The organism is Georgenia sp. Z2081 (assembly GCF_055326445.1).
Window position 1 is genome coordinate 1 of record NZ_JBUZNK010000007.1, and the last position, 57,671, is coordinate 57,671.

Consider the following 57,671-nt stretch of genomic DNA (forward strand, 5'->3'; position numbering starts at 1 on the left):
GCAGCGCGCGGGCCTGCCGGGCCTGCCGACCCGCCACCGCCACGCTGGTCCCGGTCCGGTCCCGCAACCAGGTCCGGAACGACCGCTGCCCCTCCAACGCCCACACACCATCGGCCTCGACCTTCGCAGTCACCGCGGCGCGCGCGCCGGCGAGGCCTCGCTCGATGCGCTCGAGCAGGTCCAGCCCCTGCTGCGCCTCGCTACCGGTCAGGTCCTGCCACCGCTCCCCCGTCAGTCCCTCGACCAGAGCCGCCACAGCCTCCAGTCCCGCCAACGACCCCACCGGAATCGTTCGAGCCGCGGGAGCGTCAGCAGCGGGCGGGTCGTGCTCTGCCTGGCCGAGGTCGGTTACATCGACGTAACTGTCAGTAGCCGTCCCGGCGCGGTCATCGGCGCCGTGGGGGCTGTCGAGCTCACGATCGTCGCCGACGTCCGCGACGCCCGCATCGGCATCGCACCCGACGGCGTCGCTGACCTCCCCGGCCCCGGCGACATCGGAATCAGGGTCGGTCTCAGAGGCGGCGTCGTTCTGGGTTGCCTTCGTGGCGAGCCAGGCCTCGATCTGCGCGGAGAGCAGCTCCTCCAGAGCCGACCACTCCTGGTCCACGCTCACGTCCTCAGCCACTGCCCCCGCACCTCCTCGTGCCACTCGAACCGACTACCCCAATTCTACTCGAACACATATTCGAGGACAAGCGAAATGCCCGAATCTGTGGACAACTACGCCACATCCACCACCCACCCTGACCTGGGGAATAACCGTGCCCCCGACAACCCCGGCTTGCCGGCGACCGAACAGCGAACAGCTAGCGGCGAGCGAGTGGCACGACCGGCACGACCGGCACGAGGATGACCAAACGCCGTGCACCGACCGCCCGTACGGACCGGCGACCATCTCCCACGCACCGGCGGTCGCGCCGTCGCCGCGCGCACGCCCTCATGCACGCACGCCAACACACCCGCCGCCCGCACGTCCGTGCCCGCCTGTCGCGCTGTGACCATCCGCGCACGCCGGAGGGTCCGCGAGGCCCCCCGGTCGTGGACGTGCCACTCTTGTGCCCATGCAGCACTGGCCAGGCCACCCTTACCCCCTCGGCGCGACGTTCGACGGCGCCGGCACGAACTTCGCGCTCTTCTCCACGGTCGCGGACCGGGTGGAGCTGTGCCTGGTCGACGACGACAACGGCGAGGTCCGCGTCGACCTCACGGAGGTCGACGCCCACGTCTGGCACGGCTACTTCCCCGGGGTCAGGCCGGGCCAGCGCTACGGCTTCCGCGTCCACGGCCCGTGGGATCCCTCTCGGGGGCTGCGCTGCGACCCGACGAAGCTCCTGCTCGACCCCTACGCCAAGGCCGTCGACGGTCAGATCGACGGGCACCAGTCCCTGTTCTCCTACGACTTCGACGACCCGAGCCGCTTCGCGCCGCAGGACTCGCTCGGCCACACGATGGTCTCCGTCGTCGTCAACCCGTTCTTCGACTGGGGCAACGACCGTCCGCCGGGCCACGAGTACCACGACTCCGTCATCTACGAGGCCCACGTCGCCGGCCTCACGCGCCTCCACCCGGATGTCCCCGAGGAGCAGCGCGGCACCTACGCGGGCCTGGCCCACCCGTCGATCATCGAGCACCTCACGTCGCTGGGCGTGACCGCCGTCGAGCTCATGCCGGTCCACCAGTTCGCGCAGGACCCCCACCTCGTGGAGAAGGGGCTGTCCAACTACTGGGGCTACAACACGATCGGCTTCTTCGCCCCGCACAACGCCTACTCCTCCCAGGGCAGCCGGGGCGAGCAGGTCGACGAGTTCCGGACCCTGGTCAAGGCGATGCACGAGGCCGGCATCGAGGTCATCCTCGACGTCGTCTACAACCACACCGCCGAGGGCAACCACATGGGTCCCACCCTCAGCTTCAGGGGCATCGACAACCCCCAGTACTACCGGCTCGTCCACGGCGACGAGGCGCACTACTTCGACACGACGGGCACGGGCAACTCGCTCTACATGCGTAGCCCCCACACGCTGCAGCTGATCATGGACTCGCTGCGCTACTGGGTGCAGGAGATGCACGTGGACGGCTTCCGGTTCGACCTCGCCTCCACGCTCGCGCGCGAGCTCCACGAGGTGGACAAGCTCTCGTCGTTCTTCGACATCATCCAGCAGGACCCGATCATCTCCCAGGCCAAGCTCATCGCCGAGCCGTGGGACGTGGGTGAGGGCGGCTACCAGGTCGGTGGGTTCCCGCCGCTGTGGACCGAGTGGAACGGCAAGTATCGCGACACGGTCCGGGACTACTGGCGTGGTGAGCCCGGCATGCTGGGCGACCTGGCCTACCGGCTCTCCGGCTCCTCGGACCTCTACGAGCACTCGGGTCGCCGCCCGGTGGCGTCGATCAACTTCGTCACCGCCCACGACGGCTTCACGATGCGCGACCTCGTCAGCTACCACGAGAAGCGCAACGAGGCGAACGGCGAGGACAATCGCGACGGCGAGTCGCACAACCGGTCCTGGAACTGCGGCGTCGAGGGCCCCTCGGACGACCCGGCCATCAACGCGCTCCGCGCCCGCCAGCAGCGGAACATGCTCACCACCCTGCTGCTGTCCCAGGGCGTGCCGATGATCTCGCACGGCGACGAGATCGCCCGCACCCAGGGCGGCAACAACAACGTCTACTGCCAGGACAACGAGATCTCCTGGGTGGACTGGGACCTCGACGAGGACGCGCAGCACCTGCTCGGGTTCACGCGTGAGCTCGTCGAGTTCCGCCTCGAGCACCCCGTCCTGCGGCGCCGCCGGTTCCTCACCGGCGAGCCGCTCGCCGAGTCGCCGGACGGACTGCCCGACCTCGCCTGGTTCGCCCCCGACGGCGCCCCGATGGCCGACCACGACTGGGGCGGCGACGCCAAGACCATCGTCTGTTTCTTCAACGGCGAGGCCATCGCCGAGCCCGACGCGCGCGGCGAGCGGATCCTCGACGACTCGCTGCTCATCATCCTCAACGCCTCCCACGAGGACGTCCTCGTCACGCTGCCGCTCGCCGAGTGGGGGCCGACCTGGTCCGTCGTCCTGGACTCCGCCGGGGAGCGGACGCAGTCCGGCGATCTCGCGGCGGGTTCGCAGGTCACGGTGGTGGCCCGGTCGACGGTCGTCCTCCTGAGCCCGCAGGGCTCCCGTGAGGCGGCCCCCGCCGACGCCGTCGGTCGGACCGTCACGGGACGCATCCCCACCTCACCGGCGTGGGGCGGAGGCCGCCGCCAGACGGCGGTCACCGCCGACGAGCCCGACGACAGCCCCTCCCCCGACGACGACGGGAACCCCGAGTCCGACGCCGCCGCCGACACACCCGAGTAGGACCGGTCGGCCGCCCCCTGCCCGCTCCCGGAGCCGGCGGGCACGGACCTCCGCGACCGGGCAGACTGGACCCGGACGAGTCGACGACCCCGGAGGATGCACGTGACCACGCACCACGAGGCCAACGACACGTCGGCCACCGACCACCCGGCCACCGATCGCTCGGCCGTCGAGGCCACCACGAGGGCCGCGGCCGCCGCGCACCTGCCCGGTCCCGGCAGGCGTACCCCGGTGAGTACGTACCGTCTGCAGCTCGGTCCGGACCTCACGTTCGACGACGTCGGCAGACAGCTCGACCACCTGTCGAACCTCGGCGTCACGGACGTCTACCTCTCCCCCGTGCTCACCGCGGCGCCGGGCTCGACGCACGGGTACGACGTCGTCGACCACACGACGATCTCCGCCACGCTCGGGGGCCGTGACGGCCTCGAGCGGCTGGCCCGCGCCGCGCACGAGCTGGACATGGGCGTCGTCGTCGACCTCGTGCCCAACCACATGGCCGTGCCGACACCCGCCTGGCACAACCGCGCCCTGTGGTCGGTCCTCGCGCTCGGCCCCGACTCGCCCTACGCCTCGTGGTTCGACGTCGACCTGTCCGAGGGAGGTGGCGGCGTGCTCATGCCGGTCCTCGGCCGCCGCATCGGCGCCGCGCTCGCGGACGGCGAGATCGAGCTGACCACTGCCGTGGTGCCCGGCGAGGAGGACGCCGGCGAGCAGCACGTCCTCACCTACTACGACCACGTCCTGCCGGTGCGGGCCGGGACCGAGCAGCTCCCGCTCGCGGACCTGCTCGACCGCCAGTTCTACCGCCTGGCCTACTGGAAGGTCGCCGACGAGGAGCTCAACTACCGGCGGTTCTTCGACGTCGGCTCCCTCGCGGCGATCCGGGTGGAGGACGAGGCCGTCTTCGACGCCACGCACGGCCTGCTGCTCACGCTCCTCCACGACGGCGTCATCGACGCGCTCCGGGTCGACCACCCCGACGGCCTGGCCGACCCGCGCGGATACTTCCGGCGCCTCCACGAGGCCACCGGGGGCGCCTGGGTGGTCGCCGAGAAGATCCTCGAGGACGACGAGGACCTGCCCGGTGACTGGCAGGTCGCCGGCACCACGGGCTACGACGCCGCCTGGCGGCTGCACGGCATCCAGGTGGACCCGGCCGGTCTGCCGACCACCGGTGCGCTCATGCAGCAGATCGCCGGCGACGCGCCCGGCGACTACGAGTCGGTCCGGGACGCGGCCAAGCGGCAGATCGTCGAGGGCTCCCTCTACGCCGAGGTGCACCGCCTCGCCACCCTGCTGTCCGACGTGTGCGACGACGACGTCCGGCTCCGCGACCACTCGTTCCGGCCGCTGCTGGAGTGCGTGCGCGAGCTCGTGATCGCGGTGCACCGCTACCGTGCCTACGTCGTGCCGGGCGAGCCCGCGCCGCCGGAGTCGGAGGCGTTCGTCGAGGATGCCGCCGCCACCGCCCGGACCCGGCTGGACGCCGACCGGCACGAGACCCTCGACGTCGTCGTCGACCTGGTGCTGGGCCGCGAGGTGGGCTCCGCGGGGCGGACCCGCGAGGCCCGCCGGGACGAGATCATCGTGCGGTTCCAGCAGGTCTGCGGTGCCGTGACCGCCAAGGGCGTCGAGGACACGACCTTCTACCGGTGGACCCACCTGCTCTCGCTCAACGAGGTGGGCGGCGCACCCCAGCGCGGCTCGCTCTCGGTCGACGAGCTGCACGCCTGGGCCGGGCGCACACAGACGTTCTGGCCGGCGACGATGACCAACGGATCGACGCACGACACCAAGCGCAGCGAGGACGTCCGGGCACGCATCGGAGTGATCTCCGAGCACGCCGCGGCGTGGCGCTCCCTGGTCGCCGACCTGCGCGAGCTCACGGCCGAACGCCGCCCCGCCGACCTCGATGGGCGCACCGAGAACCTCGTCTGGCAGACGCTGGCCGGGACCTGGGGCCCCGACGGCCCGATCGAGGCCGTCCGCCTGACCGACTACCTGCTCAAGGCGGTCCGCGAGCAGAAGACCTGGACCACCTGGACCGACCAGGACGCCGCGGGCGAGGAGGAGCTCACGGCCTGGGTCGCCGCCATGACGGCCGAGCCGGCCGTGCGCGAACGGTTCGCCGGCTGGGTCGCGGACACCGCGCACTCGCTGCGCACCTCGGTGCTCGGGACCAAGGCGCTCCAGCTCACGCTCGTCGGGGTGGCCGACGTCTACCAGGGCACCGAGCTCCTCACCGACTCGCTGGTCGATCCCGACAACCGTCGCCCCGTCGACCACGGCGCGATCGCGGCCACCCTCGCCGAGCTCGACGCCGGCCGCACCCCGGGCGACCTGGGCGAGGAGAAGCTCGCCCTGACGGCCGCCGTGCTGCGCCTGCGCAGGCGCGTGCCGAACGCGTTCGTCGGCGAACGGTCCGGGTACGCGCCGCTGCCCACGACGACCCAGCACGCCGTGGCCCTCACCCGCACGATGGACGGCGAGCCCCGGGCCGTCACCGTCGCCACGCGCCTGGCCGAGGGGCTGCGTGCGCTCGGGGGGTTCCACGAGCACACCGTCGTCCTCCCGCCCGGCACCTGGACCGACGTCCTCACCGGCACCCGCCACGAGGGAGGCGCGACCCTGCTCGCCGAGCTCCTCGCCCACCGTCCCGTCGCCGTCCTGGAGGCCTCCGCATGATCCCCGACCCGCAGGACGCCCGGCCGCGGCACCCTCGCCCGCCGCTCGGCGACCGCGACGCGGAGACCGACGCCCTCGTGCGCCACCCGCTCGTCCCGGCCGTGTGGTCGCCCGACGCGAGCAGCATCGACGCCGTCGTCACCGCGGTCGGACCGGCCGACGGGGAGCAGCAGGCCGCGGCCCCCGCGGTCGGCCGCCACCGACTGGTCCGGCGGTCGGGCGGCTGGTGGACGGCCGACGCCCCCTGGCCCTCCGGCACGGAGTACCTCTTCTCCCGCGACGGCGGCGACCCGGTGCCGGACCCCCGCTCCGCCCACCAGCCCGACGGCGTCCACGGGCCCTCGCGGCTCCACGACCCCTCCACCTTCGACTGGACGGACATGGGCTTCGCCGGGGTCGCGCTCCCGGGATCGGTGATCTACGAGCTGCACGTCGGCACGTTCACCGCCGAGGGCACGCTCGACGCCGCGATCACCCACCTCGGAGGGCTGGCAGAGCTGGGGGTGACGATGATCGAGCTCATGCCGCTCGCCGCCTTCCCCGGCGTCCGGGGCTGGGGGTACGACGGCGTGGGCCTCTACGCGGTCCAGGACTCCTACGGCGGGCCGGCGGCGCTGCAGCGCTTCGTCGACGCGGCGCACTCCCACGGCCTGGGGGTGTGCCTCGACGTCGTCTACAACCACCTCGGTCCCGACGGCAACTACCTCGGCGTCTTCGCCGACTACGTCACCGAACGCCACCAGACCCCGTGGGGGTCGGGTCCGGACCTCGACGGCGAAAGGTCCGCCGAGGTGCGCGCGTTCTTCCTGGAGAACGCCCTGCGCTGGCTGTCGGACTTCCACGTCGACGCCCTGCGGCTCGACGCGGTGCACGCGATCGAGGACACCTCCGAGCCGCACCTGTTGGCCGAGCTCGCCGACCGGGTGCACGCGCTCGGCGAGAGCCTGGGGCTGCCGCGCACGCTGGTCGCGGAGTCGGACCTCAACGACCACGCGATGGTCACCCCGACGGCCGAGGGCGGCCTCGGTATGGACGCCCAGTGGGTCGACGACGTCCACCACGCCCTGCACGCGTGGCTCACCGGTGAGGGGGAGGGCTACTACGTCGACTTCGGCGCCGGGAGCACGCTCGCGCACGCGCTCACGCGCGTGTTCGTGCACGACGGCGGATGGTCCACCTTCCGCGGGCAGGACTGGGGACGGCCGGTCGACGACGACGTGGACGGCCACCGGTTCGTCGTCTTCGGCCAGAACCACGACCAGGTCGGCAACCGCGCCGTCGGGGACCGCCCGAGCGTCGTGCTCGACGACGCGCAGCTCGCGGTCTCCGCCGCGATCGTCCTGCTGTCCCCCTACACGCCGATGCTGTTCATGGGCGAGGAGTGGGGCGCACGCACGCCCTTCCAGTTCTTCACCGACCACATCGACCCCGACCTCGGCCGCGCCGTCACCGAGGGCCGTCGCGCGGAGTTCGCCCGCCACGGCTGGGGCGCGGACGGCGAGCAGCCCGAGGTCCCGGACCCCCAGGACCCCGCCACGCGCGAAGCCTCGGTCCTCGACCGGGACGAGGCGACGACGGAGCGCGGCCACCGCATCCGGGCGTTCTACGCCGCCGCGCTCGCGCTGCGGCGCGCGGAGCCGGACCTCGCGAGCGGGGACCGCTCGGCGACGGCGGTCGCGGTCGACGACGAGGCCGGCTGGCTGCGCATGTCGCGCGGCGGCATCGACGTCGTCGCCGTGACACGTGCGACGCCGGACGCGCCGACGACCGTTCCCCTCGCCGGCGCCGACGCGATCGGCGACCGGCCCGGCGCGGCCCCGTCCGAGCCCGGCGCGACCGTGGACGGCCCCGAGGTGCTGCTCGCCTGGGACCCGGCCACGACCAGCACCACCGCCGGGGCGGTCACGCTCGACGGGCCGGGCGTCGTCGTCGTGCGACGAACGGGCGCCTAGTAGTAGACCGCGAGGCGTCCGTCGGGGCCGTCGATGACGCGCACCGGGGTGTCGAACACCCGCGTGAGCACCTCGTCGGTCATGATCTCCTCCGACGTGCCGAAGTCGCAGACCATGCCGTCCTTCATCGCGCAGATGTGGTCGGCGTACTTGCCGGCGAAGTTGATGTCGTGCAGCACGATGACGACGGTCCGGCCCAGCTCGGTCGCGGCCCGGCGCAGGTGCTTCATCATCTGGACCGAGTGCTTCATGTCGAGGTTGTTGAGCGGCTCGTCCAGCAGCACGTACTCGGTGTCCTGCGCGAGCACCATGGCCACGTAGGCGCGCTGTCGCTGGCCGCCGGAGAGCTGGTCGAGGTAGCGGCCCTCGAGCTCGGAGAGGTGGAGGAAGTCGATCGCCTGGCTGATCAGCTCCTCGTCCCGCCTGGTCAGTCGCCCCTGCGAGTAGGGGAACCGTCCGAAGCCCACGAGCTGGCGCACCGTGAGCCGGGTGATGAAGTGGTTCTCCTGGCGCAGGACGGACACGATCTTCGCGAGGTCGCGGGACTTCGTGCTGGAGACGTCGTAGCCGGCGATCTCGATCGCGCCCGAGTCCATGCCGAGGAGCCGGCCCACCATCGTCAGCGTGGTCGACTTGCCGGCACCGTTGGGGCCGACGAGGGCCGTCACACCGCAGGCAGGGATCTCGATGGTGACGGGACCGATCGTCACCTCTGAGCTGTAGTCCTTGCGGACGGCGTCGAGCGTGATCACAGGCGCCCCTTCCTGAGGATGACGACGAGAAAGACGATGCCGCCGACGAACTCGATGAGGATCGAGACCACGCCGGCCGCCGAGAAGATGTTCCGCATGACGAAGTAGGCGCCGGACAGGACGACGAAGCCGGTGAGGCCGGCCATCGGCAGGGTGTACCGGTGGTCGTGCGTGCCGGAGAACTGGTAGGCGAGCGTCGCCACGAGGAAGCCGAGGAACGTCATCCGGCCGATCATCGCGGTGGAGACGGCCATGAGGATCGAGACGAGGAACAGCACCTTGATGATCTCGGCCCGGTGGTTGACCCCGAGTCCCATGCTGATGTCCCGGCCGAGGGCGACCACGTTGAGCCGACGGGCGCGCAGCAGGATGGCGCCCGTGGCGAGGACGCACAGCGGGATCGCGAGCGGGAGGTAGTCGGCGTCGGCGTTGGACACGGAGCCGAACAGGCGTGCGGTGAGGACGTCGAACTCGCTCGGCGTGAGCAGGCGCTGCATGAAGGTCGACACCGAGCCGAGCCCGGCGCCGATGATGATGCCGACGAGCAGCATGACCTGAAGGTTCGCGTACCTCCCGGACAGCAGCCATCCGTAGAGGAACAGCGCGAAGACCACCATGAGGGCGACCTGCAGCGCGAACTGGGGCACGCCCTGGACCGCGACGACCCCGGCGACGCCGAGGAAGTAGACCGCGGAGGTCTGGACCGCGACGTAGAGGGACTCGAAGCCCATGATCGACGGCGTGATGATCCGGTTGTTCGTCACCGTCTGGAAGGCGACGGTCGCGATCGCCTGGCACGTGGCCACCAGCGCCATGACGACGACGTCGGTGGCACGCATCCGCGCGATGATCCAGAACCGGTCGTCGGAGATCGGGACGGGGTTGTCGTAGGCGAGCAAACCGAAGCCGAAGCCGACCGACAGCAGGATCATGAGCGACAGCACGAGCCAGTAGCGCACCTGCTGGCGTCGCGTCTGGAAGGAGCCGGAGGTGCGCCGGGCGCTGCGGGGGCGCATCGGCGCCGTGATCTCGGGCGGGCCCGTCACGTCGTCCTCACCGGTGGTCGGCCCGGGGTCGTGGGCCGTCGTCGGGCTAGCCACGACGACGCTGCCGCAGGAGGAGGGCGATGAAGACGATCGAGCCGACGACCCCGAGCACCAGCGAGACCGGCACCTCGAACGGGGAGATGATCGTGCGACCGATGAGGTCGCAGACGGTGACGACGGCGATGCCGAGCAGGCACACCCACGGCAGGTTGCTGCGCAGGTCGTCGCCCCGGACCATCGAGACGATGTTGGGGACGATGAGCCCGAGGAAGGGCAGGTTCCCGACGACGACCGTCACCACCCCGGTGGCGATCGCGACGAGCGTGGTGCCCAGCAGGATGATCCGGTTGTAGTTGAGCCCGACGCTCGTCGAGATCTCCTCGCCGAGCCCGGCGACCGTGAACCGGTCGGCCACGAGGAACACGGCGACGCCGACGAGCGCGACGAGCCACAGCAGCTCGTACTGCCCACGCAGCACGGAGGTGAAGCTGCCGGCGAACCAGACACCGAGGTTCTGCAGCATGTCGGTCGTCAGCGCGACGAACGTGGAGACGGCGCCGATGACCGCGCCGAGCATGATGCCGACGATCGGGACGATGAGGGAGGTCTTGAGCGACACCCGGCGCAGGAACAGGAAGAAGATCATCGTGCCGACGAACGCGAAGATCACGGCCCCGGTCATCCGGCCGAGGATGCTCGCGCCCGGGAACAGGATCATCACCGTGAGGAGGCCCAGACCAGCCCACTCGGTGGTGCCCGTGGTCGTCGGCTCGACGAACCGGTTCTGCGTGAGGAGCTGCATGATGAGCCCGCACATGGCCATCGCGGCGCCGGCCAGCACGAGCGCGACCGTGCGCGGCACCCGGGTGATGGCGAACATGTCGACGTCCGTGGGGTTGTCGCCGAAGATGTCGTACTCGCCGGTCAGCAGGGACGCGACCAGCAGGAGCGCCACGACGGCGATGCCGACCGCGAGCCTGCGGTCGGCGAGCTTCCCCCTCGTGCGCGCTCGCGGCGCAGTGTCGGTCGTCGTCATGGTGTCTTTCGTCGAGGACGTCGTGGCTCGTGCCCCGCGCGGCCCGCGGGGCGAGGAGCGGCGGTGGGCCGGGTGGACGGGCCGGCCCACCGCCGCTGGTTCATCGCGGGATCAGGCAGCGCCCTCGAGGGCGTCCGCGAAGTCGTTGAGGAACTCCGTGTAGGTCTGGATGCCCTCGTTCGTGTAGGTGTCCTCGGGCATGTAGACGATCTGGTCCTCCTGGACGGCCGTGACGCCGGACAGCGCCTCGGAGCCGGTGAGGAGCTCCTGGGCCGGCGTGTAGCCCTCCTCGTCCGCCCCGACGGCAGCGTCGCGGTCCATGACGAGGATCCAGTCGGGGTTGGAGTCGGCGATGGCCTCGACCGAGATGTCGTCGCCCTGGTGGTCGTCGGACGCGTCGTCGATCTCGAGCGCCGGGGTCAGGCCGGCGATGTCGAAGACCGGGCCGAGCGTGCGGCCGACGGTCGGCGCGAGGTAGCCGATGTTGCCGCCAGAGGTGTTGACGGCCATGACCGTCTGCTCGGGGTCGTACGCGGCGGTGACCCGCTCGACGGCGGCCTCGAGCTCCTCGACCAGCGTCGCGGCCTCGTCCTGGTGGCCGAAGATCTCGCCGAGCTGGGTGACCTGCCGGGCGAGCTCGGCGTCGAACGGCTCGCCCTCGCGGGGGTCGAGGTCGGTGACGACGGCGTTCGGCGCGAGCTCGGCGAAGTCCTCGGCGTACTGGGTGAAGCGCTGGCCGTTGACGATGATGTCCGGGTCGGCGACGACCACGGCCTCCAGGTCCGGCTCGCGGTGGTTGCCGAGGTCGACGATCTCGTCCTGGTTGGGGAAGGTCACCGTCTCGGGCATGAGCGAGACGGCGGCGGCGGTGGGCTCGATGCCCCAGTCGGCCAGGGTCTCGAAGCTGCGGTTGTCGGTGACGACGATCGACTCCGGCGCGGAGTCGAGCGTGTGCGTACCGTTGTTGTCCTCGAACTCGACGGCGCCACCGGCGGCCGGGTCGTCGGAGCCTGCCTCGTCCGAGCCCGCCTCGTCGGAGCCGGTCTCCGACCCGTCGGAGCCGGCCTCGGGCTCCGTGTCGACGCCGCCCTCCTCCTCGGGGGCCTCCTCGCTCGTGCCGTCGTCCTCGGGCACCTCGCTCGACTCGTCGTCGGCGGACGAGCAGGCGGCGGTCGCGAGCAGTGCGAACGCGGCGGACCCGCCGATCAGGGTGCAGCGCAGGGTGTTCATGAGCTCTCCATCGGTCTAAGTGGTACGGGCCTCGCGCAGTGAGGTAAGGCGACCCTAACCGATATATAGCCAACGCGGAGGTGCCGAAAATCAGAAACAGGTGGAGAGATTGGTGAGTTGACTCTCACCCGACGAGTGTCGTCCACAGGGTCGACGGGACCGACCCAGAGGATCAGGCGTCAGCGGCGGCGTCTGCGTCGGACGTCGATCGGTGGAGCGCCGAGCGCACCGACGCCAGCGCGGCGACGGCGCGCCGCTTTCCGGCCAGTGCGGCCACGAGCGCCCGGTAGAGGGCGGGCCGCAGCGGGACGTCCCACGCTCCCGGCACCTCGGTGACGTCGTCGGAGAACTTGGTCTTGAAGTCCCGCACGCCGGTGAGGCGCGGTGCGCGCGGGGAGTCGATGCCCATGAGGTCGAAGGTGCGCACCCCCTCGGCCTGCAGGGTGGCCGCCATGTGCCAGACGAGCAGGTCGGGCGCGCCCGCCCGGCGGCCCGCGTGGCTCGATGCCGCGTAGTAGTACGTGGCCAGCCCCTCGCCGACCGTGACGATCCCCCAGCACAGGGGCTGCCCCTCGCGGTCGCGCACGACGAACAGCCGGGCGTGCTCCGGGCCGAGCGAGTCGAGCATGGTCGTGTACTGGCTCGAGACCGCGATGCCGAAGCCGTCGCGCTCGGCGGTCTCCTCCAGGAGCGCGTAGAGCTCGGCGAACCCGGCGGCGTCGATCCCGGTCTCCTCGCCGGGGACCAGGTCCTCGTTGCGGCCGGCCTTGCGCACGTCGCGCCGGCCCCGCTTCTTCATGCCGGCCAGGAGCGTCTCGGCGTCGCCGGTGCCCGCGAGGTCGAGGACGACGGTCCGGTCGTAGGTCACGGACTGCAGCAGCTCGAACAGGTCGTCCGCCGGGTGGCGGGCGTGCAGCCGGACGAACGCCGCCCGCGGCTCGGCGGCGCGGAGCGACCGGGTGAGCGCCCGGCGCAGCGCGTGCTCCGCCTCGGGGGTGTCGGCGGTGAGCCAGACGGGTCCGTGCCGGGCCCACAGGTAGGTGAAGCCGCGCCCACGCAGACGGGACAGCGCGAGGACGGCCTGCGGTTCGCCGTCGAGCAGCCAGGCCAGCCGGCCGGCGGGCTCACGCCCCGGCATCGCCGCGTCGTACGCGTCCCACGCCTCGGACTGCTCGACGGGGAGCTCGCGGCCGGCCGCGGCGACCGCCTCCTCCAGCGCGCCGGGGGTCAGCGGGACGATCTGCGAGCGGGGCACGGCACCTCCGGGTGCGTCGGGGAGCGGTGGGCGGCTCACGGGCGCCGGACACCGCACACCATACGCGTCGGCGATAGCCTGGCCCTGCCCGACGACCCGCGGGCGCCCATCCACCGGAGGTCACGTGACGCTTCAGCTCCGCCCCTGCGACGACGTCGAGTACCGGCGGCTCACCGCCGACGCCGCGATGCCCGTGGAGCAGACCATCGAGTGGGACGACTACGACGCCACCGTGGCCGGCCGCACCCCGTGGGGCCGGCTCGCGGCCTGGGAGGGGCGCGAGGCCGTCGCCGTCGTCTCGTTGTCGAAGGTCTCGGTCGGCGCCGGCGTCTCGTGGCTGTGGGCGAAGTTCGGGCCCGTCTGGCTCGACGAGCCGACCCCCGAGCGGGAGCGAGCGCTGCGCGACCAGCTGGCGGCGTCGCTCAGGCGCGTGGACCCGGGGGTGGCGTTCGTCCGGCTGCACGCCCGCTACGACGACGTCGACCTGGTCCCCGTCATGCAGGGCATCACGTTCGACTCGACGGTCGTCGTCGACCTCACCGGGACGGCCGAGGACGTTCTGGCGCGGATGAAGAAGCGCGGCCGGCGCGACGTGCGCAGGGCGGAGCGCGAGGAGGGCCTTACCGTCACGGAGGACACCGGGCTGGACCGGGCGGCGTTCGACGAGCTGTACGCGCTGTTCGAGGAGACCGGCGAGCGCGCGGCGTTCGGCGTGCACCCCGCCGACCGGTACCACGAGATGATGCGCCTCGTCGGGCCGGAGATCATGCGGCTGTTCGTCGTGCGCGACGCCGGCCGACCCGTCGCGTGGGCACAGGTCAACGTCATCGGAGCGCACGCGACGTACTCGATCGGCGCGTCGGGCGAGTCGGCCCGGCACTCCGGCGCGCCCGACCTGCTCCAGTGGGAGATCATGCAGCGGCTCCAGGCCGAGGGGGTGCGCACCTACGACCTCGGCGGCGTCGGCTCGGCGGAGTTCGACTCGCTCGCCGGGCTCACCATGTTCAAGACGAAGTTCCACCCCGACGTCGTCCCGGCCGCCGCCGCACGCGACCTCCCGGTGCGTCCCGGCGTGTACCGCACGCTCGTCGCCGGCCGGCACCTCAAGCAGGCGGCCCGACGGCGGCTGGCCGGGCTGCGCCGCCGCTGACCCCCGTCCCCGCGAATGAGCGGACTTCTGCCCGCCGCACGTGCGCAGCCGGCCTAGAACCCCGTGGCCGTGGGCCGCGGGTAGTGGGCCGCGAGCGCGCGGAGCTGGTTGAGGCCCGCCTGGCGGGCGTAGAGCGACCGGCGCAGGTTGCGGTCCCTGCGGTAGAGCAGCGGGTTGACCGCCCGGCGCCTCGCGAGCACACCCAGCACCTCGCGCAGGAGCCGCCGGTCGCGCACGTAGCGCGGCAGCACGACGGTCGGCACGAACGCCATGACGCCGCGGCGGGACGCCACGCGCTCCGGCAGCGCACGGCCCTCGACCCGGTCGGCCACGAGGGCCTCCATGAGGTTGAGCCCGCCCACGTTGACGTAGTAGCCGCCCCGTCCGGCACGCGGGTTGACGTCGAGCAGCACCCGCCGGCCGTCCCGCGGGTCGATCTTCACGTCGATGCTGAACAGGCCCGTCAGGCCGAGGGCACCGATCACCCGGCGGGCGTCCTCGAGCAGGTCGGGGTGCTCCCGGACGTAGATGATCCCCGCGTTGCCGATGAAGCCCGGCTGGTGGAGCCCCAGCAGGACCTGCCCGGTGGCGGCCATCGTCATCCGCCCCGAGGAGTCGACGTAGCCGTTGACGACCCACGTCGTCGTGTCGTCCCCGGGGACCAGCTCCTGGGCGAGGAACGTGCCGGTGAACCCGGCGCCCCGCACGAGGCGCAGGACGTCCATCGCCTCTGCCCGGTCGGCCACCGGGTAGGCCTTCTTCCGGCCCTCGAAGAACAGGTTGGCGTACGTGGTCCCGCCGTCGGCGGGCTTGAGGATCGCCGGCAGCGGGACCTCCTTCAGCGCGGCCGCCCAGGCGTCCTCGTCGTCGGTGAGCGACACCTCCGTACCCCGGGGCGTCGGGACGCCGACCGACCGCGCGACCTGCTCGAGGTTCGCCTTGTCCGACGCAGCGCGCACGAGCTCGGCGGGCGCGAGCCCCACGAGGTAGTTCTTCTCGAGGCGCTCGCGGTGGGTGAGCATCATGTCGACGTCCTGGTCCATCGTCGGCATGAGGAGGTGGCGTCGGTCGGGGTGGGCGGCGGCGTGCTCCTCGAGGCGGTCGAGGACGAGCCCGGTGTCGAGCGTCCCTCCCCTGCCCAGGTAGAGCTGGTCGAGGATCGCGCTGTGGTCCACGGGTCCGCGCGGCTGGTTGAGCACGATCGTCGAGCGGACCGAGAAGGCCTCGTGGAAGGCGCGGGCGACCGAGTAGGTGCCGAGGTCGGATCCGAGGACGACGGGGCGCAGGTCCGGGTGGCTCACCGAAGGAACTGTGCCACGCCCGGCGCGCCGCCGACCACGTCCGCGGCGCGCGCCTAGCCTGTCGGGGTGAGCAGCACGGGCCGGGACATCCCCGCGGACTTCGAGCGTGCGCTGCTCTCGCTGCGCGAGCCCCGGCTGCGGCGGGAGGTGCACCTCGAGGAGGTGCCCCCGCCCGCCCGCCTGGCGCCCTTCACCGCCGCGCTCACCGCGGAGATCACCCACTCCCCCGGCGACCTCGACCCCGACGCCTTCCTCGGGCACGGACGGTTCGTCGTCCTGCACGACCCGGACGGGCAGGACGCCTGGGGCGGGACGTTCCGAGTGGTCGTCCTCGCCCGCGCCCGGCTCGAGGAGGAGATGGGGGCCGACGCGCTGCTCGGCGAGGTCGCCTGGTCCTGGCTGTGCGAGTCCCTCGTCACCCAGGGCGCCGGGTTCCGCCACCTGTCCGGCAGCGTCACCCGCGTCCTTTCGGAGTCCTTCGGCGGCCTGGAGCTCGCGGGAGGCGACGTCGAGATCGAGGTCCGGGCGTCGTGGACGCCCAACACTCCCGAGCTCGGTCCGCACCTGGCGGCCTGGGCCGACCTCGCGTGCACCGTGGCCGGTCTGGAGCCGGTGCCGTCGACGGTCACCTCTCTGGCGAGGCGCCGATGACCGCCGACGAGCAGGCCGCCGCACCGGAGCAGGTCGACGCCGAACAGGACGGCGCGTCCGCGCCCGAGCCGCTCACCGAGCCCTCCGGCGGCACTCCCCCGGTGGTCGACACGCCCGAGGCCCTGGCGGCCGCCGTCGAGGAGGTCTCCCGTACGGGCGGCGTCCTCGCCGTCGACGCCGAACGGGCGTCCGGCTTCCGGTACGGCCAGCGGGCGTTCCTCGTCCAGCTGCGGCGCTCCGACGGCGAGATCCACCTCGTCGACCCCGTCGCGCTTCCCGACCTCGCCACGCTCGCCGAGGTGGTCAACCCGCTGGAGTGGGTCCTGCACGCCGCCGACCAGGACCTCCCCTGCCTGCGCGAGCTCGGGCTCACGCCCGCCTCGCTCTTCGACACGGAGATCGCCGCCCGGCTCCTCGGTCGCGCCCGGGTCGGCCTGGCCGCCGTCGTCGCCGACGAGCTCGGCTACGCGCTCGCCAAGGAGCACTCGGCGGCCGACTGGTCGACCCGTCCGGTCCCCGAGGACTGGCGGCGCTACGCGGCCCTCGACGTCGAGCTCCTCGCTGCGGTGCGGGAGGCCCAGCTGGTCGCACTGGCCCGCACGGGCAGGCTCGCCTGGGCCCTGCAGGAGTTCGAGCACGAGCGGCTCGCCCCTCCCCCGGCGCCCAAGGTGGACCCGTGGCGCCGGACCTCGGGCCTGCAGGAGGTCCGGCGCCCGCGCGGGCTGGCCGTGGCGCGCGCGGTGTGGGAGGCCCGCGAGCGGCTCGCGAAGGACATCGACCGCGCTCCCGGGCGGGTCCTGCCCGCCGCGGCGATCGTCGCCGCCGCCCGTGAGCTGCCGGAGAGCCGACACGCGCTCACGTCGCTGCCGGAGTTCTCCGGCAAGGGGACGAGGCGCCGCGCGGACTACTGGTGGGCCGCCGTCGAGGAGGGTCTCGCCGCGCCCGAGGACGCGCTGCCGGGCCGGCGCCCGCCGCGGGACCCGGACGCCCTGCCGCAGCCGCGCTCCTGGGGGGACGCCCGGCCGGACGCCGCCGTCCGGCTCGACGCCGTGCGCACCGCGCTGCGGGCCCGCGCCGACGAGATCGGCATCCCCCAGGAGAACCTGCTCGCGCCGGCGATCCAGCGTCGCGTCTCGTGGGACGGGGTCGAGCCCGCCGAGCTGGACGACGCCCTGCGCGCGCACGGCGCACGGCCGTGGCAGATCGAGCAGGCCGGCGCGGTCCTGGCGAGCGCCCTCGCCGACGCCGCGCGCTGAGCGCAGGCGGCCCGCCGAGCGCAGGCGGCCCGCCGAGCGCAGCGCGCCGGTCCGACGGGTGTCACGTCCGAGCAGGAACCCGGTACCGTGAGTCTCACCTACCTACCCCCGCGGAGGCTCCACGTGCAGCACACCGAGTCGGCCGAGCGCGCGCTCGCCGTCACCCGTTCCGACCGAACCCACGAGCTCGGCACCGTTGCCGTCCTCACGATCGCCGCCCCCGACCCGGCGCGCCCGACGACGATCGGCGACCTGGGTCTCGCGCGGCTCACCGAGGCGGTCCGGGAGGTCGACGCCGACGGGCGGGCGGGCGCGGTCGACGCCGTCGTGCTCACCGGGACCGACCGGAGCTTCATCGCGGGCGCGGACCTCGACCTGCTCGAGTCCGCCGACACGCCCGAGCAGCTCGCACCGATCGCCACGGCCGGGCACACCCTGGCCACCGCGATCCGGGAGCTGTCGGTGCCCTCGCTCGCGCACCTCACCGGAGTCACCCTCGGCGGTGGGTACGAGGTCGCGCTCGCGTGCGGGTACCGCGTCGCCGCGTGCTCCGTGCGTGCGATCGGCCTGCCCGAGACCTCGCTCGGCATCGTCCCCGGGTGGGGCGGGTGCACCCTCCTGCCCCGGCTCGTGGGGCCGGAGACGGCGCTGCGCGTCATCCTCGACCTGCCCGCGAAGGACGCCACGCTGGACGCGGCCGCGGCCCTCGAGCACGGGCTCGTCGACGCCGTCGTCGAGCCGGCGGGAGACCTCGGCCTGGCCGCCGCGATCGACCTCCTGGCCGCCGAGGTCGCCGCGGGCCGCGTGAGCGCGGCCCCCGGCGGTGGGCGGTCCGACGCCGACCTCAGCCGGACCACGGAGGCGCTGGGGCGTCGTCGCTCGGCGGTCGCGCGTGCGGCCTCCACCGGGAACCCCGCGCCGCAGCGCGCCTGGGAGCTCGTCGGCGGGGCCGCCACCCTCGACGTCGCGACGTCCTTCGCCGCCGAGGACGACGCCCTCGTCGAGCTCGCCACGGGTGAGGCCGGCCGGTCGTCGATGTACGCGGCCCGGCTCCTGCGCAAGGCTCGCTCGACGGCACGCGCGGAGGCGCGGGCGGCCCGCTCCGGGCGGGGCGGCTCGCGGCCCGTCACCCGCGCCGGCCTGGCCGGTGCGGGCCTCATGGCGGCCCAGCTCGCGCTGCTGCTCGCCTCCCGGCTGCAGGTGCCGGTCGTCATGCGGGACCTCGACGAGGCCCGGTGCGCCGCGGGACTCGCCGCCGTCGACGCCGCGCTCGCCAAGGAGGTCGACGCCGGGCGCACGACCGCCGAGGCGGCCGCCGACGTGCGCTCGCTCGTCTCGGCGACGACCGATCTCGACGACCTCGCCGGGTGCGACCTCGTGATCGAGGCGGTGACGGAGCGGCTCGACGTCAAGCGGGCGGTCCTCGCCGAGCTCGAGGGGGTCCTCGCCGACGACACGATCCTCGCCACGAACACCTCCGCGCTGTCCGTCACCGCGATGGGCGAGGCGCTCGCCCGCCCGGACCGGCTCGTCGGCCTGCACTTCTTCAACCCGGTCGGCCGGATGCCGCTCGTCGAGGTCGTGCGCACGCCGGCCACCGACGACACGACGCACGCGACGGCCCGAGCGGTGGCGGCCGCCGCGGGGAAGATCGCCGTCGACGTCCGGGACGCCCCGGGGTTCGTCGTCAACCGGCTCCTGCTGCGCCTGCTCGCGGAGCTCCTCGGGGCCGTCGAGGACGGCACGCCGCCGGCCGTCGCCGACCGTGCGCTGGATCCGATGGGCCTGCCGATGCGGCCGTTCGCGCTGCTCGACCTCGTCGGTGCCGCCGTCGCCGAGCACGCCATCGAGGCGCTGCGCGCGGGCCTCGGCGACCGGTACCCCGCCTCGGCCGGCCTGCGCTCCCTGGTCGTCGACGGCGCCCGCGCCATGACGCCCGACGGGCGCCTGGCCGAGGACCTCGCGGCCCGGTTCGGGCACGGCAGCGCCGCCGACCCGGGTGCCGACGCGGACGGCGACCCCGCGGCGGTCACCGAGTCCGGGGTGCTCGACCGCGTGGTCGCCGCGCTCGGCGAGGAGACCCGGCTGCTGCTGGCCGAGGGCGTCGTCGCCTCCGAGGACGACGTCAACCTCGCGATGATCCTCGGCGCCGGCTTCCCGCGGCACCGCGGGGGTCTGACGCCCTACCTGCGCGGCGCCGGCGAGCTGCGGTAGGCCGAGCCGCGGTAGGTCGAGCCGCGGCGGGCCGCCACGTGCTCGGCGACCGATCGCGCGACGTCCTGGGCCCGTAGGCCGGCGGACTCGACGATCTGCGTGCGGGAGGCGTGCTCGAGGAACTCGGTCGGCAGCCCGTGGCTGCGCACCGGCACCTCGACCTCCGCGCGTGCCAGGGCGTCCCGCACGGCGGAGCCCACACCGCCGTCGGCGAGCCCGTCCTCGATCGTCACCACGAGCTCTGCCGACGCGGCCGCGCGCACGAGGGCGGGCGGCACGGGCAGCACCCACCGGGGGTCGACGACCCGCGCACCGATCCCCTGCGCGTCCAGCGCGCGGGCGACCTCGACGGCGACGCCCGCCATCGAGCCGACGCCGACGACGAGCACCTGGGTCTTCTCCCCCAGCTCGGCCAGCACGTCGAGCCCGTCCTCGACCCGGACCGCGTTGAGGGGGTCGGCGACGCTCCCCTTGGGGTAGCGCACCACCGTCGGCGCGTCGTCGACGTCGACCGCCTCACGCAGGGCGCGACGCAGCGTCGCCTCGTCGCGCGGGGCCGCCAGGCGCAGGCGCGGGACCGTGCTCAGCAGGGCGAGGTCCCACATCCCGTTGTGCGAGGCGCCGTCGTCGCCGGTGATTCCGGCGCGGTCGAGCATGATCGTCACGCCCGCCCGGTGCAGCGCCGCGTCCATGAGCAGCTGGTCGTACGCGCGGCCCAGGAACGTCGCGTAGACCGCGACGACGGGATGCAGGCCGGCGTAGGCCATGCCCGCCGCCGACGTCAGCGCGTGCTGCTCGGCGATGCCGACGTCGACCACCCGCTCCGGCATCCGCTCCGCGAGCGGAGCGAGACCCACCGGTGCGAGCATCGCCGCCGTGAGGGCCACGACGTCCGCACGCTCTCGGGCCACCTTGACGATCTCGTCCGCGAACACGGCCGTGTAGCCGAAGCGCGACGGCGCGACGGGCAGCCCCGTCTCGGGGTGGATCTTGCCCACCGCGTGGAAGCGGTCGGCGATGTCCGACTCGGCGGGCTCGTAGCCCCGACCCTTCTCCGTCTGCACGTGCACGACGACGGGGCCGCCGAACTCCTTGGCGCGCGCGAGCGCAGCCTCGACCTCGTCGAGGTCGTGGCCGTCGACCGGGCCGAGGTACTTCAGGCCGAGCGCCCCGAACACGCCGGCGCTCGGTGCGACGACGTCCTTGACCCCAGCCTTCATCGCGTGCAGCGCGTCGTACGTCATGCGCCCCGGGACGCCCGCGCGCTGCAGGCTGCGGCGGCCCCACCCCAGGACCTTCTCGTAACCGGGCGCGGTGCGCAGCCCGTCCAGATGGCGGGCCATGCCGCCGATCGTGGGTGCGTAGGAACGGCCGTTGTCGTTGAGGACGACGACCAGGGGCCGGTCGGGACCGTCGGCGATGTTGTTGAGCGCCTCCCAGGCCATGCCGCCCGTCAGGGCGCCGTCGCCGATGACCGCGACCACCGGGGAGTCGTCGCCCGCCAGCAGGCGCCCCCGCGAGATCCCCTCCGCCCAGGACAGGGAGGTCGAGGCGTGCGAGTTCTCGACGACGTCGTGCGGGGACTCCGCGCGGGAGGGGTAGCCCGACAGGCCGTCGCTCGTGCGCAGCGCACGGAAGTCCTGGCGGCCCGTGAGCATCTTGTGCACGTACGACTGGTGCCCGGTGTCGAACACGATGGTCTCGCGGGGCGAGTCGAAGACCCGGTGCAGGGCGATCGTCAGCTCGACCACGCCGAGGTTGGGCCCGAGGTGCCCGCCCGTGCGGGAGACGTTGTCCACGAGGAACTCGCGGATCTCCTTGGCGAGCACGCCGAGCTCGGCGCGGTCGAGGCGCCTGAGGTCCGCGGGCTCGCGGATCGACTCCAGCAGACTCATCGCGCTCCTTGACGTATCGGTCGGGACCTTCGGGCCCGACCAACTCTAGGCGCGTCGCCGACACAGGTCGCGGTGATGCACCGCACCAGGCGCGTAGCCTGGGCCGATGAGCGCCGACGAGGTCGTCCCGCACGTCCGTCCCCACGGGACCTGGCCGTGGCCGGTCCCGGTCCACCGGCTCGCCGGCGGCACGCGGGTGGGCGAGCCCCGCCTCGACGACCGGGGCGCCTGGTGGACGGAGCAGCGACCCGCCGACGGCGGACGGACGACCCTCGTCCACCGCGGCCTCGACGGTGAGGTCTCCTCCCGCGCCGTCATCCGGCCCGACGGGACCACGCCCGACGTCGCCTCCGACGTCCACGGCTACGGCGGGCTCGCCTACGCGGTCGGCGGCGGCGTCGTCGTCGTGTCGGACCGGGGCGACTCCCGGCTGCACGGCGTCGTCGACGGGCACGTGCTCGAGCCCCTGACCCCCGACGACGGTTCCGCGTGGGGCGACCTCGAGCTCGACCTCGCGCGCGAGCGGGTGATCGCCGTCCGGTCGGCACCCGGCGAGGACGGCGGACGGCACCGGGCGCAGATCGTCGGCGTCCCGATCGACGGCTCGGCGAGCGACGACGCGGACCTGCTCGAGGTCCTGCTCGACGGCCGCGACTTCGTCACCTCGCCGCGCCTGTCCCCCGCCGGCGACGCCCTCGCCTACGTCGCCTGGGACCACCCGGAGATGCCGTGGACCGGCGGCGAGGTGTGGGTCGCCACGCTCGACGACGACGGCCGGCCCGGCGCGGCCGCGCGGGTCGCGGGCGGCGACGGTGTCGCGGCCTCGCAGCCGGTGTGGACGTCTTCCGGCGACCTGGTCCACGCCGACGACTCCTCGGGCTGGCAGAACCTCTACCGGACCGAGGCGCCCACGTCGCAGGAACGCCGCCTGCGGGACCTGCACCCCGTGGACTCCGAGTTCGCACCGCCCCAGTGGGGCCTGGGCCCCCGCACGATCACCGAGCTCGACGACGAGCACGTGCTGTGCACGTGGGTCACCGACGACCGCTGGCACCTGGGCACCGTGCGGCTCGCCAACGGGGAGGCCGAGGAGTGGGTGACGGGGCTGGAGGCCGTGGGGCCCGTCGCGGCCGGGTTCGGCCGGGTCCTCGCCGTCCTCGCGGGCGCCGACCGACCACCCGCGCTCTACGAGCTCACGCCCGGTACGGGCCGCTGGGAGCTCCTCGCCGGGGAGGCGACGGGCCCGCTCGCGCCGGGGGACGTCGCGCACGCCCGCTCGGTGGCCTGGACCGGGGACGACGGCGAGGAGGTCCACGGCTTCTACTACCCGCCGACCTCCGAGCGGTACGCCGGTCCGGCCGGCGAGCTGCCGCCTCTCGTCGTCGTCAACCACGGCGGCCCGACGGCGTCGACGACGGCGACCTGGTCGGGGTCGATCCAGTCCCTGACGACCCGGGGGTTCGCGGTCCTCGACGTCATCCACCGCGGGTCCACCGGGCGCGGACGGGCCTACGCGGACCGGCTGGACGGCCAGTGGGGCGTCGTCGACGTCGCCGACGTCGCCTCCGGGGCCCGGCACCTCGCCCAGAGCGGCCTCGTCGACGGCGAGCGGATGGCGGTGCGCGGTGCGTCTGCCGGCGGCTACACGACCCTGGCCGCGCTGGCGTTCACGGACGTGTTCAGCGCCGGCATCTCGCGCTACGGGATCGGTGACCTGCGCACGCTGGCCGAGGGCACCCACGACTTCGAGTCGCGCTACCTCGACCGCCTCGTCGGACCGCTGCCGGAGGCGGACGCCACGTACGAGGAGCGCTCCCCGGTCCGGCACGTCGACCGCATCACGGCGGCCGTGCTGCTCCTGCAGGGCTCCGAGGACCGGGTGGTGCCGCTCGACCAGGCGACCGGGGTCGCCGACGCGATGCGGGCCGCGGGCGGGGACGTCGAGCTCGTCGTGCTCGACGGCGAGGGGCACGGCTTCCGCTCCACCGAGGCGATCGTGCGCGCCGCGGAGGCCGAGGCCGCGTTCCTCGACCGCGTGTGGGGGCTGTCCGCGCGGGCCTAGGCCCCGCCGCGCGGGTCGCCGATGACTCCGTGCAGGAGGACCCAGCCGTCCTGGTCGACGATGCGCAGCGCGTAGGGCCGGTCGACGGTCATCTCCACCCGCTCCGGCGGCGGCTGGGCGGACCCGGTACCGCCCACCTCGGTGACGGCGGCCGCGACCACACCCTCCTCGCCGACCTGGAGGCGGGCCTGCTGCACGGCCTGGTCCACCACGAGATCCTGCTCGAGGATGCCGCCGAGGTCCGGCGAGCCGCCGACGAGCTCGGCGGCCCCGAGGGTGCCGAGCAGGGGCACGAGGTCGAGGCTGGTCTCCACGTCGGCGCGCGGCAGGGCGAGCTCGACGATCGGCTGCTCGCCCTCGGCGAGCGCGTCGGACACGCTCGACCACTGCTCGGCGGTGACCTCCGCCGGGGCGGTCCCCTCGGCGGGCAGGACGACCTCGAGGTCGAGACCGTCGAGCAGGTCGAGGGCGACAACCTGGTGGCCGTCGACCTCGGCATACGCCTGAGGTCGTTCCGCGTGCATCGTCGGCACCCGGACGACGTCGCCGCCCGGCAGCGTGAAGTCCTCCTCCGACGTCGAGGACTCCGAGAAGTTCGTCAGCCACGCGGAGGCCACGAGCAGCGCGTCCTGGACGACGAGCTGCGTGTCCTGGTCGGCGTCGATGCCCGACTCCTCGACGAGTCCCGCGGTGTGGAGGTTCACCCAGTCGTCGAGGACCTGCTGGAGCTCGTCCTCGCCCGCGGTGACGACCTCCGTCCCGAGGCGCCCGGTCACGGTGTCGCTCCACGCCTGGTGGGGCTCGGTCCCCTCGGCGAGCACGACCTGGTTCGCGAGGTGGAGGATCGCGTGGTCGGGCAGCGGGTCGAGCTCGATAATGGCCGGGTCCTGGTCGAGGTCGGAGCGGGCGGCGCGCAGCGCCTGGATCGCCTCGAGCGTGGCGTCGACGTCGGCGCCGAGCAGGTCCTCGATCTCGCCGCGTGTGGCTCCGCCGGCACCGGCGCCGAGCATCGCGAGGGTCGTCGCCAGGCCCGCGGGTGAGACGACGAGCGTGTCGTGACCCGCCTCGGCCACGAGATCGGCGCCGAGGTCGGAGACGGCCCGCAGGTGGTCCTCGACGGCGCCCGCCAGGCCGAGCTCGACCGGCTCCGGCACCTCCGTGCCCTGGTCCTGCTCGCCACCGGGCGTGGTGGCCTCCTCTCCGGACGTGCAGGCGACGAGCACGAGGAGCGGGGCGAGGCCGAGCACGCCGAGCGTGCGGGGCAGGCGGGCGGGGCCGGGGCGTCGGGACATGTCCGCACCCTAGGGATCGCGGCCGTGCCGGCCGGACCGCTGACCCGGGTCGTCCTGACCGGGGAGGTCTGCCCCGCTCGGCCCCGCCCGGCGCGGTCCCGTCCGCCCTGGCCTACTCCTCGCCGCGGGGGTCGCCGATCGAGGCATGGAAGAGCACCCAGCCGGTCCCGCCGTCGACGATCCGCACCGCGTAGGGGCGGTCGACGACGAGCTCGACCTCCTCCTCGGGCGGCAGCTGGGCCGACTCGGCGACGGCGATCTCCGTGACGGCGGCGGCCACGACGCCCTCCTCACCGATCTGGAGCCGCGCCTGCTGGACGGCCTGGTCGACCACGTAGCCGTCGCCGGGCAGCATGCGACCGAGCTCGGGGGCCGGACCGAACAGCTCGACCACGCCGACCGGGTCGAGCACGGGGGCGAGGGCGACGCTCGTCTCGAGATCGGCCCTGGGCAGCGCGAGGTCGACCAGCGCGGGGGCACCCGAGTCCAGGGCGTCGGCCAGCGCGGCCCAGTCCTCTGCGGTGAGCTCGCCGGGCGCTGTGCCGTCGGCCGGCAGGACGACCTCGAGCACGAGACCGTCGAGGAGGGCGAGCTCGACCGCGCGGTGGCCGTCGACCTCGGCGTACGGCATCGGGCGCTGCCCGTGCATCGTCGGCACCTGGACGATGTCGCCGCCCGGCAGCGTGTAGTCCTCCTCGGTCGTGGCTGACTCGGAGAAGCCGTCGAGCCATGCCGAGGCGACGAGCACTGCGTCCTGGACGACGAGGACGGTCTCGGGTCTCGCCTCGATGCCCGACTCGTCGACGAGGCCGGCGGTGTGCAGGTCCACCCAGTCGTCGAGGACCTGCTGCATCGCCTCGAACGGTGTGGCGACGACGCCGGCACCGAGCCGGTGGGAGACGGCGTCGAGCCAGGTCTGCTCGGGCGTCACGTCGGAGCGGAGGACCACCTGGTTGGCCATGTGGACGATCGCGCGGTCCGGGAGGGGGTCGAGCTCGATCGTCGCGGGGTCCTGGTCGAGGTCCGCCAGCTCGGACCGCAGCGACTGGATCGCCTCGAGCACGTCGCTGTCGGCCCCGCCCAGGACCTCCTCGAGCTCCGCGCGGGTCACTCCCTCGGCGCCGGCGGCCATCATGGCCAGGGCGGTGGCCAGGCTCGACGGCGAGACGACGATCGTGTCGGTCTCCGGGTCGTTCAGCGCCTGGGTCACCGCGTCCGCGCCGAGGGCGGCCGTGGCGGCGAGGTGGTCCTCGAGCGCCGAGGCGTCCTCGAGGGCGACCGGGGCCGGCTGGTCGTCCGAGCCGTCGCCGGTGAGCTCGACCGCACCGCCGCCCGGGTCGGGCCTGCCACCCGGGTCGGACGCGTCGCCGGGATCAGGATCGCTCACGTCGCCGGTCGGAGTCTCGCTCCCCGTATCGGACGCGGTGCCGCTCCCCCCGCCGCACGCGGCGAGCCCGAGCAGCACGAGGGCCGCGCCGAGTGCACAGGGGGCGGACCGCCGGGTCATGGCCGTGAGCCTAGCCCCGGGACCGGTCCTCGGCCTCCGGTGCCGGCCCGCGCCCTGCCTTCCGACCGCTGCAGGCTCCGGGGGGCGGGCTCCCGACCGCCCCCACGCACAGCCGCGGCCCCGGTCGACAGGACCGGGGCCGCGGGTGAGCCGTGTGCTCGCGGTCAGGCCGCGACGAGCGAGCGGAGCACGTACTGCAGGATGCCGCCGTGGCGGTAGTAGTCGGCCTCGCCGGGGGTGTCGATCCGCACGACCGCGTCGAACTCGACGCTCTCGCCGTCCTCCTTCGTGGCGGTCACGTGGACCGTCTCGGGCGTCGAGCCGTCGTTGAGGGCGGTGACGCCTGAGATGTCGAACGTCTCCGTCCCGTCCAGCCCCAGCGACTCGGCGCTCTCGCCCGACGGGTACTGCAGCGGGAGCACGCCCATGCCGATGAGGTTCGAGCGGTGGATGCGCTCGAACGACTCGGTGATGACCGCGCGGACACCGAGCAGCGCCGTGCCCTTGGCCGCCCAGTCGCGCGACGAGCCCGAGCCGTACTCCTTGCCCCCGAGCACGACGAGCGGGATGTCCTTCGCCTGGTAGGCCTGCGCGGCGTCGAAGATCGTCTCCTGCTCACCGGTGAGGAGGTTCTTCGTGAACCCGCCCTCGACGTCGTCGAGCAGCTGGTTGCGCAGCCGGATGTTGGCGAAGGTCCCGCGGATCATCACCTCGTGGTTTCCGCGGCGCGAGCCGTAGGAGTTGAAGTCGCGGCGCTCGATGCCGTGCTCGGCGAGGTACCTGCCCGCCGGGGAGTCGGCCTTGATGGCGCCGGCCGGCGAGATGTGGTCGGTGGTGACGGAGTCGCCGAGCTTGGCCAGCACGCGGGCGCCCGAGATGTCCGTGACGGGCTCCGGCTCGGCGGGCATACCGTCGAAGTACGGGGGCTTGCGCACGTAGGTGGAGTCGGCGTCCCACTCGAAGGTCGAGCCGTCCGGCGTCTCCAGGCTCCGCCAGCGCTCGTCGCCGGTGAAGACGTCCGCGTAGTCCTCGGTGAACATGTCCGAGCTCACCGACTCGGTGATCGTGCGCTCGACGTCCTCCGGGGAGGGCCAGATGTCGGCGAGGAACACGTCGTTGCCGTCCTTGTCCTGCCCGAGCGCGTCGTTCTCGAAGTCGAAGTCCATCGAGCCGGCGAGGCCGTAGGCGATGACCAGCGGCGGGGAGGCGAGGTAGTTCATCTTGACGTCGGGGTTGATCCGGCCCTCGAAGTTGCGGTTGCCCGAGAGCACCGACGCCACGGCCAGGTCGTGCTCGGCCACGGCCGACGAGACCTCCTCCGGCAGCGGGCCGGAGTTGCCGATGCAGGTGGTGCAGCCGTAGCCGACGAGGTGGTAGCCCAGCTCCTCGAGGTAGGGCCACATGCCGGCCTTGTCGTAGTAGCCGGTGACGACCTTCGAGCCGGGCGCCATGGAGGTCTTCACCCAGGGCTTGACGGACAGTCCCTTCTCGACCGCGTTCTTCGCGAGCATGCCCGCGGCCATCATCACCGACGGGTTGGAGGTGTTGGTGCACGAGGTGATCGAGGAGATGACGACCGCACCGTGGTCCAGCTCGGTCTGCGTGCCGTCCGCCAGTGTGACGGGGACGTTGGCGTGCGGGCGGCGGTAGCCGGTGGGCGCGGCGCCCGAGTGGTGCGGTCGGCCGAGGTCCGAGGAGGAGTCGTGCGCGTCGTGCGACGGCGCGTCGGACGCCGGGAACGTCCCGATGAGCTCCTCGTCCTGCGGGCTCTTCTCGATGCCGTGCCCGTTGACGACGTAGTTCTTCAGGTCGTTGACGAACTGGTCCTTGGACTCGCTCAGCGCGATCCGGTCCTGCGGGCGCTTCGGCCCCGCGATCGAGGGGACGACGCTCGACAGGTCGAGCTCGAGGTACTCCGAGTACTGTGCCTCGCGCGAGGGGTCGTGCCACATCCCCTGCTCCTTGGCGTAGGACTCGGCCAGCGCCACCTGGTGCTCGTCGCGGCCGGTGAGGCGCATGTAGTCGAGCGTGACGTCGTCGATCGGGAAGATCGCGGCGGTCGAGCCGAACTCAGGAGACATGTTGCCGATGGTGGCGCGGTTGGCGAGCGGCACCTGGGCGACGCCCTCGCCGTAGAACTCGACGAACTTGCCGACCACCCCGTGCTCGCGGAGCATCTCGGTGATCGTCAGCACGACGTCGGTGGCCGTGGCGCCGGAGGGGATCGAGCCCGAGAGCTTGAAGCCGACGACGCGCGGGATGAGCATCGAGACCGGCTGCCCGAGCATCGCGGCCTCGGCCTCGATGCCGCCGACGCCCCAGCCCAGCACGCCGAGCCCGTTGACCATCGTGGTGTGGGAGTCGGTGCCGACGCAGGTGTCGGGGTAGGCGCGAAGGACGCCGTCGACCTCGCGCGGCATGACGACGCGGGCGAGGTACTCGATGTTGACCTGGTGCACGATGCCGGTGCCCGGCGGGACCACCTTGAAGTCGTCGAAGGCCGTCTGGCCCCAGCGCAGGAACTGGTAGCGCTCACCGTTGCGCTCGTACTCGATCTCGACGTTGCGCTCGAAGGCGTCGGCGCGGCCGAACACGTCGATGACGACGGAGTGGTCGATGACGAGCTCGGCGGGAGCGAGCGGGTTGATCTTGTCGGGGTCGGAACCGAGCTCCGCGACGGCCTCGCGCATGGTGGCGAGGTCGACGACGCAGGGCACCCCGGTGAAGTCCTGCATGAGCACGCGGGCGGGCGTGAACTGGATCTCCACGTGAGGCTCCGCGTCCGCGTCCCACGAGGCCAGCGCCCGGACCTGGTCCGCGGTGATGTTCTTGCCGTCCTCGGTACGCAGCAGGTTCTCGGCGAGAACCTTGAGGCTGTAGGGAAGCTTCGCCAGTCCCTCGACGGCGGAGAGACGGAAGATCTCGTACTCCGTGCCGTCGACGTCAAGCTGTCCGCGGGATCCAAAGCTGTCCAGGCTCATGTCCACTCCTTCGTCGTTCGCCGCCGACGCCCTGCGCCGGCCGGCCCGGCCCCATCGTGTCATGCCACACACCCGGCGGCCCGAGGGGCAATTATCTCGACATCAAGATACTTGCTGTCGGCGCGTCATGTCCAACCGCCGCGCCGGCGGCGTCGTCAGGCGCGGACGAGCGAGACGACCGCCTCGAGGTGGTGGGTGTGCGGGAACAGGTCGAGGGCGACGACCCGTTCCGCCACGTAGCCGGCCGCGCGGGCGGCGGCGAGGTCCCGGGCGAGCGCCGCGGGGTCGCAGGCGACGTGCACGATCCGCGCCGGGTGGAGGGCGGCGACCGCGGCCATGACCTCGCTCCGGGCCCCGGTCCGGGGCGGGTCGAGCACGACGGTGCCCCCGGTCGACCACTCCGGCTCCCGGCCGAGCGCCGCGACCGCGGACGCGTCGACCGCTCCCGTCAGCGGCCGTGCCCACGGCGTGGGCGCGAGGGTGGCGCGCGCGTCGTCGACGGCGCGGGCGGCGCCCTCGAGCGTGACGAGCCGGCCGTCGGTCCCTACCGCCCGGGCGAGCGCGGCGCTAAGCAGCCCGGCACCCGAGTAGAGCTCGAGGACGCGGGCGCCGTCGAGTGCCGCGCGCACGCGGTCGGCGCGGGCCCTGGCGTCCGCACCGGCCTCGGTGGGCGGGTCCGCACCTGTTTCGCCGGCAGCGCCGGAGCCGTCCTCTGCGCGCGGCGCAGGATCGACCACGCCGGCCGGGGCGCCGGCCTGGTCCGCCTCCTGCCACGCCGCCGGGTCGGGCAGGCGTGGCTCGAGCCCGGCGGCCAGCGCGAGCACCACCTCGACGAGCACGGCCGGTGCGGCGTGGTGCACCTGCCAGAACCCGTCCGCGGCGACCGTGTAGTCGATGGTGCCGAGCAGCGTGGGGACCGACTCCGCGACCGACCCGGTCCCGGACAGCGGCGAACCGTCGACGAGCACGCGAGGCTCGGCGTCCGGCCCGGACCCGGACCCGACGACGGCCCGCACCCGCGCGCCGGGATCGACGCGCAGGGAACCCAGGAGCGAGCCGACGTCGAGGCGGGGGTCGGCGAGCGGGAGCGTCTCCAGCGCGAGGACGTCCTGCCCCCGGTGGCGGTGCATGCCGAGGCGGCCCTCCGCGGTGCCGGTGAGCTCGACCCGCGTGCGGGTGCCGGGCAGGGCCGGGTCGGCCACCGGGTGCACCGTCGTCGAGCCCGCCGCGGCCACGTCCCCGGCCACCTGCTCACCGCCGATCCTGCGCAGGGAGTCCGCGAGGACCGCGCTCTTCCACTCCAGCTGTGCGGCGGGCGAGACGTGTCCGAGCTCTCCCCCGCCCACGCCGCCAGGGCCGGCCTCGGGCCACACGTGCGCGACCCGCTCCCGGGAGCGCTCGACGACCTCGACCGCGTCCGCGAACCACACGCGCGACCGGCGGGAGGTCACCGCCACCCGGACCACCTCGCCGGGGATCGCGTGCCGGACGAGGGTGACGACCGAGCCGGCCCGCCCGACGACGAACCCCCCGTGCGCGGGGGACCCGACCGCGATCGGGTCGTCCAGCATCTCGGCGACCTCGGCGGGCCCCGGCCCGGTCCTGCCGCGGCGGGCGGCCCCACCGCGGCCACGCCGTCCCCGGCCGGTGCGCCCGCTCCCCCGACCGGATCCGGCGCGTCCGCGCGTGCGCCCGCGGCGCCGGTCGGGCCCTGGGCCCCCGGTCCGCCGGGCTCCGGGGCCCGCGTCGTCCTCGTCAGTCACGTGCGACCTCCTGACCGCCGACCTCGTCGGCGCGAGCGAGCTGGAAGGGGACGGTGGCGACGACGACGCCGGGCACGAGCCGTAGGCGGTCCAGCAGCCGCCGGGCGGAACCGTTGTGCAGCAAGCGGTACCACACGCGGGCCGCCACGTACTCGGGGATGTAGACGACGACGATCTCCCGCGGCGAGGCCCGACGCACCGCGCGGACGTGCTCGAGGACCGGCTCGGTGACGTCCCGGAACGGTGCGTCGAGGACGGTGAGCGGGACGGGTACGCGCACCTCGTCCCACCGGCGTCGGAGCTCGTCGGTGGAGTCCTCGTCGAGGAGGACCGTCACGGCCTCGAGGCTCGACGGGCGCGTGGCGCGGGCGTAGGCGAGGGCGCGGGCGGTGGGCTGGTTGAGCGTGGAGACCAGGACGATCGCGTGCACCCGCGCAGGCAGGGACCGCGCCTCCGCGTCGGCGGGCACGGCCGTCCGGCGGGCCACGTCGTCGTAGTGCCTGCGCACCGCCCCCATGAGGAGGAACACCACGGCGACGAGCAGCACCGTGATCCAGGCACCGCGGGTGAGCTTGGTGACCAGCACGACCACGAGCACCACGGCCGTGAGCACCGCGCCGACCAGGTTGATCGCGCGGGACCTGCGGGCGGCCGACCGCAGCGCCGGGTCGTGCTCCCTGCGCAGGACGCCGCGCCAGTGCCGCACCATCCCGGTCTGCGTCAGCGTGAAGGAGACGAACACGCCGACGATGTAGAGCTGGATGAGCCGGGTGACGTCGGCCTGGAGGACGACGACGAGGACGGCGGCCCCCGCGGCGAGGGCGAGGATCCCGTTGGAGTACGTGAGCCGGTCGCCGCGCGTGTGCAGGCGGCGCGGCAGCAGCCCGTCGCGGGCGAGGACCGACGCGAGGACCGGGAAGCCGGTGAACGCCGTGTTCGCGGCGAGGAGGAGGATCGCGCCGGCGACGACGGCGACGAGCGCGACGACCGGTGCCCACCCCCACAGGACGGAGTCCGCGATCTGCACGATGGCGGGGTCCTGGTGGTAGCCCGCGCCGACCGGGACGCCGTCGCGCAGGAGCTGCTCGGCGGGACGTTCGACCACGCGGACGTCGATGGCCGTGGCGAGCCAGATCACCGACATGAGCATGGCCGCGGAGATGCCGCCGAGGAGCAGCAGCGTCGTCGCGGCGTTCCCGGACCTGGGCCTGCGGAAGGTCGGCACGCCGTTGGCCACGGCCTCGACGCCGGTGAGGGCGGCGCACCCGGAGGTGAAGGCCCGCAGGACGAGGAACGCCCCGCCGAGGGTGGTCAGGGCCTGGTCGTGCGCCGGGTCGGGCACCACGGTCAGGCTCGCCGTCGCCGCGTCGGGCAGTCCGCCGCCCAGCAGCTCGCGCCCGGCCCCGACGAGCGCGAGCACGCCCACCGAGGCCATGAACAGGTAGAACGGCACGCCGATCACCCGGCCCGACTCCCGCGTGCCGCGCAGGTTGAGCAGGGCCAGGGCGGCGACGAGCAGGGCGGCGATCGGGACGCGGTAGGGCTGGAGGGGCGGCACCGCCGAGGCGAGGTACTGGACCCCGGAGGAGACCGACACGGCGACGGTGAGCAGGTAGTCCACGAGGAGGGCGGACCCGACCCCTCGGCCCGCGCGGCGGCCGAGGTTCGTCGTCACGACCTCGTACCCGCCGCCGCCGGAGGGGTAGGCGCGCACCGTCTGCCGGTAGGACAGGACGACGACCACCATGACGACGACCACGGCGAGCCCGACGGCGGGCGACAGCGCGGTGGCCGCGACGCCCGCGAGCGCGAGGGTCAGGAGGATCTCGTCGGGCGCGTACGCGACGGAGGACAGAGCGTCGGAGGCGAACACCGGCAGCGCGAGACGCTTGGGCAGCAGGGTGCCGCCGAGGCGTTCGGTGCGCACCGGGCGACCCACGACCAGCCGCTTGAGCGCCGAGGCGAGGTCGGGCACGCGGTCGATGCTAGACCGCGGTACCGTCACCGCGTGCACGTGGTGATCATGGGCTGCGGCCGGGTCGGGGCCTCGCTCGCCGAGCAGCTCGACTCCGCCGGGCACTCCGTCGCGGTCGTCGACCAGGACCCCGACGCGTTCCGTCGGCTCGGGGACGACTTCTCCGGCCGTCAGGTCAAGGGCGTCGGGTTCGACCGCGACACCCTGCAGCAGGCCGGGATCGAGGACGCCTACGCGTTCGCCGCGGTCTCCTCGGGCGACAACTCCAACATCATCGCCGCGCGGGTCGCCCGGGAGACGTTCGCCGTGTCCCGCGTCGTCGCCCGCATCTACGACCCCCAGCGGGCCGAGGTCTACCAGCGGCTCGGGATCCCCACGGTGGCCACGGTGCGGTGGACCGCGGAGCAGGTCCTCGCCCACGTCCTGCCCTCGCCCACCCCCGCCGAGCTCGTCGACGCCTCCGGCCTCGTCTCGATCGTCCGGGTCGAGCCGAACGAGGCCTGGGCGGGCCGCACGGTCGTCGACGTCCAGGACGCCACCGGCGCGCGGGTCGCGTTCCTCACCCGCAGGGGCGCGGGCACCGTCCCGCACGCGACGTCGGTGCTCCAGCAGGGGGACCTCGTCCACGCCGCGGTGACGACCGACCGGGTGGGCGCGGTGCGCCGCGCGCTCCACGACCCGCCGGAGCGCCGGCGATGAGGGTGCTCATCGCCGGTGCGGGATCGGTCGGGCGGTCCATCGCGCTCGAGCTCCTCGCGCACGGTCACACGGTCACCCTCGTCGACCACGAGCCCGGGGCCATGCGCGTGGCGTCGGTCGCGCAGGCGGAGTGGCTGCTCGCCGACGCGTGCTCCCCGCGGGCGCTCACCGAGGCCGGGGCGGGCGAGAGCGACGTCGTCGTGGCGGCCACGGGCGACGACAAGGCGAACCTCGTCGTCTCCCTGCTCGCCAAGTCCGAGTTCGCGGTGCCCCGGGTGGTCGCGCGCATCAACAACCCGAGGAACGAGTGGATGTTCACCGAGACGTGGGGGGTGGACGTGCCCGTCTCCACGCCGCGCATCATGACCTCGCTCGTGGAGGAGGCGGTCTCGGTCGGCGACCTCGTGCCGCTGTTCCGCTTCCACCGCTCGGGCGCCTCGATCCACGAGCTCACGCTGCCGGACGGCTCGCCCGTCGTCGGGCACCGGGTGGGCGCCGTCGACCTCGGGCCGCACGCGGTGCTCGCCGCCGTCATGCGCTCGGGCACCGCGTACGGGGTCGAGCCGGACCTCACCCTCGAGGCCGGCGACGAGCTGCTGCTCGTGCTCTCGGCGCAGGGCCAGGACGACCTCGATCAGCTCCAGGAGCAGCTCGCGCCCCGTGCTCAGGACTGAGCGGGTGCCGCGCTCAGGACTGAGCGGGCGCCGTCCCCGGCCGCTCGCGGACGAGGGCCCACGTGAACCAGGCGGCCAGCGCGAACAGCGGGATACCCATGACGAGTCGCGCCACCCCGAGCGCCGCGACCTCGCCCGCGAGGTAGAGCGGCACCTGGACCGCGAGCCGGGCGGCGAAGACACCGACCCACAGCCAGGAGGCCGCGACGTAGCGTCGACGCAGCGGGGCCGCCTCGGGATCGGTCCGCCACTGCATCCCGCGCCCCTTGAGCAGCTCGACGAGCACCCCGATCGGCGCCCAGCGCACGAGGATCGCGATCACCAGACCGAGGGCGTAGGCGGCGTTGACGTACAGGCCCCAGGCGAAGAAGTCCTCCGCCTGGCCCGAGCGCCACGCCCACACCACGCCGATGCCCACACCCAGGAGCCCGGACAGCGCCTGCGTGAGCGGGGTGCGCTGCACGAGCCGGATCGCGCACAGCACGACCGCGACGGCGAGGGAGGCCACGAGCGGGATCGTCAGCTCCCGCCAGATGACGAACGCGACGACGAAGACCGCGCCGGGCGCGACCGCCTCGATGACCCCGCGCACGCCGCCGATCGAGTCGGCCAGGGAGAAGTCCTCGGCGGCGACCTGCCCCAGGCCGGACCGGCGACCGGCGAGCGCGGCGCCGGCCGCAGCGGCCGGGTCACCAGCGGCGTCATGGTCCTTAGCGTCGCCGCGCCCCTCCTCGGCCGGCGCGTCCGGCGCGCTCATCGGTGCCTGCCGTCGGCGTCGTCGATCTCCTCGAGCTCGGCCAGGGAGGGCCGCAGCTCGTAGGCGGGATCGACGAGGGTGGGGCCGCCGTCGTCGAGCACGACGCCCTCGGCGACCAGGCGTCGGCCCGGGACCACGCCGGGCACCCGGCGCCGCCCGCGCAGCACGAGCGCGAGCTCGCCGGTGCCGTCGAACAGGTGGGCCCGCAGGTCCGGGGCCGCATCGACCGGCGGGTAGGTGACCGACCGCAGGACACCCGTGACGCGGACCCGCTCGCGGGGCCGGACGGACCCGATCGGACGGCAGCCGTCCACCCGGGAGGACTCGCGCTCGTCGCGGGCGTCGAGCTCGGCGACGCTCGGGAGGAGCCCGCGCCGTGACGTCACCGGGTCTCCGTGGTCTCGGGGCCGCGCTGCAGGTCGCGGAGCGTGAGCGTGCGGCGTTCCGGCGCACCGCCCGTGTCGACCTCCGACCCGGCCTCGGCCGTGCCGGGCGCGGTGAGCGTGACGACCTCGCGCGGGGCGCGGGCCTCCGGACCCCGGTCGACGACGACGTCCGCGAGCACGTCCCGCAGCGGCTCGGCCGCGGCGTCGTCCGTGGCCGCGAGGCCGGAGAGCATGCCGCGCAGGAACCAGCGCGGCCCGTCGACACCGATGAACCGCAGCACGTTCATCGCGCTCGTACCGTCCGAGCGCGTGACCGGGAGGTGGACGACGAGCTCGTCGCCCCAGCGTCCGGTCGTCTCCTCGACCATGCCCTTCTGCTTCTCGACCGAGGCGGCGAGCTCCGCGCGGACCTCGTCCCACAGGCCGGCCGAGCGTGGGGCGGCGAACAGCTGCATCTGCAGGGCGGAGCCCTCGAGCGCGACCGACGTGCCGATGACCGTGCGGCGCTTCTTCTCCAGCTCGAGCCGCACCTTCATCCCCGACGCCCGGGGGATGCGCAGCGCGCCGAGGTCGAGGCGACCGTCGAGGTCGGGCCGGTCGGCCACGTCGAACGGGCCGGCCGCCTCGTCGGCGCTCTCCGCGTCGTCGGTCCCGGTGGTGGCGTCGTCCGGCTCCGGCTCCGGCGTCTCGGCCGCCTTGTGCCGGCCGCGTGAAAACAGTCCCATGCGTTCCTCTCCTGCCCGCCGTCGCCGCGGCCGCGGCGCGCCCGGCGGACACCGCGTGCGAGCCTACCCGCGAGGCCCGGCCCGCTGCGGCCGGTGGTGCGTCACGGTCGTCCGGCGGTGGTCGGAGCCCGCCCGCGGTGGCAGGCTGGGGCCGTGACCACCACCTCGTCCCCGCTCTTCCGCGAGCGGCTCGTCCCCGGCCTCGTGCCGATGGTCCTGGCGGCCTTCCTGGGCCTGTCGCTCGCGCTGGCGGCGATGCCGTTCGGCGTCGTCCCGGCGGTCGTGGTCGGCGTCGTCTCGGCCGTGGCGGCGGGGGCCGGGCTCGTGCTCACGTCCCCGGTCGTCGAGGTCGTGGCGGAGGGGCCCGGTGAGCAGGGCGACGTCGGCGAGGAGGGACCGACGCTGCGGGCCGGAGGCGCCGCGATCGCTCTCGCCAGGCTCGGGGACGCCCACCCGCTCGACCGCGAGGGGATGCGGGCGATCATGGGGCCGCGCGCCGATGCGCGGTCGTTTCTCGTCCATCGTTCGTGGGTCCGTCGCGGCGTCGCGGTCGTCGTCGAGGACGATCGGGACCCGACCCCGATGTGGGTCGTCTCGACGCGGCGGCCGGACGAGCTGGCCGCCGCGCTGAGATCAGGTCAGGCCGCGCACTCGGTGCAGACGAGCTGACCGTTCTCCTCGTACGCGAGCTGGCTGCGGTGGTGGACGAGGAAGCAGCGCGAGCACGTGAACTCGTCCGCCTGGCGCGGGAGCACGCGGACGCTCAGCTCCTCGCCGGACAGGTCGGCGCCGGGGAGCTCGAAGCCCTCGGCCGCCTCGGTCTCGTCCTCGTCCACCGAGCTCGACGACTGCTCGGCGCGACGCGCCTTGAGCTCCTCGATCGAGTCCTCGCCCAGCTCCTCTTCGTTCTTGCGGGGTGCGTCGTAGTCAGTCGCCATGCTGGCGTCACGCTCCGGGTTCTACTCGTGGTTCGCGGGGTGGGATACGCCCCTGGATCGCGGTCAACGCATACCTGCGGAGATTGTTCCCGACCTTGGTCGGACGGATTGTGCACCACAAATCCTCCGGCGGCCACCCGGATCCACGGGTCGGCGCCCGGGGCGCGGCCGGCCGCGGATCCTCGCGCCCGTCTCCGCCGGTGCGCCGCCCCGCACCCGCGGCCGCACGCGGCGCACTGTGAGGCGTTCCACTGCCACCGGCGCCGGTGCCGGCCCCGGGGCCGCCGCGACCTCCCGCGCCCCCGGCTCGCTGGCACCTATCCTGTTGGCGCCCGGGCCCACGGGTTGTCGCCGAGGAGGACCCCATGGTCGATCTGACCGTCACCGGAACGTCCGAGTCCGGCGAGCACCTGCTCGTCGGCGGACCGGACGGCGCCGAGTACCGCCTGCGGATCGACGAGGACCTCCGCACCGCGCTGCGCCGCGCGTCGGCCACCAGCCGGCGCACCGCCGAGCCGAGGCACCTCTCGCCCCGGGACATCCAGACGCTCCTGCGCGCCGGCCAGGACGTCGACGAGATCGCCGAGGAGCACGGGCTGCCCCGGGAACGGGTCGCGCCGTTCGAGCCCCCGGTGACGGCCGAGCGCGCCTTCGTCACGGAGCAGGCCCGCAAGCAGCGGGTCGGGCACGACTCCGACTCCCCCACGCTCGGCGACCTCGTCGTCGACCGGCTGGCGGCCCGCGGTGTCGAGGTCGAGCACCTGGCGTGGGACGCCCGGCGGCGCGCGGGCGAGTCGTGGCAGGTCGGCGTCACCTTCGTCGCGGCCCGCAAGGAGCGGACCGCGATGTGGACGATCGACCTGCAGGCGCGGACCCTGGTCGCCGTCGACGACGAGGCCAGGTGGCTCTCGGAGACCGACGTCAGCGCGGGCCGGCGTCCCGCGCGCAGCGACGGCCCGCTCGGCGAGGTCCGCTCCCGACCGGGTGCCGAGCCGCCGTGGGCCCGCGAGGACCGACCTGCCGGCGCCGCGGAACGGGCCGTCACCGACCGCGACGGCTCCGGCGTGGACGCGTCCGCCGCGGGCGGCACCCCTCGGTCCGCGGTGGGCGGCGCGACGGAGGACCCCGTGACCTCGCCCGCCGACCTGCCGGACGACGACGCCACGGAGGCGCTGCTGGACGACCTGGCCGCCCACCGCGGGACCCGGCAGGACATCGACGACCTGCAGGACGAGCTGGACCTGGACTCGCTCGACGAGGACGACGACGCGGACGAGATCCCGGCCGCGCACCCCCCGGCCTCCCGGCCCGACCAGGCGCGCGACGCCCAGGTGCTGTCGCTCGACGCCCATCGGCGCGCGCGGCCCGGCATCGGGCCGGACCCCGACGAGGTCGCGCTCGACCCGCGCGGCACACACCCCTCGGGGCGGGGCAGGCCGGCCCCGAGCGCGGACGAGGACGCGCGCGCGACGACGACGGCCCGCACGGCGGACGCCCGTGGGGAGGGCACCCGCACCGGTGGTCCGGCCGCGGGCGAGGCGACGGACGCACCCGACACGCACGCGTCGGACCCCGACGCGGACCCGCCGACCGACCACGGGGACGGTGACCCCGAGCACGACTCACCCGCCGCGGCCTCCCCCGACGCCGACGGCTCCGCCACGGAGGAGGACGCTCCCGCCCCGGCGAGGACGGCACGATCCCCACGTTCGTCCGGGCGCAAGCAGCGGCGGTCGGTGCCGTCGTGGGACGAGATCGTGTTCGGGTCGCGCTCGGATCCCACCGACTGACGACCCACCGCGTCAGGGCGGCGACCCACCGCACCAGGGCGCGGCCGACCGTCGACGCCCCGCCGCTCCGGCGCGTCAGTCGCCCGCGAGGTCCAGCGTCGGTGGGCTCAGCTCGCCCACCCGGGCGCGCGCGGCCGTCAGCCCGCGCATGTGGTGGCTGCGGCACAGCACCTCGTACGCGACCTCCGCCGCGGGGGCTCCCGTCGGGTCGGCGGTGTCGCCGACGACGACCTGCTCGCCCTCGGTGACCATGACGCCGCCGACCGTGCGCGCGTTGTGCGTCGCCCGGGCACCGCACCAGCACAGCGCCTCGACCTGGAGGCGCTCGACCCGGTCGGCGAGCTCGACGAGCCTGGCCGCCCCGGGGAACAGCCGCGTGCGGAAGTCCGTCGTGATGCCGAACGCGAAGACGTCGACGTCCATCTCGTCGGCCACCCGGGCGAGCTGCTCGACCTGCCCGGGCGTGTAGAACTGCGCCTCGTCGCAGACGAGGTAGTCGACCCGTCCACCCGCGGTGCGGCGCCGGACGACCTCCGCCCAGAAGTCGGTCTCGTCGCTGACCTCGACGGCCGGCGCTCGCAGCCCCAGCCGGGAGGAGAGGACGCCCGTGCCGCCCCGGTCGCTACGGCTGAAGCGCAGCCCGTCCAGACCGCGCGCGGCGTGGTTGTGGTCGACCTGGAGCGCGAGCGTGGACTTCCCGGAGTCCATGGTCCCGGAGAAGAAGACGAGCCGACCCATCAGGCGTCGGCCACCAGGAGCGGTACCTGCTGCTCGTCCGGCGTCGACGAACCGTGCACGCCGATCAGGGCGGTGGACCCGATCGATGCGGAGCCCTCCTCGAGGACCACGGTGGCACCGCCGAGGAGCGCGACGACCTCGCCGACGGCCCCGCGCCGGTCCTCGGGCACGTCGACGCCCAGCGCCCCGGAGGCGAGCAGCTCCTCGCGGGTGAGAACCGCGGAGTCGGGCCCGAGCACGTCCCGCCAGCGCCGTGCGACGTCGTCGGGGTGGGCGTCGTCGGTGAGGAACAGGTGGCACGCCCGCGGCTCGCCGGCCACCTGGGCGACTCCTCGGCACAGCTCCGGGTGCGCCGCGAGGTCGATGCGCTCGGCGACGTCGACCATGCCGTGGTCGGCCGTGACGACGACGAGCGTGCCGCGGGGCAGCTCCCGGGTGAGCCGGCGCAGCTCGGCGTCGGCCGCCATGAGCTCCTCGCCCCACTCCCACGACCCCCAGCCGTGCACGTGACCGACGTGGTCGACCTCCCCCCAGTAGAGGTAGGCCAGGTTCGCGTCGCCCCGCAGTGCGCCGACCGCGACGTCGACCCGGTCGGCGAGGGACTCCCCCGTGACGCCGCGGCCGCCGCGCAGGGCCGACCGCGTGAGGCCCGAGCCGACGAACCGTGCCGGCCCGATCGTCACGGCGCCGCGCGCGTCGCCGGTGCGGGCCGCCGCCTGCTCGAACAGGGTCGGGACGCGCTGCCACCGCTCGGCGGTCATCGGCGCGTCCTGCCAGGTGACGAGGTTGACGAGCTCGCCGCTGGGCGGATGACGCAGCGTGTAGCCGAGCATGCCCGTCAGGCCCGGGAGCTCGCCGGTGCCGAAGGTCGTCAGCGCGGCGGCCGTGGTCGAGGGCAGGCACGTGTCCAGCGTGACGGCGTCGGGCAGCAGCGAGCGCAGGAACGGCGCGTGCCCCCCGCGCTCGGTCAGCTGGGCGAGGCCGAGACCGTCCACGAGGACGACGCACACCTTGGTCGCCGTCGGCAGCCCCAGGTCGGCGCGGTCGAGCGCGGAGTCCCGGCCGGCCGAGGCGGTGGCCACACCGACGGAGTCGAACGCCGCCGGCAGGACCGCCCGCAGGTGGCGGCCGAGGTCGGGTGCGCCGGGTGCCCGTGCCCGCATCCGGTCCGGCCTCAGGACTGGCCGGCGGTCGCGCCGGACAGCTCGCGGGCGAACCGCAGCGCGCGGTCGAGCGCGTCCTGCCCGTCGGCCTGCGCCGCGACCCGGATGACGACGTCCTCGGGCGAGAGCGTGCCGGTCATCCCGTGGTCCGCCTCGCAGTCCGGGTCGCCGCACGACTGCCGCTCGAGGTCGACCCGGTGGATCGCCCCCCAGCCGACCGACAGGGTGAGCTCGGACGTGCTCCCGCGGCCGGCGGGGTCGAGGACGCCGTGCGTGAGTGCGACGGTGCGGATCTCGTGCAGGGCGACGGTCTCGGACGTGGCGAGCGCGCCCGGGCCGGACTCCTCGTCCGCGACGTCGTCGACGTGGACGACGACGAACCTGCTGCGGGTCAGCGCGAGCACCGTGAGGTGGCGGCGCAGCTCGTGGTCGAAGGTCGTCTCGGGGTGCACGAGGTGCGCCGTGACGGCCTCCCCGGCGAGCGCGACGTCGAGCACGTCCGCGACGAGCTGCGGGTAGAAGCCCGCGTCGTCGAGGTCTTGGCGCAGTGAGCTGGTCCGAGGCACCGTCTCATCCTGCCACCCCGGCCGGACCCGCATGGGCGGGCGTGGCCCCCGGCGCTCCTCGCGTCGGATCCTCACCCCTCGTCGTCCGGCGTGGACGGCCGGGGCAGCGCCCGTCGGCCGGCGTCCATCCGGCTGGGCGCCCGCAGCGCCACCCGCGCACCCGCCACGGACAGGGAACGGCGCCCGACGATGACCGGGTTGAGCTCGATCTCCGCGATCGAGGGCAGGTCGTCGACGAGGGCGGCGACGCGACCGAGGACGTCGGCCAGCGCGCGGGTGTCCACCGCGTGCAGGCCTCGGTCGCCGGTGAGTCGGGCGGCCGCGCGCAGGTCGGTGATCATCGTCGCCACGTCCCTGGCGGTGACCGGCGCGACCCGGTAGGTGACGTCCCCGAGGATCTCCGAGGCGTCGCCGGCCACGCCGAGCGAGATCACCGGACCGTACACGGGGTCCTCCCCGCCGCGGACGACGACGGCGACGCCCGGGGCGGCCATCGCCTGCACCTCCAGGGCGGACTCCCGGCCCAGCACGTCGCGCGAGCGCGAACGTATCTGGCGGACTGCGGCGCGCACGTCGTCGTCGTCGAGCAGGTCCAGGCGGACGCCGCCCAGGTCCGTGCGGTGCCGCAGCACGTCGTCGGACGCCTTGACCGCCACCGGGTACCCCACCTCCCGGGCGACCGTCACCGCGTCGGCGGCGATGTCGTCGTCGGTCGTGGCCGGCCCGGACCCGACCGGGTGAGCGAGCAGAAGGTCGATGCCGTAGGTGCCCAGGAGCGCCGCGACGCGGTCGGGCGTCAGGACGACCGTCTCGCCGCTGGTCGCGGTGGGCAGCACGTCGAGGACCGCGGCGCGCGCGGCGAGCGGGTCGGTGCCGTCCGGCTCGAGCAGGGCCCCGACGTCCGCGTCGCGCCGCGCCTGGGCGGCGGCGCGCAGCGCGACGGACCGGGCGGCCACCTCGAGCGAGCCGACGGCGGGCAGCGCGTGCTCGCCGGAGCGGAGCCGCTCGTCGAGTCCGTGCAGCCCGGAGACCCAGGCGACCCAGGGGCGGTCCGCGTCGGCGGCTGCGGCCGCTGCGACGACGGCGAGCAGCTCGTCGTCGACCCCGCCGAGCACGTCCGCGACGGCGACGACGACGGCGTCGACGTCCTCGTCGAGGACGACCCCCTGCAGCCGCTCGCGGGCGGCGACCGGGCCGGCGTCGAGGACGGCGACCGGGCCGACGGGCGAGAGTCCGGCCGCCCGGGCGGTCGCCGACAGGGTGGCCGCGAGCGAGTGGGACGTGGCCGCCAGCGCGACCCGCACGCCCGCGGGTGCCGGCTGGGTGAGGGCCACGGCGGCCAGGTCCAGCGCCTCGCGCACGGAGCGGGCGGGCAGGGCGCCGGCCTGGGCCAGCACGGAGTCGATGACGGACGGCGGGAGCGCGGAGGTGGCGACCGCGTGCCCGGGCAGCGTGGCGACCGCCGTGGTCGCGGACGTGAGCACGACCAGGGCGCGCTCGGCGGACAACCGCCTGGCGACGCGCGTGAACTTCCGGGCGTTGCCGAGCGTCTGCAGGTGGACGATGCCGACCCCGACCCGGTCGTCCGCGGACCAGCCCTGCATCGTGTCGTTGCCGGAGACGTCGATGCGGTTGCCGGCGGCCACGACCGCGACCTCGGGCAGCCGGCGGTTGGCGGCGCCCTGCCGGAGCGCGAGGGCCGCCTCCCGGGTCTGGGCGAAGATCCCGAGGCCCCGGCCACCGACCTCCGGAGCGGGCCCGTCGGGGCCCAGGCCGAGGCCCGGGTCGGCGAGGGTGAGGTCGTAGGCGCCCGCGTCGCCCCTGCCCAGGACCCCGTAGGAGGCGGGACCGAGCACGCGCAGTCCGGCGAGGCGCGTCGCGCGCAGCAGGTCGAGCTGGTGCTCCCGGCCCGGACCGAGAGCGAACCCGCCCGTGAGCACCACGAGCGAGCGCACGCCGAGGGCGCGCAGCCCGGGGACGCAGGCGACGACCCGGGCCGGCTCGCCGGCGACGACGGCGAGGTCGAGGTGCTCGGGCAGGTCGACCTCTCCAGAGGAAAGGGCGTCGAGGTCGCTCACGTGCTCCGCGCCGCCCGGGTCCAGGGGGCCGACGGCCACGAGCGGGATCGTCCCCTGCGCCCCGGCCGCGGCACGCGCCCGCGCGAGGATCCTCGAGGCCATCGGCCGGCCCGCCTCGTCGAGGGCGACGACGACGGCGCCCCGCGCGGCGGTCAGGGTGTGCATGGACAGCGCCTCCGCGCGCCGCTCCCGCTCGGCGAGGACCTCCCAGGAGCGGCCCGTGCTGCGCAGCGGGATCTCGAGGCTGACCACCCCGTCGTCGTAGCGGGAGCGGACCTCGTAGCCGGCGTCGGAGAAGACCCGGATCATCTGGGTGTTCTCCGGCAGGACGTCGGCGACGAACGTGTGGACGCCACGCTCCCGCGCCGCCGCCACGACGTGCTCGAGAAGGATCGAGCCCAGTCCGCGGCCCTGCTCTGCGTCGGAGACGGCGAACGCCACCTCGGCCGTGCCGGGCTCGACGACGTCGTACCGACCCACGCCCCGGATCACCGGCCCCTCGGTGAGGACGAGCGCGACCCGCCCGACATGGTCGACGTTGGTGAACCGGTGGGCGTCCTGGGGCGAGAGCCGCGGCATGGGGGCGAAGAAGCGGAAGTACTGCGAGCGCTCGGACTGCGCGGCGTGGAAGTCGGACAGCGCGTCGGCGTCCGCCGGCGAGATCGGCCGGATGTGCATCGTGGCCCCGTCGCGCAGGACCACGTCCGCCTCCCAGCCCGCGGGCGCCCCCCGGTCGGTCCCGGCGTCCCGGTCCTCGGTGGCCTCAGGCGTTCCCATGGGTCCAACCTAGTGCGCGACGTGACGCGCCCCACGCGGCGGCAGGGCCGGGGGCGCGTCCGGCGGCGTGCCGTACGCCGCCCACCGCCCGCCGTGGTGCGACGATCGTCGGCATGCCGCGCACCGCACCGCCCGTCGTGGACGAGCACATCGTCGACATCGACGTCGCCGCCGAGATGGAGGGCTCGTTCCTCGAGTACGCCTACTCGGTGATCTACGCCCGTGCCCTCCCCGACGCCCGCGACGGGCTCAAGCCCGTCCAGCGCCGGATCCTTTACCAGATGGACCAGATGGGGCTCCGGCCCGACCGGGCGCACGTGAAGTCCTCCCGGGTGGTCGGTGACGTCATGGGCAAGCTCCACCCGCACGGCGACACGGCGATCTACGACGCCATGGTGCGGCTCGCCCAGGACTTCGCCATGCGGCTGCCCGTCGTGGACGGGCACGGCAACTTCGGCTCGCTCGACGACGGCCCCGCCGCCCCCCGGTACACGGAGGTGCGCCAGGCGCCCGCCGCCGTCGCGATGGTCGCCGACCTCGGCGAGGACGTCGTGGACCTCGTGCCGAACTACGACGGCTCGACGACGCAGCCCGAGGTGCTGCCGGCGGCGTGGCCGAACCTGCTCGTCAACGGCGCCTCGGGGATCGCCGTCGGGATGGCGACCAACATGGCGCCCCACAACCTCGTCGAGGTGGTCGCCGCGGCGCGGCACCTCGTGGCCCACCCGGACGCGAGCCTGGAGGCCCTGCAGCGGTTCGTCCCCGGCCCCGACCTGCCCGGCGGCGGACGGATCGTCGGCCTCGAGGGCGTGCGCGAGGCGCAGGCCGGTGGCCGCGGGTCGTTCCGCACCCGGGCGACCGTCCGGGTCGAGCAGGTCACACCACGCAAGAAGGGCATCGTCGTCACCGAGCTGCCCTACATGGTGGGGACCGAGCGCGTGATCGGGAAGATCAAGGACGGGGTCGACGCGCGGCGGATCGAGGGCATCACCGGCGTCGTCGACCTCACCGACCGGCACCAGGGGCTGCGGCTCGTCATCGAGCTCAAGACCGGGTTCAACCCGGACGCCGTCCTCGAGCAGCTCTACCGGTACACCCCGCTCGAGGAGTCCTTCAGCATCAACAACGTGGCCCTCGTCGAGGGTCGGCCACGGACCCTCGGGCTGAAGGAGATGCTCGAGGTCTACGTCGACCACCGGCTCACCGTCACGCGGCGTCGTTCCGAGCATCGCCTGCGCAGGGCTCGCGAGCGCTCCCACCTGCTCGAGGGCCTGCTCGCCGCGGTGCTCAACATCGACGAGGTCGTCCAGCTCATCCGGTCGGCCGAGAGCGCCGAGGCGGCCCGGACCGGACTCATGACCGTCTTCGACCTCACCGCCGAGCAGGCGACGTACATCCTCGACCTCCAGCTGCGCCGGCTCACGCGCTACTCGGTCCTGGAGATCGAGGGCGAGCACGAGGAGCTGCTGCGCCGTGCCGCCGAGCTCGAGGAGATCCTCGGCTCGGACCAGGCGCTGCGCTCGCTCGTCTCCGCGGAGCTCGCCGAGGTGGCCAAGGCCCACGGGACACCGCGGCGCACCGTGCTGCTCGAGTCCGCCGGGGGCGCGCCGAGGTCCGGCGCCGAGGCGGCCGCGGTGCCCGCCCGCGGCCGGAGGGGGGCCACCGCGGCGCCCCTGGAGGAGCCCGACGACCCGTGCTGGGTCCTGCTCGGGGGCACCGGGCGGATCGCCCGGACGCCGGGCGAGGACGCCCCGCCGCGCACGGGCGACCGGGTCGCGCACGACGCCGTCACCCACGCGGTCGCGACGACCGCACGCTCCGACGTCGGGATCGTCACCTCCGCGGGCCGGGTCGTCCGGCTCGAGGCGCTCCACGCCCCCGCCCTGCCCGGGACCACCACCGCGCCCGGGTTGTCCGGCGGGACCGCCGTCGAGGAGCTCGTCGCGCTGGAGCGGGAGGAGACGGTCGTGGGGCTCGTCGGCCTCGGCGACGACGCGCCGACCGTGGCCCTCGCGACCGCGTCCGGCGTGGTCAAACGGGTCTCCCCCGCCGACCGCCCGGCCAGCCGTGAGTCCTGGGACGTCATCGCCCTCGCGGACGGCGACTCCCTGGTCGCCGCCCGCCACGCCGGCGACGACGACCAGCTCGTGCTCGTGTCATCCGACGCCCAGCTGCTCCGGTTCGACGCCTCGCTCGTGCGGCCCACCGGACGCTCGGGCAAGGGCGTGGCGGGGATCCGTCTCGCCGCGGGCGCACGGCTCGTCCACATGGGCGTCGCCCCGACGTCGGACCTCGGCTCACGGGCCGTGGTGACGATCGCGGGGCCCGGGGGCGCGCTGCCCGGGACCACGCCCGGGAGCGCCAAGGTCACCCCGCTGGACCGCTACCCCGCCAAGGGCCGCGCCACCGGCGGCGTGCGGGCGCACCGGTTCCTGCGCGGCGAGGACGAGCTCCAGCTCGCCTGGGTCGGTCCGATGCCGGTGCGCGCCGTCGGGGCCGGCGGGCAGGCGGTCGACCTGCCCGAGGTCGACGAGCGGCGCGACGGCTCCGGTCGCGCGCTGCCGGTGCCGGTCGCGGCCATCGGCTGACGGCCGGGAGGCCCGCCGGCCGGGGAACGGGGACGGCTCGTACGCGGGCCGCCCACCCACGTCGTCCCTGCTCAGCAGGCCGTTGGTCCCGTGACTCGCGGCCCGTGCCGTGCTGTGCTGGTCCCACGCGGACCGGACAGGTGCCGCGCTCGAACAACCAGGGAGGACCAGATGTCAGTCATCGACATGTTCAGCCTCGACGGGAAGGTCGCCTACGTCACCGGCGCCGCACGGGGCATCGGGGCAGCCCTCGCGGAGGCGCTGGCCGAGGCGGGTGCAGACGTCGCGATCGTCGACATCGACGAGGACGCGGCCCGCGCGACCGCGGACCGGCTGGCGGAGGCGACGGGCCGGCGAACGGCGGCCTACCGCATCGACGTCACCGACCCCGCACAGGCACAGGTGCTTGTCGACTCCGTCGTGGCGGACCTCGGCTCGCTCGACATCGCCTTCCACAACGCGGGGATGGCGCACAACGAGCCGGTCGAGGAGCTGACGGTCGAGGACTGGCAGCGGATGATGAACCTCAACCTCAACGCCGTCTTCTACGGCACCCAGGCGGCCGGCCGGCACATGCTGGCCAACGGCGGGGGCGCGATCGTCAACACCGCGTCGATGTCCGGCCACATCGTCAACGTCCCCCAGCCGCAGGCCCACTACAACACGTCCAAGGCGGGCGTCATCCACCTGTCGAGGTCGGCGGCGACCGAGTGGGCCCAGCGGGGCGTACGGGTCAACACGATCAGCCCCGGGTACATCGGGACCGAGCTTCTGCAGGCTCCCGCGCTCAAGCCTCTCCTCGAGGAGTGGGCGAGCCTGACGCCGCAGCGCCGCGTCGGCACCCCGGAAGAGCTCAAGGGCATCGCCGTCTACCTCGCGAGCGACGCGGCGAGCTACACGACGGGTACCGACGTCGTCGTCGACGGCGGGTACACGCTCGTCTGATCCCCACCTCCGGGCCTCGGCTTCGACCCACCCGCGCGGCTCCGCCCCCCTCCGGGAGCGGGGCCGCCTCGCATCGCGCGCAGCCGTCGAACCAGCACCCCGATCCCGAGGAGAGTGCGGCCCCGACACTCTGAGATCCCTCTCGCTCGTGGAGCAGAGCCGCGCTCACTCGTCCGGCAGACTGCCGCTCACTCGCCGGGAAGAACCGCCCTCACCCACCGAGCACAACTCCCCTCACTCGCCACCGAGTGGGCAGGCGACCGTGGCGAACGACCCGCGCGACACGCCGGGGGTTGTGTCGTCACCGCTGCGCACCTACTCTGCGGAAAGCGCTTTCGCGCTTGCACGTTCCGAACAAGGAGGCTCGGATGTCGACGAAGATCTTCAGGCTCGCCGCGGTGACCGCCGGCGCAGCCCTCGTGCTCGCCGCGTGCGGCGGATCGGACGACGAGGGAGGCGGCGAGGACACCGACGACCCCATTGTCATCGGCGTCTCGCTCCCCCTGACCGGCGACTTCGCCGAGCCGGGTCTCGGCGTCCAGCGCGGCTACGAGGTGTGGGCCGAGGTCGTCAACGACAACGGCGGCCTGCTGGGGCGTCAGGTGGAGCTGCGGATCCTCGACGACGCCTCGGACGCGGCCCGCGTGGTGTCGGACTACGAGTCGCTCATCGCGCAGGACGAGGTCGACCTCGTCTTCGGCCCCTTCTCCACCCGCCTCGTGGTGCCCGCCTCGCGCGTCGCCTCCGAGTACGGGATGCTGTTCGTCGAGCCGGCCGCCGCGGCCGCCGAGGTCTTCGAACAGGGCTTCGAGAACATCTTCTACGCGGCGCCCGCCATCGCCCCCGACCACTACAACAACCTGGTCGAGTACATCGGCCAGATGCCGGAGGACGAGCGGCCGGAGACCGTCGCCGTCGCCGCGATGGACGACCCGTTCGCCCAGGGCACCGCGTACGGCCTGCGGGACGGTCTCGAGGAGCTCGGGCTCGAGATCGTCGTCGACGAGGTCTACCCGCCCAACGCCACCGACTTCTCGGGCATCGCGGCCCAGATCGCCTCGGCCGACCCCGACGTCGTCATCGGCGGCACGCAGTACCAGGACGCGGTCAACCTCATCCTGGCCCTGCAGCAGCTCAACTACCAGCCACGGCTGGCGGCCTTCTCCACCGCGCCGACGAACCCCGAGTTCGTCGAGGCGATCGGCGGCAACGTCGAGGGCATCATCGCCCCGACCGGATACACCCCCGAGGCCGAGTTCCCCACCAACGCCGAGTTCGTCGAGGCCTACACCGAGATCCACGGGCACGCGCCCGGCGAGGACGAGGCCAACGCCTACACCACCGGTCAGGTCGTCGCCGCCGCCGTCGAGGCCGTCGGCTGCGCCGAGCAGGGTGACTGCCAGCAGGACCTCATCGACTGGCTCCATGAGAACTCGGTCGACACGATCGTCGGCACCCTGTCCTGGGACGAGGCCGGCCGCCCCGACGGTGCCCACCTGATCCAGCAGTACGTCGACGGTGAGATCGCCATCGTCCTGCCCGACGAGACCGCCACGACCGAGCTCGTCTACCCCAAGCCGGAGTGGTGAGCGGATGGTCTCCGGAACGCTGCTGTTCCAGTCCCTGATCCTGGGGATCCTCCTCGGCGGCCTCTACGCCCTGCTCGCCGCCGGGCTCACGCTGTACTTCGGCATCATGCGCGTGGTCATGCTCGCGCACGCCGCGTTCATCGTGCTCTCCGCCTACATCGCCTGGCGCTGGCACATCGTCACCGGCTGGGACCCGCTGCTCTCGCTGGTCGTGACGATCCCGCTGTTCTTCCTCCTCGGGTTCGTCATCCAGCGGTTCCTGCTCAGCCGGCTCCGTCCGGCGACGATGACGATGATGTCGGTGCTGCTCACCTTCGCGATCGCCCTGGCGATCGAGGGCGGGCTCGGCATGGCCTACACCGGCACGCAGCGCCGCATCAACCTCTCCTACGGGTCGGAGAGCCTCGAGCTCCTCGGCGCCCGGATCCCGGTCGTCCAGATCATCTCGTTCGGGCTGGCCGTCGTCGCCCTGCTCGTCCTGTGGTTCATCCTGCAGAGGACCCGCACGGGTCGGGCGCTGCGGGCCACGATCCAGCACCCCCAGGCGGCCAAGCTCGTCGGCATCGACACCGACCGGGTCGCCGGCCTGGGCTTCGGGCTCGGACTGGCCACCGCGGCCGTTGGCGGTGCCGCGCTCTCGCTCCAGGCGACCATCTTTCCGTCGCTGCACTGGCACTGGGTGGGACCGCTCATGGCGATCATCGTCGTCGGCGGGCTCGGGTCGATCCCCGGGGCGGCCGTCGCCGCCCTCGTCCTCGGCGTCATGCGGCTCATGCTCGAGATCCCCGTCGGCTCCACGTGGGCCCAGACGATCTTCTACCTCGCGCTCTTCCTCACCCTGATGTTCCGTCCGCAGGGACTGTTCGGAGGCCGTCTTGCCCAGCGATTCTGAGACCATCACGGCGCCCGCCACCGTGCGTCGCGCCACGCGCCCGAACGAGCGCTCCTCCGGGGTCCGGCGGGCGCGCAGCCTCGGTGCGATCGCCGTCGTCGTCGCCCTGCTCGCGCTCTGGCCGCTCCTGGCGCCCAACGCCTACATGCTCTCCGCCGGCGTCATCGTGCTCAACTACGCGGTGCTCGCCACCGGCTGGAACATCATGGGCGGGTTCACCGGGTACATCTCGCTCGGGCACATCGCGTTCTTCGGCCTCGGCGCCTACGGGACCGCGCTGCTCGTGCGCGACACCGGGATGGACAGCTTCGTCGCCATGGGCGTGGCCGCCGTCATCGTCCTGCTCGTCTCGATCCCGGTCGGCTACGCCGCGCTGCGGGTGCGCGGGGCGTCCTTCGTCATCGTGACGATCGCGCTCGTCCTCGTGCTGCAGCTCGTGTTCCAGTCCTGGCGCTCCTTCACCGGCGGCTCCGAGGGCCTGCCCGTGCCCCGGCCGTTCGAGGGCATGCTGCGGCCCGAGATGCACCAGACGTTCTACTTCCTCTTCCTCGGTCTGCTCGCGCTCGCTCTGGTGGTCTGGGCGCTGATCGACCTCTCGCAGTTCGGCTCCGGGCTCAAGGCGGTCCGCGAGGACGAGGACAAGGCCGAGTCGCTCGGCGTCCCCACCGCGGGACTCAAGCTCGTGGCGTTCACGATCTCCGCGTTCGTCGTCGGGCTCGCCGGCGGCCTGTACGGACTGTGGTTCGGCGACCTCGACCCGATCTTCCAGTTCGACGTCGTGCTCAGCTCCCAGGTGGTGCTCATGGCGCTCCTGGGCGGGACCCGGTTCCTCTTCGGCCCGCTGATCGGCGCGATCGTCGTCGGCTCCGCGCTGGAGTACCTCGTGCTCGAGTTCGGGCAGAGCCAGTTCCACCTCGTCGCCACCGGCCTCCTGCTCGCGATCGTCGTCCTCTTCGTGCCCGACGGCGTGCTCACCGAGCTGCAGAGCCTGTGGCGCCGGGTCCGCCACACCGGCGAGACGTCGATCCGCGAGATGACCGCCGAGGAGCTGCGCGACGCGCAGACCCCGACCACGGGCACGACGACGGGTGCGTCACCCGCACCCGAGGCGGGGCCCGACGACGCGACGGACGACAGCGCCGACGAAGGGAGCGGGCGATGACCGCGACGAGGACCGAGGAACGCACGACCGCCGGCGCGGCGGTCCTGCGCACCGAGAACCTGTCGAAGTCCTTCGGCGGCGTGCACGCCGTGGCCGAGGCGTCGGTGACGTTCCTCGACGGGAAGATCAACGGGCTCATCGGCCCCAACGGATCAGGAAAGACCACGTTCTTCAACTGCGTGACCGGCATGATCCGACCCGACTCGGGCCGCGTGACCATGCGCGAGCAGGACATCACCGGCTGGGCGCCGCACAGGATCGCCCGCGCCGGCCTCGGGCGCAGCTTCCAGCTGTGCCGGGTCTTCCCGCGCATGACCGTGCTGGAGAACATGCTCGTCGCCGTCCAGCCCCGCTCGCTCGGCCAGTACCTGAGCGGCAGCACGTCGCCCGCCACGGTCGAGCGGGCGCGCGCCATGCTCGCCCGGGTCGGGATCGACCACCTCGAGCGCTCCGAGGCCAGGGACATCTCCTACGGCCAGCAGAAGCTCCTCGAGCTGGGGTCGACCCTCATGTCCGACCCGCCGTTCGTCATGCTCGACGAGCCGGCAGGAGGGGTGAACCCCTCGCTGATCGAGCGCATCGCCGTGCTCGTGCGCGAGCTGAACGACGAGGGCACGACCTTCCTCGTCGTCGAGCACAACATGGACCTCATCATGCGGCTGTGCGACCACATCGTCGTGTTCGACCGGGGTGCCCCGATCGCCGAGGGACCACCGTCCGTCGTCCAGTCCGACCCGCGAGTGCTGGAGGCCTACCTTGGTGTCTGAGTCCGACGTCATCCTCGACCTCGACCGCATCGAGGCCGGCTACGGCAGGGCCGCGCTCGTGCTGCGCGGGCTGTCGATCACCGTCCGCCGCGGCACCGTGGTGTGCCTCGTGGGACCCAACGGCGCGGGCAAGTCGACCGTGCTCAAGGTGGCCAGCGGTCTGCTGCGCCCTCGGTCCGGGACGATCACGCTCAACGGCGAGGACGTCACGGGCAAGGGACCGCAGCCGCTGCTGCGCCGCGGGCTCAGCCATGTCCTCCAGGGCCACTCCGTCTTCAAGGAGATGACGGTGGAGGAGAACGTCATGCTCGGCGGCTACTCGGTCAAGGACCAGTCCTCGCTCGCCGACCGGGTGGAGTTCGTCCGCGGAGTGTTCCCGATCGTGGCCGAGAAGTGGGGGGCGGCGGCCGGGCTCCTCTCGGGCGGCCAGCAGAAGCAGGTCGAGTTCGCCCGGGCGCTCATGGTCCGGCCCGACGTCGTGCTCCTCGACGAGCCGTCCATGGGCCTGGACCCCAAGCGCACGACCGTCGTCTTCGAGGAGGTCGCGCGCATGCGTGACGCGGGGGTCGCCGTGCTCCTCGTGGAGCAGAACGCGCGGCGGGCGCTCGAGATGGCCGACATCGGGTGCGTCCTCGACCTGGGACGGATCTTCACCACGGGACCCGCGCCCGAGCTGCTGGCCGACCCGAAGCTCAGCGAGCTCTACCTCGGGGGCCGGCCGGCCGCCTGATCCCGACGCGGGGCGGTCGTGAGCCGCGGGGACGCGGGCGGCCGCCCCGGGAGCCGTCGTGAGCCCCGCGGGCGCGGTCGGGCCGAGTGGGCTAGCGTCACGCCGACCGGTGCCCGCCGGCTCGGCAGGTGCCGCGTCCGAGTTCGAGGAGGCTCGATGAGCGAGGAGGAACCCCCGCGTCCGACGTCGGCGCGCGCGGGGCACGGCCGGGTCACGCTCTCCCAGGTCGCCGAGGCGGCGGGCGTGTCCCTCGCGACCGCCTCGCGCGCCATCAACGGCAGCTCGGAGCGCACCGTGCGCGCCGAGCTCCGGGAGCGTGTGCTGGCCGCGGCGGCGCGCCTGGACTACTCCCCCGACGCCAACGCCCAGGCGATGGCGCGCGGCCGCACCGACACGGTCGGGCTCATCGTCCAGGACATCGCCGACCCCTACTTCTCGGCCATCGCCGCCGGCGTCATCGCCGCCGCGGACACGGCGGGCTGCGTCGTCACGCTCGCCACCACCCACCGCGACCCCGCCCGAGAGCTCGACTTCATCGCCACGCTGCAGAACCAGCGCGCGCGGGCGATCGTCATCGCCGGCGGTCGCATCGACGACGCGGACGTCAACGAGCGCCTGCACCGCGTCCTGCACGCCTACCAGGACCGCGGGGCCGGGGTCGCTCTCGTGGGGCAGCCGCTGCCCGGGCTGAGCACGGTCGTGCCCGACAACGTCGCGGGCAGCACGGACCTCGCCCGGGCCCTGCACGCGATCGGCTACCGGGAGATCGGCATCCTCGCCGGACCCACCTGGCACGTGACGGCCCGCGACCGCGTGGCCGCCTTCCGGAGTGCGCTCGGGGAGCTCGGGGTCGAGATCCCCGCGACCTGGGTCGTGCCCGGCGACTTCACCCGCGACGGCGGACACGCCGCGATGACGACCCTGCTCGCCGGGAGCAGCAGGCCGCGCCTGGTGTTCGCCGTCAACGACGTCATGGCCGTCGGCGCGATGTCGGCCGCGCGCGAGGCCGGCCTCGACGTCCCCGACGACGTCGCGATCGCCGGGTTCGACGACATCACCACGCTGCGCGACGTCGCCCCCGGCCTCACGACCGTCGCCCTGCCGATGGAGCGCATGGGTCGGCTGGCCGTCCCGCTCGCGCTCGAGCCCGACGACGGCCCGCGCGAGATCCTCGTCGGCGCGGACGTCGTCCTGCGCGAGTCCACGCCGGACCTGCGCTGACCCGACGCGTCGGCGTGCCGGGCGAGCCCGGACACGGGTCGCCCGAGCCCGGCGCGCAGTGCCCGAGCCCGGCACGCGTTCTCAGCCACGCCCCGGACACGCGTCGGCCCCGCGTTGACACCCGGGTAGCCTGGACATAATCTGGAAAGCGCATTCCGCCTCGTACTCGATGGAGAGACCATGACCACTCGCACGCTCCGCATCGCCATGAACGGCATCACCGGTCGCATGGGCTACCGCCAGCACCTCGTGCGCTCGATCCTTCCGCTGCGGGACGCCGGGGGCGTGGTGCTCCCGGGCGGCGACCGCGTCCAGGTCGAGCCGATACTCCTGGGCCGCAACGCCGAGAAGGTGGCCGAGCTCGCGCGTCGGCACGGGGTCGAGCAGTGGTCCACCGACGTCGAGGCCGTCCTGGCGGACCCCACGGTCGATGTCTACTTCGACGCGCAGGTCACGTCGCGGCGGGTACCGGCGATCACGACCGCGCTCGCCCACGGCAAGCACGTCTACACGGAGAAGCCGACCGCGGAGACGCTGACCGAGGCCGTCGAGCTCGCACGCCGGGGCGCCGACGCCGGCGTGACCGTCGGGGTCGTCCACGACAAGCTCTACCTGCCGGGCCTGGTCAAGCTGCGCCGCCTCGTCGACGAGGGATTCTTCGGCCGCATCCTGTCGATGCGCGGCGAGTTCGGCTACTGGGTGTTCGAGGGCGACGTGCAGCCCGGTCAGCGCCCGTCGTGGAACTACCGCAGCGAGGACGGCGGCGGTATCACGACCGACATGTTCTGCCACTGGAACTACGTGCTCGAGGGCATCGTCGGGACCGTCGACACCGTGACGGCCCGGACCGTCACGCACATTCCCGCCCGGGTCGACGAGCTGGGCGCGCGGTACCCGGCCACCGCCGACGACGCGGCCTACGGGATCTTCGACGTCACCACGCCGGGCGGAGACCCCGTGGTGGTGCAGATCAACTCCTCGTGGGCCACCCGGGTGCATCGCGACGAGCTCGTGGAGTTCCAGGTCGACGGCACCCACGGGTCCGCCGTCGCGGGCCTGCACTCCTGCGTGGCGCAGCAGCGAGCACACACCCCGGCCGCGGTGTGGAACCCCGACCTGCCGGTGACCGAGTCCTACCGCGACCAGTGGCTCGACGTGCCCGCGAACGCCGAGCTGGACAACGGGTTCAAGGCGCAGTGGGAGGAGTTCCTCGCCGACGTCGTGGCGGGCCGCCCCCATCGCTACGACCTGCTCTCCGCCGCGCGCGGCGTGCAGCTCGCCGAGCTCGGCCTGCGGTCGTCGGCCGAGGGGCGCCGCCTCGAGGTCCCCGTCGTCTCGCTCGACGACACCGCCGTGGGAGCGCCCCGATGAGCGCGGCACCCTCCTCCACGCCCGCCGTCGCGCTGCCTGCGGCCGACGGGACCGTCACCGAGCACCGCCTCGCCGCGGCGCGCGACTGGGGCCGCCCCTCGGCGCCGTTCACATCCCGGGTCGCCTACGCGGCGGCCCACGTCGTGCCGGCCGTGGGCGCCGACAGCACCCCCGGATCGCCCGCCGTCCTGGACTGGGACGCCACGCTGGGGTTCCGCCACCACCTGTGGTCGCACGGGCTGGGGGTCGCCGAGGCCATGGACACCGCCCAGCGCGGCATGGGCCTGGACTGGCCCGCCGCCGCGGAGCTCATCCGCCGCTCGACCGCCGAGGCGCGCTCGGTGGGGGCCGTCATCGCCTGCGGCGCGGGCACCGACGAGGTCTCTCCCGCGAGCCTCGCCGACGCCGACCACGACTCGGCGCTGCGCACCGTGACCGACGCCTACCGCGGCCAGCTCGCCGTCGTCGGCGAGGCCGGGGCCCGCCCCATCCTCATGGCCTCGCGCGCGCTCGCCGCCACCGCCCGCGACGCCGACGACTACCGCTCGGTGTACTCGACGCTGCTCACGGAGAGCTCGACCCCGGTGATCCTCCACTGGCTCGGCGAGGCCTTCGACCCGCAGCTCGCCGGCTACTGGGGCCACGACGACCCGTACGCCGCCGCCGAGGTCGTGCTCACCCTCGTCGCCGAGCACGCCTCTCGGGTCGACGGCATCAAGATCTCCCTGCTCGACGCCGATCTGGAGGTCCGGGTCCGGGAGCGCCTGCCCGCGGGCGTGCGCATGTACACCGGCGACGACTACAACTACCCCGACCTCGTGGTCGGCGACGAGCGGGGACACTCCGACGCCCTGCTCGGCGTGTTCGCCGCCATCGCGCCGGCGGCGTCCCACGCACTGTCCGCGCTCGACGCCGGCGACCCCTCCCGCGCGCACGAGACGCTGGCCGCCACGCAGGCGCTGGGCCGGCACCTCTTCGCCGCACCGACCTACTACTACAAGACCGGCGTCGCGTTCCTCGCGTGGCTCGGCGGGCACCAGCCCGGTTTCCAGATGGTCGGCGGGCTGCAGTCGGGACGTTCCGCACCCCACCTCGTCGAGCTCTTCCGGCTCGCCGACACCGCCGGCCTGCTCACCGACCCGGACCTCGCCGCCCACCGCATGGGCCGGTTCCTCGAGGTCACCGGCCTCACCCCGGCGGGTGCACGATGAGCGCGCCGGACCTCAGCCGGTTCTCGCTCAACACCGCCACCACGAAGGCATGGACGCTCGAGCAGGCCGTCGAGGGAGCCCTCGCCGCCGGGATCCCCGCCCTCGGCCTGTGGCGGGACCGCGTGGCCGAGGTCGGGCTCGAGGACGCCGCGCGGCTCGTGCGCGAGGCCGGGCTGCGGGTCTCCTCCCTGTGCCGCGGCGGGTTCCTCACGGCCCCGGACGAGGACGGGCGGCGCGCCGCGCTGGCCGACAACGCGGCCGCGATCGTCGAGGCCGCCACCCTGGGGACGCACGAGCTCATCATCGTCGCCGGCGGGCTGCCCGCGGCCACCGGGCCCAACCGGCCACCCGCCCCGGGCGGCGACCGGGACCTCGTCGCCGCCCGCGCTCGCGTGGCCGACCGGATCGCGGAGCTCGTGGACGTGGCCGCCGAGCACGACGTCCGCCTCGTCCTCGAACCGCTGCACCCGATCTTCGCCGGGGACCGGGCGGTGCTGTCCACGCTGCGCCAGTGCCTCGACCTCGCGGCGCCGTTCCCGGCAAGCACC

At 73.9% G+C, this 57,671-nt stretch carries 43 protein-coding genes and 1 pseudogene (1 of these 44 running past the window's edge); 23 read left to right on the forward strand and 21 right to left on the reverse strand.

All coding sequences use genetic code 11. The annotated features are described in order from the left end of the window. Positions 1–607 (reverse strand): annotated as a pseudogene (locus ACZLKG_RS10410) (hypothetical protein); the annotation flags it as partial. A gap of 454 nt (positions 608–1,061) precedes the next feature. Here ACZLKG_RS10410 and glgX point away from each other — a divergent pair. The 3 genes from glgX (at position 1,062) to treZ (ending at position 7,990) form a co-directional block, all read left to right on the forward strand. After that, positions 1,062–3,350 (forward strand): glycogen debranching protein GlgX, encoded by a 2,289-nt coding sequence (gene glgX, locus ACZLKG_RS10415; protein ID WP_425708820.1) that lies wholly within the window; start codon positions 1,062–1,064, stop codon positions 3,348–3,350. A 102-nt stretch (positions 3,351–3,452) separates the two neighbouring features. Further along, entirely contained in the window at positions 3,453–6,038 is a 2,586-nt protein-coding gene (gene treY, locus ACZLKG_RS10420; RefSeq protein ID WP_425708821.1) for a malto-oligosyltrehalose synthase, read from the forward strand. Further along, positions 6,035–7,990, forward strand: a complete 1,956-nt coding sequence (treZ, locus tag ACZLKG_RS10425; RefSeq protein WP_425708822.1) for a malto-oligosyltrehalose trehalohydrolase — start codon at positions 6,035–6,037, stop codon at positions 7,988–7,990. Before treY ends, treZ begins: the two co-directional genes overlap by 4 nt. On the opposite strand, the gene ACZLKG_RS10430 is transcribed toward treZ, so the two are convergent. The 5 genes from ACZLKG_RS10430 to ACZLKG_RS10450 form a co-directional block, all read right to left on the reverse strand. After that, a complete protein-coding gene (locus ACZLKG_RS10430) occupies positions 7,987–8,742 on the reverse strand; it encodes an iron ABC transporter ATP-binding protein (protein WP_425708823.1) in 756 nt (251 codons plus the stop codon). The two genes, treZ and ACZLKG_RS10430, sit on opposite strands and share 4 nt — an antisense overlap. Continuing rightward, positions 8,739–9,758: an iron chelate uptake ABC transporter family permease subunit gene (locus ACZLKG_RS10435; protein ID WP_463648783.1), complete on the reverse strand. Its 1,020-nt coding sequence runs from the start codon at positions 9,756–9,758 to the stop codon at positions 8,739–8,741. The genes ACZLKG_RS10430 and ACZLKG_RS10435 overlap by 4 nt, the downstream gene beginning before the upstream one ends. 76 nt (positions 9,759–9,834) lie before the next feature. Then, entirely contained in the window at positions 9,835–10,824 is a 990-nt protein-coding gene (locus tag ACZLKG_RS10440; RefSeq protein WP_425708825.1) for an ABC transporter permease, read from the reverse strand. A 111-nt stretch (positions 10,825–10,935) separates the two neighbouring features. Then, a complete protein-coding gene (locus ACZLKG_RS10445; RefSeq protein ID WP_425708826.1) occupies positions 10,936–12,054 on the reverse strand; it encodes a siderophore ABC transporter substrate-binding protein in 1,119 nt (372 codons plus the stop codon). 172 nt (positions 12,055–12,226) lie between these two features. Continuing rightward, the gene (locus ACZLKG_RS10450; RefSeq protein WP_425708827.1) at positions 12,227–13,309 is read right to left on the reverse strand and encodes a lipid II:glycine glycyltransferase FemX; all 1,083 of its coding nucleotides are present in this window, start codon (positions 13,307–13,309) and stop codon (positions 12,227–12,229) included. A gap of 124 nt (positions 13,310–13,433) precedes the next feature. Here ACZLKG_RS10450 and ACZLKG_RS10455 point away from each other — a divergent pair, with 124 nt between their 5' ends. Beyond that, complete coding sequence (locus ACZLKG_RS10455; RefSeq protein ID WP_425708828.1) at positions 13,434–14,459, forward strand: lipid II:glycine glycyltransferase FemX; 1,026 nt, start codon at positions 13,434–13,436, stop codon at positions 14,457–14,459. Positions 14,460–14,512: 53 nt separating this feature from the next. Here ACZLKG_RS10455 and ACZLKG_RS10460 read toward each other — a convergent pair whose 3' ends face one another. Further along, a complete protein-coding gene (locus tag ACZLKG_RS10460; RefSeq protein WP_425708829.1) occupies positions 14,513–15,760 on the reverse strand; it encodes a carboxylate--amine ligase in 1,248 nt (415 codons plus the stop codon). Between the two features lie 66 nt (positions 15,761–15,826). Here ACZLKG_RS10460 and ACZLKG_RS10465 point away from each other — a divergent pair, with 66 nt between their 5' ends. From ACZLKG_RS10465 to ACZLKG_RS10475, 3 genes are all read left to right on the forward strand, one after another. After that, positions 15,827–16,411, forward strand: a complete 585-nt coding sequence (locus tag ACZLKG_RS10465) for a DUF3000 domain-containing protein (RefSeq protein ID WP_425708830.1) — start codon at positions 15,827–15,829, stop codon at positions 16,409–16,411. Continuing rightward, positions 16,408–17,667 (forward strand): HRDC domain-containing protein, encoded by a 1,260-nt coding sequence (locus tag ACZLKG_RS10470; RefSeq protein ID WP_425708831.1) that lies wholly within the window; start codon positions 16,408–16,410, stop codon positions 17,665–17,667. The genes ACZLKG_RS10465 and ACZLKG_RS10470 overlap by 4 nt, the downstream gene beginning before the upstream one ends. 123 nt (positions 17,668–17,790) lie before the next feature. After that, positions 17,791–19,881 (forward strand): 3-hydroxyacyl-CoA dehydrogenase NAD-binding domain-containing protein, encoded by a 2,091-nt coding sequence (locus ACZLKG_RS10475; protein WP_425708832.1) that lies wholly within the window; start codon positions 17,791–17,793, stop codon positions 19,879–19,881. Here ACZLKG_RS10475 and dxs read toward each other — a convergent pair. Beyond that, positions 19,851–21,776, reverse strand: coding sequence for a 1-deoxy-D-xylulose-5-phosphate synthase (gene dxs, locus ACZLKG_RS10480; protein WP_425708833.1), 1,926 nt, complete (start codon positions 21,774–21,776; stop codon positions 19,851–19,853). The two genes, ACZLKG_RS10475 and dxs, sit on opposite strands and share 31 nt — an antisense overlap. Before the next feature lie 106 nt (positions 21,777–21,882). On the opposite strand from dxs, the gene ACZLKG_RS10485 reads away from it, so the two are divergent. Continuing rightward, positions 21,883–23,838 (forward strand): alpha/beta hydrolase family protein, encoded by a 1,956-nt coding sequence (locus ACZLKG_RS10485; RefSeq protein ID WP_425708834.1) that lies wholly within the window; start codon positions 21,883–21,885, stop codon positions 23,836–23,838. Here ACZLKG_RS10485 and ACZLKG_RS10490 read toward each other — a convergent pair. From ACZLKG_RS10490 to ACZLKG_RS10510, 5 genes are all read right to left on the reverse strand, one after another. Further along, positions 23,835–25,130, reverse strand: coding sequence for a serpin family protein (locus ACZLKG_RS10490; protein ID WP_463648703.1), 1,296 nt, complete (start codon positions 25,128–25,130; stop codon positions 23,835–23,837). The genes ACZLKG_RS10485 and ACZLKG_RS10490 overlap by 4 nt on opposite strands. 112 nt (positions 25,131–25,242) lie before the next feature. After that, on the reverse strand, positions 25,243–26,637 hold the full coding sequence (locus tag ACZLKG_RS10495) for a serpin family protein (RefSeq protein WP_463648704.1): 1,395 nt from the start codon (positions 26,635–26,637) through the stop codon (positions 25,243–25,245). 164 nt (positions 26,638–26,801) lie between these two features. Further along, positions 26,802–29,618, reverse strand: coding sequence for an aconitate hydratase (locus tag ACZLKG_RS10500; RefSeq protein WP_463648705.1), 2,817 nt, complete (start codon positions 29,616–29,618; stop codon positions 26,802–26,804). A gap of 155 nt (positions 29,619–29,773) precedes the next feature. After that, on the reverse strand, positions 29,774–31,189 hold the full coding sequence (locus tag ACZLKG_RS10505; protein ID WP_425708838.1) for a class I SAM-dependent RNA methyltransferase: 1,416 nt from the start codon (positions 31,187–31,189) through the stop codon (positions 29,774–29,776). A gap of 184 nt (positions 31,190–31,373) precedes the next feature. Beyond that, positions 31,374–33,356 carry an APC family permease gene (locus ACZLKG_RS10510; protein WP_425708839.1) on the reverse strand — a complete coding sequence of 661 codons (1,983 nt, stop codon included), beginning with the start codon at positions 33,354–33,356 and terminating at the stop codon, positions 31,374–31,376. Between the two features lie 33 nt (positions 33,357–33,389). Here ACZLKG_RS10510 and ACZLKG_RS10515 point away from each other — a divergent pair, with 33 nt between their 5' ends. Together ACZLKG_RS10515 and ACZLKG_RS10520 are read left to right on the forward strand one after the other, a co-directional pair. Continuing rightward, positions 33,390–34,055 (forward strand): potassium channel family protein, encoded by a 666-nt coding sequence (locus tag ACZLKG_RS10515; RefSeq protein WP_425708840.1) that lies wholly within the window; start codon positions 33,390–33,392, stop codon positions 34,053–34,055. Continuing rightward, positions 34,052–34,729, forward strand: coding sequence for a potassium channel family protein (locus tag ACZLKG_RS10520; protein WP_463648706.1), 678 nt, complete (start codon positions 34,052–34,054; stop codon positions 34,727–34,729). Before ACZLKG_RS10515 ends, ACZLKG_RS10520 begins: the two co-directional genes overlap by 4 nt. A 13-nt stretch (positions 34,730–34,742) precedes the next feature. On the opposite strand, the gene ACZLKG_RS10525 is transcribed toward ACZLKG_RS10520, so the two are convergent. From ACZLKG_RS10525 to ACZLKG_RS10535, 3 genes are read right to left on the reverse strand one after another with little or no spacing between them, the layout of a single operon-like run. Further along, the gene (locus ACZLKG_RS10525) at positions 34,743–35,486 is read right to left on the reverse strand and encodes a DUF3159 domain-containing protein (RefSeq protein WP_425708842.1); all 744 of its coding nucleotides are present in this window, start codon (positions 35,484–35,486) and stop codon (positions 34,743–34,745) included. Further along, positions 35,483–35,872 (reverse strand): single stranded DNA-binding domain-containing protein, encoded by a 390-nt coding sequence (locus tag ACZLKG_RS10530; protein WP_463648707.1) that lies wholly within the window; start codon positions 35,870–35,872, stop codon positions 35,483–35,485. Before ACZLKG_RS10530 ends, ACZLKG_RS10525 begins: the two co-directional genes overlap by 4 nt. Then, entirely contained in the window at positions 35,869–36,597 is a 729-nt protein-coding gene (locus tag ACZLKG_RS10535) for a DUF3710 domain-containing protein (RefSeq protein WP_463648708.1), read from the reverse strand. Before ACZLKG_RS10535 ends, ACZLKG_RS10530 begins: the two co-directional genes overlap by 4 nt. Before the next feature lie 153 nt (positions 36,598–36,750). Between ACZLKG_RS10535 and ACZLKG_RS10540 the strand changes: the two genes are divergently transcribed. After that, the gene (locus tag ACZLKG_RS10540; protein ID WP_425708845.1) at positions 36,751–37,266 is read left to right on the forward strand and encodes a DUF3093 domain-containing protein; all 516 of its coding nucleotides are present in this window, start codon (positions 36,751–36,753) and stop codon (positions 37,264–37,266) included. Here the strand turns inward: ACZLKG_RS10540 and ACZLKG_RS10545 are convergent. Beyond that, positions 37,236–37,535, reverse strand: a complete 300-nt coding sequence (locus tag ACZLKG_RS10545; protein ID WP_425708846.1) for a DUF4193 domain-containing protein — start codon at positions 37,533–37,535, stop codon at positions 37,236–37,238. The two genes, ACZLKG_RS10540 and ACZLKG_RS10545, sit on opposite strands and share 31 nt — an antisense overlap. A gap of 365 nt (positions 37,536–37,900) precedes the next feature. Between ACZLKG_RS10545 and sepH the strand changes: the two genes are divergently transcribed. Then, positions 37,901–39,325: a septation protein SepH gene (sepH, locus tag ACZLKG_RS10550; RefSeq protein ID WP_425708847.1), complete on the forward strand. Its 1,425-nt coding sequence runs from the start codon at positions 37,901–37,903 to the stop codon at positions 39,323–39,325. A gap of 75 nt (positions 39,326–39,400) precedes the next feature. Here sepH and ACZLKG_RS10555 read toward each other — a convergent pair whose 3' ends face one another. The 4 genes from ACZLKG_RS10555 to ACZLKG_RS10570 form a co-directional block, all read right to left on the reverse strand. Continuing rightward, positions 39,401–40,063 carry a thymidine kinase gene (locus tag ACZLKG_RS10555; RefSeq protein WP_463648709.1) on the reverse strand — a complete coding sequence of 221 codons (663 nt, stop codon included), beginning with the start codon at positions 40,061–40,063 and terminating at the stop codon, positions 39,401–39,403. Then, entirely contained in the window at positions 40,063–41,226 is a 1,164-nt protein-coding gene (locus ACZLKG_RS10560) for an alkaline phosphatase family protein (RefSeq protein ID WP_425708849.1), read from the reverse strand. Before ACZLKG_RS10560 ends, ACZLKG_RS10555 begins: the two co-directional genes overlap by 1 nt. Positions 41,227–41,237: 11 nt before the next feature. Next, positions 41,238–41,792 (reverse strand): DUF5998 family protein, encoded by a 555-nt coding sequence (locus ACZLKG_RS10565; RefSeq protein WP_425708850.1) that lies wholly within the window; start codon positions 41,790–41,792, stop codon positions 41,238–41,240. Between the two features lie 71 nt (positions 41,793–41,863). Next, positions 41,864–44,647, reverse strand: a complete 2,784-nt coding sequence (locus ACZLKG_RS10570; protein ID WP_463648710.1) for a GNAT family N-acetyltransferase — start codon at positions 44,645–44,647, stop codon at positions 41,864–41,866. 113 nt (positions 44,648–44,760) lie between these two features. Between ACZLKG_RS10570 and ACZLKG_RS10575 the strand changes: the two genes are divergently transcribed. The 11 genes from ACZLKG_RS10575 to ACZLKG_RS10625 form a co-directional block, all read left to right on the forward strand. Continuing rightward, on the forward strand, positions 44,761–47,235 hold the full coding sequence (locus ACZLKG_RS10575; RefSeq protein WP_463648711.1) for a DNA gyrase/topoisomerase IV subunit A: 2,475 nt from the start codon (positions 44,761–44,763) through the stop codon (positions 47,233–47,235). A 171-nt stretch (positions 47,236–47,406) separates the two neighbouring features. After that, a complete protein-coding gene (locus ACZLKG_RS10580) occupies positions 47,407–48,180 on the forward strand; it encodes an SDR family oxidoreductase (protein ID WP_425708853.1) in 774 nt (257 codons plus the stop codon). A 368-nt stretch (positions 48,181–48,548) separates the two neighbouring features. Further along, positions 48,549–49,769: an amino acid ABC transporter substrate-binding protein gene (locus ACZLKG_RS10585; RefSeq protein ID WP_425708854.1), complete on the forward strand. Its 1,221-nt coding sequence runs from the start codon at positions 48,549–48,551 to the stop codon at positions 49,767–49,769. 4 nt (positions 49,770–49,773) lie between these two features. Beyond that, positions 49,774–50,661, forward strand: coding sequence for a branched-chain amino acid ABC transporter permease (locus ACZLKG_RS10590; protein WP_425708855.1), 888 nt, complete (start codon positions 49,774–49,776; stop codon positions 50,659–50,661). After that, positions 50,645–51,823, forward strand: coding sequence for a branched-chain amino acid ABC transporter permease (locus ACZLKG_RS10595; protein WP_425708856.1), 1,179 nt, complete (start codon positions 50,645–50,647; stop codon positions 51,821–51,823). The genes ACZLKG_RS10590 and ACZLKG_RS10595 overlap by 17 nt, the downstream gene beginning before the upstream one ends. Beyond that, entirely contained in the window at positions 51,820–52,590 is a 771-nt protein-coding gene (locus tag ACZLKG_RS10600) for an ABC transporter ATP-binding protein (protein ID WP_463648713.1), read from the forward strand. Before ACZLKG_RS10595 ends, ACZLKG_RS10600 begins: the two co-directional genes overlap by 4 nt. Further along, a complete protein-coding gene (locus ACZLKG_RS10605) occupies positions 52,583–53,320 on the forward strand; it encodes an ABC transporter ATP-binding protein (protein ID WP_463648714.1) in 738 nt (245 codons plus the stop codon). Before ACZLKG_RS10600 ends, ACZLKG_RS10605 begins: the two co-directional genes overlap by 8 nt. Before the next feature lie 156 nt (positions 53,321–53,476). After that, positions 53,477–54,541, forward strand: a complete 1,065-nt coding sequence (locus ACZLKG_RS10610; protein ID WP_425708859.1) for a LacI family DNA-binding transcriptional regulator — start codon at positions 53,477–53,479, stop codon at positions 54,539–54,541. Positions 54,542–54,721: 180 nt separating this feature from the next. Next, positions 54,722–55,912: a Gfo/Idh/MocA family protein gene (locus ACZLKG_RS10615; RefSeq protein WP_463648715.1), complete on the forward strand. Its 1,191-nt coding sequence runs from the start codon at positions 54,722–54,724 to the stop codon at positions 55,910–55,912. Beyond that, positions 55,909–57,123 carry a dihydrodipicolinate synthase family protein gene (locus ACZLKG_RS10620; protein WP_425708861.1) on the forward strand — a complete coding sequence of 405 codons (1,215 nt, stop codon included), beginning with the start codon at positions 55,909–55,911 and terminating at the stop codon, positions 57,121–57,123. The genes ACZLKG_RS10615 and ACZLKG_RS10620 overlap by 4 nt, the downstream gene beginning before the upstream one ends. Continuing rightward, positions 57,120–57,671, forward strand: the 5' portion of a protein-coding gene (locus tag ACZLKG_RS10625) for a sugar phosphate isomerase/epimerase family protein (RefSeq protein ID WP_425708862.1). It continues 342 nt past the right edge of the window; only the first 552 of its 894 coding nucleotides appear in the window; its start codon is at positions 57,120–57,122; its stop codon lies beyond the right edge, outside the window. The genes ACZLKG_RS10620 and ACZLKG_RS10625 overlap by 4 nt, the downstream gene beginning before the upstream one ends.

What these genes read in the sequence shown, in the direction of transcription:
- ACZLKG_RS10440 (WP_425708825.1), bottom strand. Translation starts at nt 10,824, where the DNA reads ATGACGACGACCGACACTGCGCCGCGAGCGCGCACGAGGGGGAAGCTC.
- ACZLKG_RS10520 (WP_463648706.1), top strand. Translation starts at nt 34,052, where the DNA reads ATGAGGGTGCTCATCGCCGGTGCGGGATCGGTCGGGCGGTCCATCGCG.
- ACZLKG_RS10610 (WP_425708859.1), top strand. Translation starts at nt 53,477, where the DNA reads ATGAGCGAGGAGGAACCCCCGCGTCCGACGTCGGCGCGCGCGGGGCAC.
- ACZLKG_RS10620 (WP_425708861.1), top strand. Translation starts at nt 55,909, where the DNA reads ATGAGCGCGGCACCCTCCTCCACGCCCGCCGTCGCGCTGCCTGCGGCC.
- ACZLKG_RS10560 (WP_425708849.1), bottom strand. Translation starts at nt 41,226, where the DNA reads ATGCGGGCACGGGCACCCGGCGCACCCGACCTCGGCCGCCACCTGCGG.
- ACZLKG_RS10525 (WP_425708842.1), bottom strand. Translation starts at nt 35,486, where the DNA reads ATGAGCGCGCCGGACGCGCCGGCCGAGGAGGGGCGCGGCGACGCTAAG.
- ACZLKG_RS10535 (WP_463648708.1), bottom strand. Translation starts at nt 36,597, where the DNA reads ATGGGACTGTTTTCACGCGGCCGGCACAAGGCGGCCGAGACGCCGGAG.
- ACZLKG_RS10545 (WP_425708846.1), bottom strand. Translation starts at nt 37,535, where the DNA reads ATGGCGACTGACTACGACGCACCCCGCAAGAACGAAGAGGAGCTGGGC.
- ACZLKG_RS10585 (WP_425708854.1), top strand. Translation starts at nt 48,549, where the DNA reads ATGTCGACGAAGATCTTCAGGCTCGCCGCGGTGACCGCCGGCGCAGCC.
- glgX (WP_425708820.1), top strand. Translation starts at nt 1,062, where the DNA reads ATGCAGCACTGGCCAGGCCACCCTTACCCCCTCGGCGCGACGTTCGAC.
- ACZLKG_RS10505 (WP_425708838.1), bottom strand. Translation starts at nt 31,189, where the DNA reads ATGCTGGACGACCCGATCGCGGTCGGGTCCCCCGCGCACGGGGGGTTC.
- sepH (WP_425708847.1), top strand. Translation starts at nt 37,901, where the DNA reads ATGGTCGATCTGACCGTCACCGGAACGTCCGAGTCCGGCGAGCACCTG.
- ACZLKG_RS10470 (WP_425708831.1), top strand. Translation starts at nt 16,408, where the DNA reads ATGACCGCCGACGAGCAGGCCGCCGCACCGGAGCAGGTCGACGCCGAA.
- ACZLKG_RS10445 (WP_425708826.1), bottom strand. Translation starts at nt 12,054, where the DNA reads ATGAACACCCTGCGCTGCACCCTGATCGGCGGGTCCGCCGCGTTCGCA.
- ACZLKG_RS10600 (WP_463648713.1), top strand. Translation starts at nt 51,820, where the DNA reads ATGACCGCGACGAGGACCGAGGAACGCACGACCGCCGGCGCGGCGGTC.
- ACZLKG_RS10615 (WP_463648715.1), top strand. Translation starts at nt 54,722, where the DNA reads ATGACCACTCGCACGCTCCGCATCGCCATGAACGGCATCACCGGTCGC.
- treZ (WP_425708822.1), top strand. Translation starts at nt 6,035, where the DNA reads ATGATCCCCGACCCGCAGGACGCCCGGCCGCGGCACCCTCGCCCGCCG.
- ACZLKG_RS10575 (WP_463648711.1), top strand. Translation starts at nt 44,761, where the DNA reads ATGCCGCGCACCGCACCGCCCGTCGTGGACGAGCACATCGTCGACATC.
- ACZLKG_RS10570 (WP_463648710.1), bottom strand. Translation starts at nt 44,647, where the DNA reads ATGGGAACGCCTGAGGCCACCGAGGACCGGGACGCCGGGACCGACCGG.
- ACZLKG_RS10555 (WP_463648709.1), bottom strand. Translation starts at nt 40,063, where the DNA reads ATGGGTCGGCTCGTCTTCTTCTCCGGGACCATGGACTCCGGGAAGTCC.
- ACZLKG_RS10580 (WP_425708853.1), top strand. Translation starts at nt 47,407, where the DNA reads ATGTCAGTCATCGACATGTTCAGCCTCGACGGGAAGGTCGCCTACGTC.
- ACZLKG_RS10485 (WP_425708834.1), top strand. Translation starts at nt 21,883, where the DNA reads ATGAGCGCCGACGAGGTCGTCCCGCACGTCCGTCCCCACGGGACCTGG.
- ACZLKG_RS10435 (WP_463648783.1), bottom strand. Translation starts at nt 9,758, where the DNA reads ATGCGCCCCCGCAGCGCCCGGCGCACCTCCGGCTCCTTCCAGACGCGA.
- ACZLKG_RS10495 (WP_463648704.1), bottom strand. Translation starts at nt 26,637, where the DNA reads ATGACCCGGCGGTCCGCCCCCTGTGCACTCGGCGCGGCCCTCGTGCTG.
- ACZLKG_RS10490 (WP_463648703.1), bottom strand. Translation starts at nt 25,130, where the DNA reads ATGTCCCGACGCCCCGGCCCCGCCCGCCTGCCCCGCACGCTCGGCGTG.
- dxs (WP_425708833.1), bottom strand. Translation starts at nt 21,776, where the DNA reads ATGAGTCTGCTGGAGTCGATCCGCGAGCCCGCGGACCTCAGGCGCCTC.
- ACZLKG_RS10500 (WP_463648705.1), bottom strand. Translation starts at nt 29,618, where the DNA reads ATGAGCCTGGACAGCTTTGGATCCCGCGGACAGCTTGACGTCGACGGC.
- ACZLKG_RS10590 (WP_425708855.1), top strand. Translation starts at nt 49,774, where the DNA reads ATGGTCTCCGGAACGCTGCTGTTCCAGTCCCTGATCCTGGGGATCCTC.